45 protein-coding genes (2 of these 45 only partly in view) are annotated in these 57671 nt (G+C 67.7%); 20 read left to right on the top strand and 25 right to left on the bottom strand.

Going from position 1 to position 57671, the window contains the following annotated elements:
* Positions 1 to 68, top strand: the 3' portion of a protein-coding gene (locus OIK44_RS01290; RefSeq protein ID WP_273668844.1) for a thioredoxin family protein. Its footprint begins 361 nt before the window's first position; the window shows 68 of its 429 coding nt (coding positions 362-429); the start codon falls outside the window, past its left edge; its stop codon occupies positions 66 to 68.
* Between the two features lie 22 nt (positions 69 to 90).
* On the opposite strand, the gene OIK44_RS01285 is transcribed toward OIK44_RS01290, so the two are convergent.
* Positions 91 to 3207: an EAL domain-containing protein gene (locus OIK44_RS01285; protein ID WP_273668843.1), complete on the bottom strand. Its 3117-nt coding sequence runs from the start codon at positions 3205 to 3207 to the stop codon at positions 91 to 93.
* A 244-nt stretch (positions 3208 to 3451) separates the two neighbouring features.
* On the opposite strand from OIK44_RS01285, the gene OIK44_RS01280 reads away from it, so the two are divergent.
* The gene (locus OIK44_RS01280) at positions 3452 to 3958 is read left to right on the top strand and encodes a DUF1993 domain-containing protein (RefSeq protein WP_273668842.1); all 507 of its coding nucleotides are present in this window, start codon (positions 3452 to 3454) and stop codon (positions 3956 to 3958) included.
* A gap of 4 nt (positions 3959 to 3962) precedes the next feature.
* On the opposite strand, the gene OIK44_RS01275 is transcribed toward OIK44_RS01280, so the two are convergent.
* Together OIK44_RS01275 and OIK44_RS01270 are read right to left on the bottom strand one after the other, a co-directional pair.
* Positions 3963 to 4151, bottom strand: a complete 189-nt coding sequence (locus OIK44_RS01275; protein WP_273668841.1) for a DUF1289 domain-containing protein — start codon at positions 4149 to 4151, stop codon at positions 3963 to 3965.
* Between the two features lies 1 nt (position 4152).
* Positions 4153 to 4731 carry a DUF1415 domain-containing protein gene (locus OIK44_RS01270; RefSeq protein WP_420213803.1) on the bottom strand — a complete coding sequence of 193 codons (579 nt, stop codon included), beginning with the start codon at positions 4729 to 4731 and terminating at the stop codon, positions 4153 to 4155.
* A 408-nt stretch (positions 4732 to 5139) separates the two neighbouring features.
* Here OIK44_RS01270 and OIK44_RS01265 point away from each other — a divergent pair, with 408 nt between their 5' ends.
* The 3 genes from OIK44_RS01265 to OIK44_RS01255 all read left to right on the top strand — a co-directional run bounded on the left by OIK44_RS01265 (position 5140) and on the right by OIK44_RS01255 (position 9350).
* Positions 5140 to 6552 (top strand): transglycosylase SLT domain-containing protein, encoded by a 1413-nt coding sequence (locus OIK44_RS01265; RefSeq protein ID WP_420213802.1) that lies wholly within the window; start codon positions 5140 to 5142, stop codon positions 6550 to 6552.
* A 220-nt stretch (positions 6553 to 6772) separates the two neighbouring features.
* Positions 6773 to 7561, top strand: coding sequence for an enoyl-ACP reductase FabI (gene fabI, locus OIK44_RS01260; RefSeq protein ID WP_273668838.1), 789 nt, complete (start codon positions 6773 to 6775; stop codon positions 7559 to 7561).
* Positions 7562 to 7967: 406 nt separating this feature from the next.
* A complete protein-coding gene (locus OIK44_RS01255; RefSeq protein WP_273668837.1) occupies positions 7968 to 9350 on the top strand; it encodes a DEAD/DEAH box helicase in 1383 nt (460 codons plus the stop codon).
* A gap of 196 nt (positions 9351 to 9546) precedes the next feature.
* On the opposite strand, the gene OIK44_RS01250 is transcribed toward OIK44_RS01255, so the two are convergent.
* Together OIK44_RS01250 and senA are read right to left on the bottom strand one after the other, a co-directional pair.
* Positions 9547 to 11553 carry a UvrD-helicase domain-containing protein gene (locus OIK44_RS01250; protein ID WP_273668836.1) on the bottom strand — a complete coding sequence of 669 codons (2007 nt, stop codon included), beginning with the start codon at positions 11551 to 11553 and terminating at the stop codon, positions 9547 to 9549.
* A gap of 39 nt (positions 11554 to 11592) precedes the next feature.
* A complete protein-coding gene (gene senA / locus OIK44_RS01245) occupies positions 11593 to 12789 on the bottom strand; it encodes a selenoneine synthase SenA (RefSeq protein ID WP_273668835.1) in 1197 nt (398 codons plus the stop codon).
* Between the two features lie 36 nt (positions 12790 to 12825).
* Between senA and senB the strand changes: the two genes are divergently transcribed.
* From senB to leuA, 3 genes are all read left to right on the top strand, one after another.
* The gene (gene senB, locus OIK44_RS01240) at positions 12826 to 13833 is read left to right on the top strand and encodes a selenoneine biosynthesis selenosugar synthase SenB (protein WP_273668834.1); all 1008 of its coding nucleotides are present in this window, start codon (positions 12826 to 12828) and stop codon (positions 13831 to 13833) included.
* Positions 13830 to 14888, top strand: coding sequence for a selenide, water dikinase SelD (gene selD / locus OIK44_RS01235; RefSeq protein ID WP_273668833.1), 1059 nt, complete (start codon positions 13830 to 13832; stop codon positions 14886 to 14888). Before senB ends, selD begins: the two co-directional genes overlap by 4 nt.
* 476 nt (positions 14889 to 15364) lie before the next feature.
* Complete coding sequence (leuA, locus tag OIK44_RS01230) at positions 15365 to 17062, top strand: 2-isopropylmalate synthase (RefSeq protein ID WP_273668832.1); 1698 nt, start codon at positions 15365 to 15367, stop codon at positions 17060 to 17062.
* 12 nt (positions 17063 to 17074) lie between these two features.
* Here leuA and OIK44_RS01225 read toward each other — a convergent pair whose 3' ends face one another.
* The 3 genes from OIK44_RS01225 to egtD all read right to left on the bottom strand — a co-directional run bounded on the left by OIK44_RS01225 (position 17075) and on the right by egtD (position 20711).
* Positions 17075 to 18415: a sensor domain-containing diguanylate cyclase gene (locus tag OIK44_RS01225; protein ID WP_273668831.1), complete on the bottom strand. Its 1341-nt coding sequence runs from the start codon at positions 18413 to 18415 to the stop codon at positions 17075 to 17077.
* Positions 18416 to 18495: 80 nt separating this feature from the next.
* The gene (gene egtB / locus OIK44_RS01220; protein WP_273668830.1) at positions 18496 to 19725 is read right to left on the bottom strand and encodes an ergothioneine biosynthesis protein EgtB; all 1230 of its coding nucleotides are present in this window, start codon (positions 19723 to 19725) and stop codon (positions 18496 to 18498) included.
* Between the two features lie 2 nt (positions 19726 to 19727).
* Positions 19728 to 20711: an L-histidine N(alpha)-methyltransferase gene (gene egtD / locus OIK44_RS01215; RefSeq protein ID WP_420213801.1), complete on the bottom strand. Its 984-nt coding sequence runs from the start codon at positions 20709 to 20711 to the stop codon at positions 19728 to 19730.
* A 200-nt stretch (positions 20712 to 20911) separates the two neighbouring features.
* Here egtD and OIK44_RS01210 point away from each other — a divergent pair, with 200 nt between their 5' ends.
* The 7 genes from OIK44_RS01210 to OIK44_RS01180 all read left to right on the top strand — a co-directional run bounded on the left by OIK44_RS01210 (position 20912) and on the right by OIK44_RS01180 (position 31304).
* The gene (locus OIK44_RS01210) at positions 20912 to 21778 is read left to right on the top strand and encodes a putative selenate ABC transporter substrate-binding protein (RefSeq protein WP_273668829.1); all 867 of its coding nucleotides are present in this window, start codon (positions 20912 to 20914) and stop codon (positions 21776 to 21778) included.
* A gap of 15 nt (positions 21779 to 21793) precedes the next feature.
* Positions 21794 to 22609, top strand: a complete 816-nt coding sequence (locus OIK44_RS01205) for a phosphonate ABC transporter ATP-binding protein (protein ID WP_273668828.1) — start codon at positions 21794 to 21796, stop codon at positions 22607 to 22609.
* Positions 22610 to 22643: 34 nt separating this feature from the next.
* Complete coding sequence (locus OIK44_RS01200; RefSeq protein WP_273668827.1) at positions 22644 to 23489, top strand: PhnE/PtxC family ABC transporter permease; 846 nt, start codon at positions 22644 to 22646, stop codon at positions 23487 to 23489.
* The gene (phnE, locus tag OIK44_RS01195) at positions 23486 to 24280 is read left to right on the top strand and encodes a phosphonate ABC transporter, permease protein PhnE (protein WP_273668826.1); all 795 of its coding nucleotides are present in this window, start codon (positions 23486 to 23488) and stop codon (positions 24278 to 24280) included. Before OIK44_RS01200 ends, phnE begins: the two co-directional genes overlap by 4 nt.
* 19 nt (positions 24281 to 24299) lie before the next feature.
* A complete protein-coding gene (locus OIK44_RS01190; protein WP_273668825.1) occupies positions 24300 to 24992 on the top strand; it encodes an ABC transporter ATP-binding protein in 693 nt (230 codons plus the stop codon).
* Between the two features lie 168 nt (positions 24993 to 25160).
* Positions 25161 to 25448 (top strand): hypothetical protein, encoded by a 288-nt coding sequence (locus OIK44_RS01185; RefSeq protein ID WP_273668824.1) that lies wholly within the window; start codon positions 25161 to 25163, stop codon positions 25446 to 25448.
* A 318-nt stretch (positions 25449 to 25766) separates the two neighbouring features.
* Entirely contained in the window at positions 25767 to 31304 is a 5538-nt protein-coding gene (locus OIK44_RS01180) for a CHAT domain-containing protein (RefSeq protein ID WP_273668823.1), read from the top strand.
* 52 nt (positions 31305 to 31356) lie between these two features.
* Here OIK44_RS01180 and OIK44_RS01175 read toward each other — a convergent pair whose 3' ends face one another.
* The 5 genes from OIK44_RS01175 to OIK44_RS01155 form a co-directional block, all read right to left on the bottom strand.
* Complete coding sequence (locus OIK44_RS01175) at positions 31357 to 32118, bottom strand: GNAT family N-acetyltransferase (protein WP_273668822.1); 762 nt, start codon at positions 32116 to 32118, stop codon at positions 31357 to 31359.
* An 87-nt stretch (positions 32119 to 32205) separates the two neighbouring features.
* Positions 32206 to 32877, bottom strand: a complete 672-nt coding sequence (locus OIK44_RS01170; RefSeq protein ID WP_273668821.1) for a hypothetical protein — start codon at positions 32875 to 32877, stop codon at positions 32206 to 32208.
* Positions 32878 to 32992: 115 nt separating this feature from the next.
* The gene (locus OIK44_RS01165; RefSeq protein ID WP_273668820.1) at positions 32993 to 34450 is read right to left on the bottom strand and encodes a Ppx/GppA phosphatase family protein; all 1458 of its coding nucleotides are present in this window, start codon (positions 34448 to 34450) and stop codon (positions 32993 to 32995) included.
* A 188-nt stretch (positions 34451 to 34638) separates the two neighbouring features.
* Complete coding sequence (locus OIK44_RS01160; protein WP_273668819.1) at positions 34639 to 35802, bottom strand: GGDEF domain-containing protein; 1164 nt, start codon at positions 35800 to 35802, stop codon at positions 34639 to 34641.
* A 74-nt stretch (positions 35803 to 35876) separates the two neighbouring features.
* On the bottom strand, positions 35877 to 36152 hold the full coding sequence (locus OIK44_RS01155) for a hypothetical protein (RefSeq protein WP_273668818.1): 276 nt from the start codon (positions 36150 to 36152) through the stop codon (positions 35877 to 35879).
* A 188-nt stretch (positions 36153 to 36340) separates the two neighbouring features.
* Between OIK44_RS01155 and OIK44_RS01150 the strand changes: the two genes are divergently transcribed.
* Entirely contained in the window at positions 36341 to 37168 is an 828-nt protein-coding gene (locus OIK44_RS01150) for a fused MFS/spermidine synthase (RefSeq protein WP_337587188.1), read from the top strand.
* Between the two features lie 179 nt (positions 37169 to 37347).
* Entirely contained in the window at positions 37348 to 40230 is a 2883-nt protein-coding gene (locus OIK44_RS01145) for a bifunctional diguanylate cyclase/phosphodiesterase (protein WP_273668817.1), read from the top strand.
* 25 nt (positions 40231 to 40255) lie between these two features.
* Here OIK44_RS01145 and OIK44_RS01140 read toward each other — a convergent pair whose 3' ends face one another.
* From OIK44_RS01140 to OIK44_RS01125, 4 genes are all read right to left on the bottom strand, one after another.
* The gene (locus OIK44_RS01140) at positions 40256 to 41245 is read right to left on the bottom strand and encodes a L,D-transpeptidase family protein (protein WP_420213800.1); all 990 of its coding nucleotides are present in this window, start codon (positions 41243 to 41245) and stop codon (positions 40256 to 40258) included.
* A 195-nt stretch (positions 41246 to 41440) separates the two neighbouring features.
* Positions 41441 to 41917, bottom strand: a complete 477-nt coding sequence (locus tag OIK44_RS01135; protein ID WP_273668816.1) for an acyl-CoA thioesterase — start codon at positions 41915 to 41917, stop codon at positions 41441 to 41443.
* A gap of 51 nt (positions 41918 to 41968) precedes the next feature.
* Positions 41969 to 42337: a hypothetical protein gene (locus tag OIK44_RS01130; RefSeq protein WP_273668815.1), complete on the bottom strand. Its 369-nt coding sequence runs from the start codon at positions 42335 to 42337 to the stop codon at positions 41969 to 41971.
* Positions 42338 to 42420: 83 nt separating this feature from the next.
* A complete protein-coding gene (locus tag OIK44_RS01125; RefSeq protein WP_273668814.1) occupies positions 42421 to 42561 on the bottom strand; it encodes a hypothetical protein in 141 nt (46 codons plus the stop codon).
* Positions 42562 to 42791: 230 nt separating this feature from the next.
* On the opposite strand from OIK44_RS01125, the gene OIK44_RS01120 reads away from it, so the two are divergent.
* Complete coding sequence (locus OIK44_RS01120) at positions 42792 to 42971, top strand: hypothetical protein (RefSeq protein ID WP_273668813.1); 180 nt, start codon at positions 42792 to 42794, stop codon at positions 42969 to 42971.
* On the opposite strand, the gene OIK44_RS01115 is transcribed toward OIK44_RS01120, so the two are convergent.
* The gene (locus OIK44_RS01115; protein WP_273668812.1) at positions 42972 to 43151 is read right to left on the bottom strand and encodes a hypothetical protein; all 180 of its coding nucleotides are present in this window, start codon (positions 43149 to 43151) and stop codon (positions 42972 to 42974) included. It lies immediately after the preceding gene.
* Positions 43152 to 43364: 213 nt separating this feature from the next.
* Here OIK44_RS01115 and OIK44_RS01110 point away from each other — a divergent pair, with 213 nt between their 5' ends.
* Positions 43365 to 44579: a glycosyltransferase gene (locus OIK44_RS01110; protein WP_273668811.1), complete on the top strand. Its 1215-nt coding sequence runs from the start codon at positions 43365 to 43367 to the stop codon at positions 44577 to 44579.
* A gap of 31 nt (positions 44580 to 44610) precedes the next feature.
* Here the strand turns inward: OIK44_RS01110 and OIK44_RS01105 are convergent, their stop codons facing one another.
* From OIK44_RS01105 to OIK44_RS01080, 6 genes are all read right to left on the bottom strand, one after another.
* Positions 44611 to 45561: an EDSAP-1 family PEP-CTERM protein gene (locus OIK44_RS01105; RefSeq protein ID WP_273668809.1), complete on the bottom strand. Its 951-nt coding sequence runs from the start codon at positions 45559 to 45561 to the stop codon at positions 44611 to 44613.
* Positions 45562 to 45753: 192 nt separating this feature from the next.
* Entirely contained in the window at positions 45754 to 46710 is a 957-nt protein-coding gene (locus tag OIK44_RS01100; protein WP_273668808.1) for an EDSAP-1 family PEP-CTERM protein, read from the bottom strand.
* A 225-nt stretch (positions 46711 to 46935) separates the two neighbouring features.
* A complete protein-coding gene (locus OIK44_RS01095) occupies positions 46936 to 47889 on the bottom strand; it encodes an EDSAP-1 family PEP-CTERM protein (RefSeq protein WP_273668807.1) in 954 nt (317 codons plus the stop codon).
* A gap of 188 nt (positions 47890 to 48077) precedes the next feature.
* The gene (locus tag OIK44_RS01090) at positions 48078 to 49166 is read right to left on the bottom strand and encodes a nitroreductase family protein (RefSeq protein WP_273668806.1); all 1089 of its coding nucleotides are present in this window, start codon (positions 49164 to 49166) and stop codon (positions 48078 to 48080) included.
* Positions 49163 to 50032 carry a ThiF family adenylyltransferase gene (locus OIK44_RS01085; protein ID WP_273668805.1) on the bottom strand — a complete coding sequence of 290 codons (870 nt, stop codon included), beginning with the start codon at positions 50030 to 50032 and terminating at the stop codon, positions 49163 to 49165. The genes OIK44_RS01090 and OIK44_RS01085 overlap by 4 nt, the downstream gene beginning before the upstream one ends.
* A gap of 89 nt (positions 50033 to 50121) precedes the next feature.
* Positions 50122 to 51024, bottom strand: a complete 903-nt coding sequence (locus OIK44_RS01080; RefSeq protein WP_273668804.1) for a LysR substrate-binding domain-containing protein — start codon at positions 51022 to 51024, stop codon at positions 50122 to 50124.
* Between the two features lie 106 nt (positions 51025 to 51130).
* Between OIK44_RS01080 and OIK44_RS01075 the strand changes: the two genes are divergently transcribed.
* Positions 51131 to 51745, top strand: a complete 615-nt coding sequence (locus tag OIK44_RS01075) for a LysE family translocator (RefSeq protein WP_273668803.1) — start codon at positions 51131 to 51133, stop codon at positions 51743 to 51745.
* Between the two features lie 6 nt (positions 51746 to 51751).
* Here OIK44_RS01075 and OIK44_RS01070 read toward each other — a convergent pair whose 3' ends face one another.
* A protein-coding gene (locus tag OIK44_RS01070) for a YDG domain-containing protein (protein WP_273668802.1) crosses the window boundary here: on the bottom strand, positions 51752 to 57671 show its 3' portion. The gene runs 815 nt beyond the window's last position; 5920 of the gene's 6735 nt are visible here — the last part of the coding sequence; its start codon lies off the right edge, out of view — the gene reads right to left on this strand; the stop codon is at positions 51752 to 51754.

The raw sequence follows: 57671 nt of genomic DNA, 5'->3' as shown, positions 1-57671 counted from the left end.
GCGCCGAGCGCCAGCAGTGGCAGCGCGACTGCAATCTGCGCGCATTGCTGCGCGCCGCCCAGGCTTAGTTGCCGGGGGCGCCGGCGCGCCTCAGTCGCGCCAGCGCTCGATCAATTCCTGCGGCAGCGCCGGGCGGCCGTAGCGGTAGCCCTGCGCCTGGTTGCAGCCGTGCCGCAGCAGGAAGGCGGCCTGCTCTTCCGTTTCGACGCCCTCGGCGATGACGGACAAGTTCATGCTCTTGCCCAGCTGGATGATGGCGATGGCGATGGCCTCGTCGTTGGCGTCGCTGGAGATGTCGGTGATGAAGGAGCGGTCGATCTTCAAGGTTTGCACGGGCAATTGCTTCAGGTAGGCCAGCGAAGAGTAGCCGGTGCCGAAGTCGTCGATCGCCAGCCCCACGCCGATCGAGTGCAGGTCGTTGATGAAGACCATCGCGTCGCCCGTGTTCATGATGACCGATTCCGTCACCTCCAACTGCAAACGCTCCGGCTCCAGCCCCGTCTCCTTCAGGATTTCGGCGACCATGTTGACGATGCTGCCGCGCTCGAACTGCTTGACCGACAGGTTGACGGCGATCTTCGGCACGCGCAAGCCGGCGTCCTGCCAGCGCACCATTTGCCGGCATGCCTCGAACAGCACCCATTTGCCCAGCTGGTTGATGAAGCCGCTGTCCTCGGCCAGCGGGATGAAGCGCACCGGCGGCACCAGGCCCAGTTCCGGATGGTTCCAGCGCACCAGCGCCTCGACGCCGATCAGCCGCCCCGTGTCGATTTCCACTTGCGGCTGGTAGTTCAGGAAGATCTCGTTCTTTTCGATGGAGCGGCGCAGGAAGGTTTCCAGGCGCAGCCGTTCGACGCCCTCGCCCGTCATCGACGGCGCGTAGAAGCGGTAGCCGTTGCGCCCGCGCGCCTTGGCCTGGTACATGGCGACGTCGGCGTTGCGGATCAACATGTTCAAGTCGGCGGCGTCGTCCGGGAACAGGCTGATGCCGACGCTGCAGGTGACGAACAGCTCGTGGTCGGCCACCATGAACGGCTGCTCGAACATGGCCACCAGCTTGTCGGCCACCAGGCTGGCGCCGTACTGGCCGTCGACGTTCTCGAGCAGGACGATGAATTCGTCGCCGCCCAGGCGCGCCAGCGTGTCGCCCTCGCGCAGCTTGGCGGAAAGCTGGCTGGCCACCTGCTTCAGGAGTTCGTCGCCGATGTGGTGGCCCAGCGTGTCGTTGACGTTCTTGAAGCGGTCCAGGTCGATGAACAGGATCGCCAGTTGCTCTTCCTCGCGGCCGGCGCGCTGCAGCGCGTGGTGCAGGCGGTCGTGGAACAGCAGGCGGTTCGGCAGCGCCGTCAGCGGGTCGTGGTGGGCCATGTGGTCGAGCTTTTCCTGCGACTCCTTGACCAGGGTGATGTCGCTGAACACGCCGACGTAGTGGGTGGTCAGGCCGTTGGTGTCGCGCACGGCGCTGAAGGTCAGCCACTCCAGGTACAGCTCGCCGTTCTTGCGCAGGTTCCAGATTTCGCCGCGCCAGAAGCCGGTCGCCACCAGCTCGCCCCACAGGCCCTCGAAGAAGGCGGCGTCGTGGCGCCCCGAGCGCGTCAGCGTGACGTCCTTGCCCAGCGCCTCAGCCTCGCTGTAGCCGGTGATCTGCGTGAAGGCCGGGTTGACGGTGACGATGCTGCCCTTGGCGTCGATCACCATGACGCCGTCGGCGATGTGTTCGAGCACGGTGGCCGACAGGCGCAGCTTTTCCTCGGCCTCCTTGCGCGCGGTGATGTCGGCGTAGACCCAGATGCTGCCCTCGTAGGCGCGGCTCGGGTCGAGCGCGCAGCCGCTGACGAGGGCCCAGAACAGGCTGCCGTCCTGGCGCACGTACTGGCGCTCCTCGCTGAAGTAGTCGCCGGCGCTCAGGCTCGGGTACTGGCGCTCGTCGCCGGCGTCGAATTCGAAGGCGGTGGGGAAGACGATGGAGGTGGAGCTGCCGCTCATCTCGCCCGGCTGGTAGCCGAACAGCTCCTCGCAGCGGCGGTTGACGGAGACGATGCTGCGGCGGCGCACGAACATGACGCCGAACATGACGTTGTCGAGGATGGCGCTCTGCTCGGCCAGCAAGCCCTCGATGCGCATTTCATTGTGCTTGCGCTGGCTGATGTCGGAGATGATGCCGTCGACCCAGGACGGGGCGCCGGCCTCGTCGACCTGGGGCTGGCCGTTTTCGGCGACCCAGCGCTCGGTGCCGGTTGCGTCGATGATGCGGTACTCCAGCTCGTAGGGCTGGCCGTCGCGCACGGCCTGCGACACGGCGCGCCGGTGCTCCTTGCGGTCTTCCGGGCAGATCAGGTCGGCCCAGACGTGGGTGGTGCTGCGCATGAACAGCCGGGCCGAGTAGCCGGAAATGTCTTCGATGGCATCGCTGACGAAGTCGATCGGGCCGTCCGGGCGGTAGCGGAACACGGCGCCCGGCACCTGCGTGACGATGGTGCGGAAGCGCTCCTCGCGCTGGCCGATGTCCTCGAACAGCTGGCGGATCGCCACGCGCATCTGCTCCAGCTGGCCGCCCAGGCGACCCAGCTCGTCGTCGCTGCCCAGCTCCAGCCGGGTTTCGAAGTCGCCCCGCGACAGGCGGTCGGAAAAGCGCATCAGGCTGCGCAGCGGCTTGAGCAGGCGGCGGTTCATGAACAGGGCGATCAGCGCCATCGACACGCCCAGCTGGGCCGCCAGCACGAAGACGTAGGAAATCTGCTTCTCGCGCAGCTCCTGCTGGCTGCGGGCGTCGTCCATCTCGACGAGGATGCGGCCGATGCGCTCGCCGCGCACGAGGATTTCGCGCTCGGCCCGGTAGATCGTGCCGACCGGGCGCTGCGGCGCCTGCACCGTCATGAACTGGGTGTCGGACTGGCCGATCACCTGCACCTGCAGCACGGAGCGGTCGCGCATGACCGATTCGACCAGCGAGCGGGCCGACTCCGCGTTCATATTCCACAGCGATTCCTGCATGCCCAGCGCGAGGATGTCGGCGTTGCGCTGCAGCGCCTCGTTCAGGCTGGTCCTGGCCGACTGGCGCTCGTGCACGCCGACCAGCAGGTAGCTGCCGACCATGGCCGGCACGACCAGGCCGCCGAATACCACCAGCAGCAGCGCGCCATAGATGGACATGCCGTACAGCGCGCCAAGGCGCGCGCGGATGCGGTGATAGAGGGCGCTAGCCATGCAGCTGCAGCGCAGGGGCGGCCGGGTCGGTGGTCAAAGTCATCAAGCTTATCTATTAGAAATTCGGAACGGCGGGCGGGACGCGGATAAAATATTTCCCAAGCGGAATTATGCACGCAAAAAGCGGTAAAAGTCACCAATAAGCGCACGCGCCCCGCCTTGGCGTGCCATGGCGGAGCGCGGCCAGGCCAGCAGAAAACGCCCAGCCTTGCTATCATCGCGGCACTTCATCAAAGGAAACGCCATGACCCTCTCCATTTACTCCGCATCGATCCCCGTCTTCAAACAAATCCTCGGCAGCCTGTCGGCCATCCTCGACAAGGCCGAGAGCCACGCCGCCGACAAGAAAATCGACCCGAACGCCCTGCTCGGCTTCCGCCTGTTCCCGGACATGCTGCCCTTCGTGCGGCAGATCCAGATCGCCACCGACTTCGCCAAGGGCTGCGGCGCGCGCCTGGCCGGCCAGGAAGTGCCCGCCTACGAAGACAGCGAGCAAAGCTTCGCCGAACTGAAAGCGCGCATCGCCAAAACCATCGCCTTCATCGAGGCGCTGCCGCAGGCCGCCATCGACGGCAGCGAAACGCGCGCCATCACCACCGGCAGCGGCGAAAAGACCAAGCACTTCACGGGCCAGAGCTATCTGTTCCACTACGCGCTGCCGCATTTCTTCTTCCACGCCACGACGGCCTACGACATCCTGCGCCACAACGGCCTCGACATCGGCAAGAAAGACTTCATCGGCAGCTATTAATCAGTCAGCCATTGCGGCGCGGATAGCCCTGTTCGAGGATGCGCACCCACACCAACTCCTTTTGCTCGGCCGTCATCGACACCCAGTGCGCCACTTCGACGACGCTGCGGCCGCAGCCGCGGCAGATTTCGTCGAAGGTCGTGGAGCAGACGGCAACGCAGGGCGTGTCCGGCCGCGGCGGTAGTTCCGCCATCTTATTTCGCCGCCGGCAGGCCGAGCTTGTTCCAGCCCTCGTGGCCCAGGGCTTCCAGCGTCTCGATGTTCTTCTCGAAAATGTCGGCCGCGTCCGGGAAGGCCTCGACGGCGCGCTCGATGCTGTCTTCGCGCAGCAGGTGCAGGGTCGGGTAGGGTGAGCGGTTCGTGTAGTTGCCGATGTCGTCGACCGCCGTGTCGGCAAACTGGTACTGCGGATGGAAACTGGCCACCTGCAGTTCGCCGGCCAGGTCCATGTCTTCCAGCGCCGCGTCGGCCACGTCGAGGAATTCGTTGTAGTCGAGGAAATCGTTGAGCACATACGGATGGATCAGCAAGGTCGTGTCGACCGCCTGCGGATCGCTGTCGGACAAAGTTTGCAATTCGTCCATCAACTCTTGCAGCAGTTGCTCGGGCGTCGACGCGGCGCTGACGACGTAGCGGATCTGCTTCTTGACGTGGACGGCCTTGGCGAAGGGGCACAGGTTCAGGCCGATGACGGCCTTTTCCAGCCAGTCGACGGTGTCGGCGATGATCGTGTCGTGCTCGGCGTCGGCCCGGTTTGCGGTGTTCATGTTCATTGTTTCCTGTGATGTAAGACGGCGCGCCGGCGGCATAACACCGCAAGACAGGCGCAAAAGCCAAATTGTACGCACTCTTTGCGCAGTCTCATACTTTCCAGCCGTCCGGCTTGCCGTTTGGCCGCGCCCACCTATGCTGGAAACCATGCCAAGCGCCGCCCCGCCCTGCCGCGCCGCCGCCACGACGACATGCAAATGCCCACATCCTTGCCGCATTTAACGCTTACGTCAGGCAATTTTTGCTAACTAAGCTGCAATTATTATCCAAAAGAAATAAAGCCGAATCCTGTCATCGCGCCGACATATTCCTTGACTCGGGCATTCGGACCTACGTACACTCCCAGCTTACTCATGGTCTGTCCGATGTTATATAGACGACAACAATGGAAAACTATGCAAGAAAACACGATGAAAACCACCGCCCTGGCCGCGCTTATCCTCGCCCTCGCGCCCACGCTGAGCCAGGCGTTTGAGACGGCGGCGGCCGAGCCCCTGGCCGGCGCCGCCCACGGCAGCGCCGCCCCCGCCCTGCTTCCCCTGTCCCCGGCCGCCACGGCAAAGCTGGCGGCGCCGGAAGCGAACACTGCACTGAAAACCGACAAGCTGAAGCTTAACCCGGACACCTCCGACTGGAAGGAAGCCGACGTCTGGGGCCGCATCCGCAGCGGCTACGCCATCCCCGACATCGACAACCAGCTGGTCGCCAAGCACATCACCTGGTACAGCACCCGCCCCGACTACATCGCCCGCACCACGACGCGCGCCTCGCGCTACATCTTCCACGTCGTGCAAGAGCTGGAAAAGCGCGGCATGCCGACGGAACTGGCCCTGCTGCCCTTCATCGAGTCCGCCTTCAACCCGCAAGCCTTCTCCAGCGCCAACGCGGCCGGCATGTGGCAATTCGTCCCGGCCACCGGGCGCGACTTTAACCTGAAGCAAAACATGTTCAAGGACGAGCGCCGCGGCGTGCTGGCCTCGACCGACGCCGCGCTGACCTATCTGCAGCGGCTCTACGACATGTTCGGCGACTGGCAACTGGCGCTGGCCGCCTATAACTGGGGCGAAGGCTCGGTGCAGCGCGCCATCAAGAAAAACCAGGCGCTGGGCAAACCGACCGACTTCGAGAGCCTGGCCGAGCTGATGCCGGCCGAGACGCGCAACTATGTGCCGAAGCTGCAGGCGGTGAAGAACATCATCGCCAACCCCGGCCAATACGGCATTTCGCTGGCCCTGGTCGACAACGAGCCCTATTTCACGGCCGTCGACAAGACCAGCGACATCGACATGACCATCGCCGCCCAGCTGGCCGAGCTGTCGATGGACGAGTTCAAGGCGCTCAATCCGCAGTTCAACCGCCCCGTCATCACCGGCGGCGAGAAGACGAAGATTTTGCTGCCGCAGGAAAACGCCGCGAAATTCACGTCGAACCTGGCGAAATGGGGCCAGGCCCTGTCGACCTGGACCACGCACAAGATCACCAGCGCGCGCGAGCGCATCGACACGCTGGCCTCGCGCTTCGGCACGACGCCCGACGTGCTGCGCCAAGCCAACAACATTCCGCAGAAGACCAGCCTGAAGGCCGGCTCGACCATCCTCGTGCCGAAAACCTCGGCCTCGCTGAACATCGACATCGCCAGCGAGATCACCGACAACGCGACGATGGCCTTCGAAGCCGACCGCCCCGAGCGCAAGGGGCGCGCCGGCAAGGGCGCGAAGCAGGAAAAAGGCTATAAATCGTCGGCCCAGGCGCCGATCTCGCTGGTCAAGCCGCGCGTGCCGCGGGGCGGCGGCAGCCGCCATCCGGTCAGGGCCAGGCATTGAGAGGCGGCGCGCGGCGCGGCAGCGGCGGCCCCGCTTGTGACGAACAGTTGCAGTCGCGCCGGACACGCCCTACAATCTCGGTCTTGCGTTAGCGCTAAGGCTGCACCCATGGAAATGCGGCGGACGCCGGCGGCGCCGCACCATCACAAAACAACCCTTACTGCCGTCAACGCCGCCTCAAGGTGAGCGTGCCAATGCGGCAGTAGTAATCGGAGTCAATATGGCGTTCTTGCAAGGCAAAAAAATCCTCATCACCGGCTTGCTGTCGAACCGGTCCATCGCCTACGGCATCGCAAAAGCCTGCCACCGCGAAGGCGCCGAACTGGCCTTCACCTATGTTGGCGAGCGCTTCAAAGACCGCATCACCGAGTTCGCCAAGGAATTCAACAGCGAGCTGATCTTCGACTGCGACGTCAGCAGCGACGAACAGATCACGGCCGTCTTCACCGACCTGGCCGCGCACTGGGACCGCCTCGACGGCCTGGTGCACGCGATCGGCTTCGCGCCGCGCGAAGCCATCGCCGGCGACTTCCTCGACGGCCTGTCGCGCGAAGGCTTCAAGATCGCCCACGACATCTCCGCCTACAGCTTCCCGGCGATGACCAAGGCCGCCCTGCCGCTGCTGCGCGAAGGCTCGTCGGTGCTGACGCTGACCTACCTGGGCGCCGTCCGCGCCATTCCTTACTACAACACCATGGGCCTGGCCAAGGCTTCGCTGGAAGCGTCGGTGCGCTACCTGGCCGAATCGCTGGGCCAGAAGGGCATACGCGCCAACGGCATCTCGGCCGGCCCGATCAAGACCCTGGCCGCGTCCGGCATCAAGGACTTCGGCAAACTGCTCGGCTTCGCCGCCTCGCACGCGCCGCTGCGCCGCAACGTCACCATCGACGAAGTGGGCAACACGGCCGCCTTCATGCTCTCCGACCTCGCCTCCGGCATCACCGGCGAGATCACCTATGTCGACGGCGGTTTCTCGCACGTGATGGGCTTGAACGCGGAAGACTACTAAGCCGGCGCCCCGGCACCGAAGAAAAAGCGCCCTTCGCGGCGCTTTTTGTCCATGTATACGGCATATCGTCCCGCTTCACGCCGAATACCGCAATTAAGCCGTGCAAAAATACCGAAAATACGGTATAGTCCTGTTTGTGCGCTGCAATATGTTTTCGCAAGAAACAAAGCGATGGCAACACCGCAGTTACATAAAAAATATAAACCCTAGCAGCTTCGCAAGCCTTCGCGCATCCCACGGATGCCGCTGAATAAAGCCCTCCCGCCTTGTGTGTCGCACCTGACACCGTCCCGGCGCAAAGCTTTTGTGCCGAAATTTCTTTCTATTTGAGTCATTTCGTTTTGGTTGGCGTTGCTATTTTGCGTTCTGCTTTTTGCAAGAACGCTGATTTTTACGAAAGAAAAGAATGACATTTGAATCCCTTGGCCTCCATCCGTCCCTCCTCGCAGCGCTGACCGAGTCCGGCTACACCGCCCCGACCGCCGTCCAGGCGCAAGCGATCCCGGCCGCGATCGAAGGCCGCGACTTGCTGGTTTCCTCGCAAACCGGTTCCGGCAAGACGGCCGCTTTCATGCTGCCATCGCTGCACAAACTGGCCAGCAGCGAACAGAGCGCCGCCGGCAAGACCGCCAACCAGGAAATGCAGGCCGCCCGCGCCCGCGGCGACCGTCCGCGCTTCAAGGCCGCCCAGCCAAAAATGCTGGTGCTCACGCCGACCCGCGAACTGGCCCTGCAAGTGACGACCAACACCGACAAGTACAGCACCGGCATACGCCGCATCAAGGCCGTGTCCATCCTGGGCGGCATGCCTTACCCTAAACAAATGCAATTGCTGGCCAAGAATCCCGAGATCCTCGTCGCCACCCCAGGCCGCTTGATCGACCACATGGATTCGGGCAAGATCGACTTCTCGCAACTGGAAATCCTGGTGCTGGACGAAGCGGACCGCATGCTCGACATGGGTTTCATCGACGACATCGAAAAAATCGTCGAAGCGACGCCGGAAGGCCGTCAAACCATGCTGTTCTCGGCCACGCTGGACGGCGTTGTCGGCAACATGGCGCGCCGCATCACGAAGAACCCGCTGATCATCCAGATCGCCGGTTCGTCGAGCAAGCATGAAAACATCGTGCAGCGCGTCCACTTCGTCGACGACCTGTCGCACAAGAACCGCCTGCTGGACCACCTGCTGCGCGACGAAACGCTGGACCAGGCCGTGGTCTTCACCGCCACCAAGCGCGACGCCGACACCATCGCCGACCGCCTGAACATCGCCGGCTTCTCGGCTGCCGCCTTGCACGGCGATATGCACCAGGGCGCGCGCAACCGCACCCTGGACGGCATGCGCCGCGGCCAGGTGAAGGTGCTGGTTGCCACCGACGTTGCCGCCCGCGGCATCGACGTGCCAACGATCACCCACGTGTTCAACTACGACCTGCCGAAGTTCCCGGAAGACTACGTCCACCGCATCGGCCGCACCGGCCGCGCCGGCCGTAACGGTCTGGCCATTTCCCTGGTCAACCACGCCGAAGGCATGAACGTCAAACGCATCGAGCGCTTCACCAAGCAATTGATCCCGGTCAACGTCATCGAAGGCTTCGAGCCGAAGAAGACCGCGTCGGCGCCACGCTCGACCGCGCGTCCAGGCAGCTGGAAACCGGGCGACAACCGCGGCGGCGCCAAGCCTAGCGGCCAGCGCACGTTCAGCAAGCCAGGCACCGGCGGCGGCTACAAGGGTTCCAACCCGCGCAGCGCCGACGGCGCGCGCCGCACCTACGGCGACCGTTAATCGCCCCGGCGGCAAGCAATCCGTAAAAACGGCCAGCAGAGCGATCTGCTGGCCGTTTTTTTATGTGCGCATGGCCGCGCGGCTGAATAACTGGCTGTTAGGCGACGAACAAACGCGAACCCGGCACGACGCTAGCCGTCCAAGCCGCGCCCCAGCCTGCGCCGGCCGGACCGCCACCGCCCGGCCGGCGCCTTGATTATGCTTGCCCGGCGATGTCGGCCCGCACCTGGCTCTTGCGCAGCAGACGCGTGCCGCTCGACATCGCCTTGTCGATCTGCATCGCCTCGACGTAGCGGCTGCGGTAGGCGGGGTCCTGCGGCGTCAGCAGGGTCAGCCGCTCCTTCGCCCGCGTGACCGCCACGTAAAAGCGGTTCTCCTCTTCCCTGCTCGCGGCCTTGCTGCGAGGGAATTCGTCTATCGCCAGATAAGGCACAATCACGTGCGCGTATTCCAGTCCCTTGATGTGGTCGATGCAGGCGATGGTGACCTTGTGCGGCGTCCTGGCGTCGGCCAGGCCGTCCTCCATATCGCCCAGCCATTGCGAGAACGCGGCCAGGTCGGTGCCGGCCTCGCCGCAGACGGCGATGAAACCGTTGATCGACTTCGCCACCACGCGCGCCTGGTCGGGATCGACATAGATGCGGCGCGCCGTCTGCTCCAGTTTCATCACGTCAAATACATGCCGCAAGGCGTCGCCGGCCGGCGTGGCCGGGTCCAGCCCGCGCAGGTAGTCGACGGCCGCCAGCGTCAGCGCCGCCTTGTCCTTGTTGGCGGACTTGCCCAGCTGGTTGTCGAGGAAACCTTCCAGCAGCTCGGGATAGGTCGACACGTCGTCCTTGGCCTGCTGCAACTCGGCACGCGTGAATGGAATCTCGGCAAAGACGATCAGCGCTTCGAGGATGTCGGCGCGGCGTTGCGCGCTCTTGACGCCGTGTAAATCCTTGCGGGCAATCGCCACCATGCCGCGCATCATCAGCACTTCCTGGCTGCACAGATAGCTTTGCATCTCCACGAAGCAGTAGGGAATCCGCTGCTGGAACAGCGCCGTTTCGACGCGCACCGACTGGTCGCGGTCGCGCAGCAGGATCGCCACGCCGCCGTAACCGTTGCCGGCCGCCTGCCACTGCGCCAGCGCGCCGAGCAGTTGCGCCGCGCAGGCGCGCGGATCGGCGGCGTCGTAAGTCAGCAGCTCGATCTGCGTGCCGCGCGCCAGCGCCGACTCGCTCGCCTTGCCCTTGAACGTCGCGACGGCCTGGGCCAGTTCCGGCCCGTAGCGGTAGCTGCGGGTCAGCGGATAGCGCGCCAGCGCGGGGAATTCCTGGTTGAAGCGCTCGCGCAGGAAGCGGTGATCGGCCCCCGACCAGGTGTAGATAACCTGGTCCTTGTCGCCGGCGCCGCAGAAAAACGCGTTGCTGCGGCGTATCAGCATCGCCAGCAGGCGGAACGAGGCTTCGTTCAAGTCGTGCAGTTCGTCGGCGACGATGACCTGGAACTGCGGCAACTGCTCGCGCAGCGGCGCGTCGTCGGCCATCAGGCGCACCAAATCGTAGGTGGCGTCGAAGGGGGCGCGGAAATCGATCTCGCCGCTGTCGGCGCCGCGCATGCTCTCGTACTCGCGTATCCACAGGTAGTTGGTGCGCGACATGCCGAGCATCTCGATATTGTCGTCGATCGAGTTGTACTCGAAGTCGGGGCTGTGGAAGTCCAGCCTGGCCTTGGTGCGCAACTGCAGCTTGAGGAACTCGGCGATGGCCGTATTGGTCGTGCTGATTTCCAGCGGGTAGCGGTGGGCGTACTTGTGCGACACGTTTTCCAGCGCCTGCAGCGCGTAGGGCCGCAGCTCCTCCCATGCGGCGACGCTGGTGGGCACCTCCGGCTCGACCTTGCGCAGGATGGCGCGGGCCAGGTCGTCGAAGGTTTCAATCGTCAGGCGCTTGATGATGGGCGCGGCCAGGCCGATTTCGGCCAGGCGCTGCTTCAACGCCTGCTTGGCGGCCTGGGTGAAGACCAGCGCCAGCGTGCGCTCGGGCAGGCGGCCGCGGTACAGGGACTCGGCCAGGCGCAGCGCCAGCGTGGTGGTCTTGGCGGCGCCGGCGTTGGCGTCGATCAGCACGACGCGTTTTTGCGCCGTCTGGATCGCCAGTTGCTCGGCGGTCGGCTTGATGCGCTTCGGGATGAATTGCGCGGTGTTTTCTGTACTCAAAACGATTCCTGGTGACGGTGTTGGGCAAATGCCGGGGCGCTACCAGGCGCAGGTGCGCAAGCCGGCGAAGACGTCGTCGCGCTCGGGCAGGTAGAAGTTGCGGAACTTGGCCGAGTGCAGCCGCGCCGGCGTGGCGAACGAGGCGCCGCGCAGCACCTGGTGGCTCATGAACCACGGCTCCGAATACTCGCGGTAGGCGTCCGCCGCGAAACCGGGATAAGGCGCGAACGGCGATGCCGTCCACTCCCACAGGTGGCCCCACTGGAACGCCGCATGCCCCGACAGCGCCGCATACTCCCACTCGGCCTCGGTGGGCAGCCGCCGCCCGGCCCAGGCGCAGTACGCTTGCGCCTCGTACAGGTTGACGTGGCGCACGGGATCGGCCGCCGCCAGCGTGCTCAGGCGGCCGTGGCTGACGCTGCGCCATTGCAAGTCCTGGCGCTGCCAGTAGCGCGGCGCCGAGCGCTCCTGCTGCATCAGCCAGGCGCTGCCGGCCGCGCTCCAGTGCTGGCGGTTCTGGTAGCCGCCGTCGGCGACGAAATCGGCGTACTGGGCGTTCGACACCAGCGAGGCGGCCATCGTGAACGGCGCCACGTGGCACGGGTGGGCGCGCTTCTCATTGTCGAAGACGAAGCCGCCGCGCTCCGCACTGCCCAGTTGCAGCGTGCCGCCGGGGAAGGCGATGTCCTGCGACGAAGCCAGCGCCGGCAGGCCCAGCGCCAGATCGGGCGGCGCGTCCAGCCCCAGCGTCTGCAAGGTGTACAGCAGGGCTTCGCCGTGCATGTCCTCGTGCGCCAGCGCCAGCCGGTACGGATACAGGGCGGCGTCCTCGTTCGGCTCGCGCGAGAGTTTGTCGAGCACGCGGTCCTGCACCTCGCGGCAATAGGTTTTCAGCGCGCCCGTGGCCGGCAAGTCGAGCGACCAGCGGCTGCGGTGCGGCACCGTGTTGGAGTCGAACAGCTCGTCGCCGCGCGTGAGCAGCGAGTTGTACACGGCGTCGGCCGGATGGCTGGACGCCGCCTCGCGCAGGATGAACCATTCGGCGAACCAGGCGATGTGGCCGAGCTCCCACAGCGGCGGGTTGACGATGCGCATTTGCGGCACGCGCGCGGCCGCGTCCAGTCCCGCGGCGGCAAAACAGTCGAACAGGCCCAGCGTATAATGGCGGGCTTCGCGCAGGGCGGCCGCCAATTCTTGTGGTGATGCGGTGGTAAACGATGCAATATGTGATGTCATAGACTGATTGTAACGACTTTTGATAGGTAAGCAACCTTGACGGCAGCCCATATCTGGATTGTCAGCCCGGCCTCGGCCGCCGCCAACAACGGCAACTGGCAGACAGCCAGCCGCTGGGCGCGCTTTTTGCGCGGACGCTACCGCGTCACGCTGGCGCAGCAGTGGCCGCCCGAGGGGCCGCCCGGCCCGGCGCCGGCGCTGCTGATCGCGCTGCACGCGCGCCGCTCGGCGGCCTCGCTGGCCGCCTTCGCCGCCGCCCACCCGCAACGCCCCACCCTGCTGCTCCTGACCGGCACCGACCTGTATCGCGACATGCACACGGATGGCGCGGCGCAAGCCTCGCTGCGCCGCGCCGGCGCGCTGGCGCTGCTGCAGCCGGCCGGCCTGGCCGAGCTGGCGCCGGCGCTGCGCGCCAAGGCCCACGTGATCTACCAGTCGGCGCCGGCGCTGCGCCCCGCCGCGGGCGCGCGGCGTTACTTCGACGTCTGCATGGTCGGCCACCTGCGCGCCGAAAAAGACCCGGCCACCTTCATGCGCGCGGCCGCGCTGCTCGACGGCGCCGGCGTGCGCCTGCTGCACATCGGCGCCGCCCTCGATCCGGCGCTGGGCGCGCTGGCGGCCGCCACGCAGGCGGCCACGCCGCGCTACCGCTGGCTGGGGCCGCTCGGCCACGCGGCCACGCGCCAGCGCCTCAAACGCTGCCGCCTGATGGCGCTCAGCTCGCACATGGAAGGCGGCGCCAACGTCATCATCGAAGCCGTCACCAGCGGCGTGCCCGTGCTGGCCAGCGACATCGGCGGCAACCGCGGCATGCTGGGCGAGGACTACGCCGGCTACTTCCCGGCCGGCGACGCCGCCGCGCTGGCCGCGCTGATCGCCCGCGCCGCCGCCGACGCCGCCTTTTACGCGCGGCTGCGCGCCCAGTGCGCGGCGCGCGCGCCGCTGTTCACGCCGGCGGCCGAGCAGACAGCCTTGCTGCAGTTGGTGGATAATCTGCTGCGGCGGGAATTTCCCCCTTACACAACCACATGGACCCCACAATGAGCACACCAGCAGAGCAGCCGATCAAACTCACCTCGTTTTCCCACGGCGGCGGCTGCGGCTGCAAAATCGCGCCGGGCGTGCTGGCCGAAATCCTGAAAAACACCAACGGCTTCCCGGTGCCGAAGGAGCTGATGGTCGGCATCGAAACGGCCGACGACGCCGCCGTCTACAAGCTCAACGACGAACAGGCGCTGATCGCCACCACCGACTTCTTCATGCCCATCGTCGACGACCCCTTCGACTTCGGCCGCATCGCCGCCACCAACGCCATCTCCGACGTCTACGCGATGGGCGGCACGCCCATCATGGCGCTGGCCCTGGTCGGCATGCCGATCAACAAACTGCCGCTCGACACCATCGGCCAGATCATCAAGGGCGGCGAAGCCATCTGCGCCGAGGCCGGCATCCCGATCGCCGGCGGCCACACCATCGACTCGGTCGAACCCATCTACGGCCTGGTCGTGCTCGGCCTGGTGCACCCGTCCAAGGTCAAGCGCAACGCCGACGCCAGGGCCGGCGACGTGCTCATCCTGGGCAAACCGCTGGGCGTGGGCGTGCTGTCGGCGGCGCTGAAAAAGAATGTCCTGGGCGAAGACGGCTACGCGGCGATGATCGCCAACACCACCAAACTGAACAAGCCGGGCAAGGCCCTCTCGGACATGCCCGGCGTGCACGCGCTGACCGACGTCACCGGCTTCGGCCTGCTGGGCCACCTGCTGGAACTGGCCCGCGGCGCCGGCCTGACGGCGCAGCTGAACATGGCGCAGATCCCGCTGCTGCCGGGCGTCGAACAACTGGCGCACGACGGCTACTTCACCGGCGCCTCGGGGCGCAACTGGGACGCCTACGGCAAGGACGTGACGCTGTCGCCGAGCATCAGCCAGGCGCAGCACATGCTGCTGACGGACCCGCAAACCTCGGGCGGCCTGCTGGTGTCGTGCGATGCCGGCAGCGTCGACGCCGTGCTGGCGCTGTTCGCGCGCGAAGGCTTCGACGGCGCCGCGGTGATTGGCGAAATGGTGGCCGGCGCGGCGCGCGTCCAGGTCGCCGCCTAAGCGCCACCCCTGGGGTCAGGTCTAGACATGGCGGTTTACCCTTGCCCAAGGGGAAAAACCGCCATGTCTAGACCTGACCCCAGCAGTGATTGCAACACTTGCGGGGGATTTTTCTTGACAGCCGCCGCCGCCTTCCTTTACATTGGGTCCATGTCTTCCTTTGCCCATCTCTCTCCTTCCCTGCTGTCGCTAAGCACGCGACTACTAGCAAGCGCTTAAGCCGTTTGCCGTATTGCTTCGCCTGGCTGCGCCGGCGCGTTTCAAAACCCCCAGGAAGGTTGTTTAGATGTTGCTCCCCGCCCCATACGTCTTGTTCTGCCGCCGCGCGCCTTGCTCCGCCTGCCTGCACGCGCCCGCTTCGCCAGCCCTAGTTCTACCGATCGGTTGCCTGGCCTAGTGTGACGTGGCCGCCCGGCAGCCCTGCGCCACATCGTCGTTCCATCCGGTTTTCCCCTTTCGTTTTCCAGGAGTCCCCCATGATGTTGCAGAACCCAGCTTCCAAGTACCGCGCCTTCCCGCAAGTGAAATTGACCGACCGCCAGTGGCCCGATAACGCGATCACCAAGCCGCCTATCTGGATGAGCACCGATTTGCGCGACGGTAACCAGGCGCTGATCGAGCCGATGAGCGCCGAGAAGAAGCTGCGTTTCTTCGAGATGCTGGTGCAGATCGGCTTGAAGGAGATCGAGGTGGGCTTCCCGTCCGCGTCGCAGACGGATTTCGATTTCGTCCGCAAGCTCGTCGAGGAAAACCGCATCCCCGACGATGTCACGATCATCGTGCTGACGCAGTCGCGCGACGAGTTGATACGCCGCACCGTCGCCTCGGCCGCCGGCGCCAGGCGCGCCATCGTCCACCTGTATAACTCGGTGGCGCCGGTGTTCCGCAAGGTGGTGTTCGGCATGTCGCGCGAGGAGATCACGCAGATCGCCACCAGCGGCACCACCCTCGTCAAGCAGTTGGTCGCCCAGCACCCGGAGACGGAGTGGGGCTTCGAGTACACGCCGGAGTCGTTCTCGACGACGGAGCTGGATTTCTCCAAGCATATCTGCGACGCCGTCAGCGCCATCTGGAAGCCGACGCCGCACAATAAGATGATCGTCAACCTGCCCTCGACGGTCGAGTGCAGCACGCCCAACGTCTACGCCGACCAGATCGAGTGGATGTCGCGCAAGTTGGCGCGGCGCGATTCGCTGATCATCAGCGTGCATCCGCACAATGACCGCGGCACGGCCGTCGCCTCGGCCGAGCTGGCCGTGATGGCCGGCGCCGACCGCGTCGAGGGCTGCCTGTTCGGCAACGGCGAGCGCACCGGCAATGTCGACCTGGTCACGCTGGCGATGAATTTGTACACCCAGGGCGTCCACCCCGGCCTGGATTTCTCCGACATCGACTCGGTGCGCAAGTGCGTCGAGGAATGCAACCAGTTGCCGGTCCACCCGCGCCACCCCTATGCGGGCGACCTCGTCTTCACGGCCTTTTCCGGTTCGCACCAGGACGCCATCAAGAAGGGCTTCGCCCAGCAACAGCCGGGCGCGCTGTGGGAAGTGCCGTACTTGCCGATCGACCCGGCCGACATGGGCCGCAGCTACGACGCGGTGATCCGCGTCAACAGCCAGTCCGGCAAGGGCGGCATGGCGTATCTGCTGGAGCAGGAATATGGCCTGGTGTTGCCGCGCCGCCTGCAGATCGAGTTCAGCCGCGCCGTCCAGGCCGTCGCCGACGCCAGCGGCCGCGAGATCGCCGCCACGGAAATCCATGACATCTTCAGCCGCGAGTATTTCGAGCAGACCTCGCCCTACTCCTACGGCGCGCACCGGATGGTCGAGGACAGCAGCAGCGACGAGCCGGTGCAGATCGACATCACGCTGGCGCACCGCCAGTCGACGCTGGCCCTGCAGGGCGGCGGCAACGGCCCGATCGACGCCTTCGTCAACGCCCTCGGCCTCGACGTCAAGCTGATGGACTACCACGAGCACGCGATCGGCCACGGCGCCAACGCCCAGGCCGCCTGCTACGTCGAGCTGCGCCTGGACAACGGCCCTACCCTGTTCGGCGCGGCCATCGACAGCAACATCGTCACCGCCTCGTTCAAGGCCGTGCTCAGCGCCGTCAACCGCCAGTTGAACAGCAAGGCGGCGGCCGGCGCGCCGGCGGCCAGCGTCGCCGCCTAAGCGGCGCGGCGATTAGTCGGGCGCGACGTCGATGCGGTTGCGCCCGTCCGCCTTGGCCCGGTACAAGGCCGCGTCGGCGCGCAGCAGCGCGGCGTCGACGCCGTCGCCGGCGCGCAGCCCGGCCACGCCGATGCTGACCTGGACGGCGATGCGCCGCGCGCCGTCCGGCAAAGGCTTGCGCGCCAGGCGCGCCTGCAGGCGCAGCCCGAAGGCGCGCGCCTGCTGCGCATCGGCGCCCGGCAGGATGACGGCGAATTCCTCGCCGCCGATGCGGCCGGCCGCGTCGACCTTGCGCAGTTCCAGCCGCAGCATGGCGGCAAAATGCTTGAGCGCCAGGTCGCCGGCGGCGTGGCCGTAGCGGTCGTTGATGTCCTTGAAGTGGTCCAGATCCATCATCAGCACGGCGGCGCGCTCCCCCTTGTCGCGGCCGAGGCGGGCCAGGTGTTCGTCCATGCGCTGCATGAAATGGCGGCGGTTCGGCAGCCCGGTCAGGAAATCCACCGTCGCCAGTTGCTGCAACTGCCGCTCGATGCCCTTGCGCTCGGTGATGTCGCTGATGAAGCCGTGCCACAGCGTGGCGCCGCCGGCGAGGCGGCGCGGCTGGGCGTCGCCCTGGCGCCAGCGCACCCCCTGCCCCGGCAGCACGACGCGGTATTCGCATTGCCAGCGGCTCAGCGCGGCGGCCGAGGCGGCCAGCGAGGCCCGGTAGGCGTCCAGGTCGTCCGGATGAATCAAGGCGTCGACGGCGGCGGCGCTGTCGCGCACCTGCTGCGGCGCCAGCCCGTAGATGGCGCGGATGCCGGCGCTGGCGTGCGGAAAGCTGGCGCGCCCGTCCACTTCCTGCAGGTATTGGTAGACCATGCCGGGCATGTCGTCGGTCAGGTTGGTCAGCAGCTCGGCGCTGCGGCGCAGTTGCTCGGCCAGCGCCATCTGCGTCGAGATGTCGTGGGAAATGCCGGTCATGCGCAGCGGCCGGCCGGCGCCGTCGCGGCTGACCACCTTGCCGCGGCTGACGATCCACTTGTAACTGCCGTCCTTGCAGCGGATGCGGTACTGCGCCTCGTACATCTCGGTGCGGCCGTCGAAGTGCGCGGCGATGCGCGCCTGCACCATGGCCAGGTCGTCCGGGTGCACGCGCGCGTAGCTGTCCTCGATGCGGCTCATGGTGTCATCCTCGGCGTAACCGAGCATGCGCTTCCAGGCGCGCGAATAGCGGATCTCGCCGCTGTCGACGTGGCGGTCCCAGACGCCGGTGCCGCTGCCCTCGATGGCCAGCGCCAGCTCCGCCTCGCTGCTGGCGCCGCCCAGGGCGGCCGACGCCAGGGCGTCGCGCGGAGTCGGAAAGCTGGTCACGGTTGCCCTCGTGCTGTGGGTGAATGAAAAATGCCGCCTTCGCAAATGATAGCAGGGATAGCCGCGCGCCAGCGGCTATCTCAGCGCGCCAGGCGGATGCCGCTGAACTGCCAGCGCGCGCCCGCCGGGAAGAAGTTGCGGTAACTGGCGCGCGCGTGCCCGGCCGGGGTGGCGCACGAAGAGCCGCGCAGCACGTATTGATTGAGCATGAATTTACCGTTGTATTCGCCCAAGGCGCCGGACGCCGCCCGGTAGCCCGGGTAGGCGGCGTAGCTGCTGCTGGTCCATTGCCAGCAGTGGCCGAACAGTTGCGTCAGGCCCTTGCCCGCGGCGGCGGCCGGGTGCAGCCCGCCGGCCGCGACGGCGACGCCGCGCGCCGCGCATTCCCACTCGGCCTCGGTGGGCAGGCGCGCGCCGGCCCAGTGGGCGTAGGCGTCGGCCTCGAACAGCGACAGGTGGACGGCCGGCAGTTGCGCCGCCAGCGGCTGCGGGCCGTACAGCGTGAATTCCTGCCAGCCGCCCCGGCCGTCGCGGCGCCAGTAGAGCGGGCAGTCCAGCCCCTGCGCGCGCACCCAGTCCCAGCCCTCGGCCAGCCACAGCGCGGGGTTGCGGTAGCCGCCGGCCTCGATGAAGGCCAGGTATTCGCCGTTCGTCACCAGCCGCGTGGACAGCTGGAACGGCGCGATGAACTGGGTGTGGCGCGGCAGTTCGTTGTCGAAGCAAAAACCGGCGCCGTCGTGGCCGACTTCGCCCAGGCCGCCGGCGAAGCGCAGCCAGGACTGCGGCGCGGCCGGCGCGGCGGCGCTGGACGGCGCGTCGAAATAGGCCGGCAGCAGGGCGTTCTGCGCCAGCAGGTGCTTGACGTCGGTGAGCATCAGCTCCTGGTGCTGCTGCTCGTGCTGCAAACCCAGTTCCAGCAACGCCGCCAGCTCGGCGTCGGCGCCCGCCGCCAGCAGGCCGGCGATGCGGGCGTCGACGGCGGCGCGGTAGGCGCGCACCTGCGCCATGCCCGGCCGCGTCAGCAGGCCGCGCTGGGCGCGCGGGTGCTTGTCGCCGATGCCGTTGTAATAGGAGTTGAACAGCACGCGGAAGGCCGGGTGGAAAGGCGCGAAGTGGCGTTCCAGCCGCTCCAGGATGAAGGTTTCGAAGAACCAGGTGGTGTGCGCCAGATGCCATTTGACGGGGCTGGCGTCGCTCATCGACTGGGCGCCGCAATCCTCGTCCGTCAGCGGTTCGGCCAGTTTCAGCGAGCGCTGCCGCACGCTGTCGTAGCGCGCCTGCGGGCTGGCGCCGGGGTCGTCTCTGGACATGGTCAGTGGCGGATCGCGCGGGCGTGGATGACGGCGAACCATTGCGCCGGGTCGGTCCAGGTGCGCGCGGCCGAGAAGCCGGCCTGTCCCAGCAGGCCGACGAAGCCCTCGCGCGTGTATTTGTAGCTGTCCTCGGTGTGGATGCGCTCGCCGCAGGCGAAGCGCCGCGCCCCGGCCGGCCAGCGCACCTCCACGTCGGTGCGCGCCTCCAGGTGCATTTCGACGCGCTGCGCGGCGGCGTCGTAGAAGCCGCGGTGGCGCCACTGGCGCACGTCGAAGTCGGCGCCGATCAGCTGGTTCAGGTGGCGCAGCAGGTTCAGGTTGAAGGCCGCCGTCACGCCCAGCGCGTCGTCGTAGGCGGCGTCCAGGGTGGCGCTGTCCTTGACCAGGTCGATGCCGATCAGCAGCGCGCCGTCGTCGCAGACGTTGGCGCGCAGGCGGCGCAGGAAGGCGATGGCCTGCTCCGGCGCGAAGTTGCCGATCGACGAGCCGGGGTAAAAGAACAACCGCTGGTCGGCGCGCACGGTGCCGGGCAGTTCCAGCCGGCTGGAAAAGTCCAGCCCGAGGCCGCTCATTTCGATGTGCGGGAAGCGCTGCTGCAGGCGGCCCAGCGATTCGCGCAGGAAATCGTAGCAGATGTCGACGGCCACGTACTGGGCCGGGTGCAGCAGCGGGAACAGGCTGGCCGCCTTCGCGCAGTTGCCCGCGCCCAGGTCGATCAGGGTGGCGCCGGCGCCGACGGCGCGGGCGATCTCGGCGCCGTACTGGGCGAGGATGGCCGCCTCGGTGCGGGTCGGATAGTACTCGGGCAATTCGCAAATCGCCTCGAACAGCCTGGAGCCGAGGGCGTCGTACAGGTACTTGGGCGAGGTGGCCGCGCGCGGCGCCAGCAGGCCGGCGCTGATTTCGGCGATAATGGCGGCGCCGGCCCGCGCGGCGCGGCTGGGCGGAATGGGCGCATCGGACACTTGTTTGGCTTCGGACATAGGCTTGGCTGACAGTGTGGTGTGGATGGCCGCATCCCTGCATCAATGGCGCGGAGTCGCTGCTGCTGATGACATGTTTGTTATCATAGCCGAATATCGCACGGTTGCGGCGCGCGGGCGGAACGGCCCGCCGGGCCGCGTCCCTTTCATAGCCCGGCCGCAACGCGCCGCATTGCCAACATCAAGCCAAGGTGACTCTCATGAGCATATTTTCCCCGGTTAAGTCCTTGCTGTCGGCCGCCCTGGCCGCCAGCGTCCTGCTCGGCGCCGCGCAGGCGCAGACCGTGTTGCGCGTCTCGGCCATTCCGGACGAGGCGCCGACCGAGCTGCAGCGCAAGTTCAAGCCGCTGGGCGAGTACCTGGAGAGGAAGGTCGGCATGCGGGTCGAGTTCACCCCCGTCACCGACTACGCCGCCTCGGTCGAGGCGCTGATCAACCGCAAGGTCGACATGGTCTGGTTCGGCGGCTTCACCTTCGTGCAGGCCAAGGAGCGCAGCAAGAACCAGATCACGCCGCTGGTGCAGCGCGCCGAGGACGAGAAGTTCAAGTCCGTCTTCATCACCACCAGCAAGGACATCAACAAGCTCGACGACCTGCGCGGCAAGACCCTGTCGTTCGGCTCGGAGTCGTCGACGTCCGGCCACCTGATGCCGCGCGCCTACCTGCTGGCGGCGAAGATCGACCCGGACGCCGACTTGAAGCGCATCGCCTTCTCCGGCGCGCACGACGCGACGGTGGCGGCGGTGGCCGGCGGCAAGGTCGACGCCGGCGCGCTGAACATCTCCGTGTGGGAAAAACTGGTCGCCGAGAAGAAGGTCAACCCCGCCGTCGTGCGGGTGTTCTACACGACGCCCGGCTATTACGATTACAACTGGAGCGTGCGCTCGGACATGCCCGCCGAGCTGCGCAAGAAAATCAGCGACGCCTTCCTGGCGCTGGACCCGTCCCGGCCGGAAGACAAGGTGATCCTCGACTTGCAGCGGGCCAGCAAGTTCATCCCGACCAAGGCCGAGAATTACGCCACCATCGAAGCGGCCGCGCACAACGCCGGCTTGCTGAAGAAGTAAGGGACGCCGACCGGCATGACGACGTATAGCCTGGAGCAGTTGACGGTGCGCCACCCCGGCGCCGGCCGCCGCGCGGCACTGCACGACATCAGCCTGGTCGTGGCGCAGGGCGAGCACGTGGCGCTGATCGGCCCCTCGGGCGCCGGCAAGACGACGCTGCTGGCGACGCTGGCCTGCGCGCAGCGGCCCGACAGCGGCCGCTTCACGGCCTTCGGCGTCGACCCCTGGGCCCTGCCGGAGGCGCAGCGCCACCGGCTGCGCGCGCGCGCCTTCCTGGCGCCGCAGACGCCGCCGCTGCCGCCGCGCCAGCGCGTCGTCACGGCCGTGCTGGCGGCGCGGCTGCCGCACTGGAGCTTGTGGCGGGCGCTGCGCTCGCTGTTCAAGCCGCTGGAGCCGGAGGCGGCCTGGCAGGCGCTGGCGCGCTTCCAGCTCGGCGACAAGCTGTACGCGCGCGTCGACCGCCTGTCCGGCGGCGAGCGCCAGCGTTGCGGGCTGGCGCGCCTGCTGCTGTCGGATGCGCAGGCGCTGCTGGTCGACGAGCCGCTGTCGGCGCTCGACCCGACCCTGGCGCAACTGACGCTGGCGACCCTGCGCCAGGAGGCGACGGCGCGCGGCGCGACCCTGATTTGCAGCCTGCACCAGGTGGACATGGCGCGCGCCCACTTTGCCCGCCTGGTCGGGCTGAAGGATGGCCGCATCGTCTTCGATCTGCCGCGCGAGGCCGTCAGCGAGGCCATGCTCGCCGCGCTGTACCAGAACGAGGTGGACGGGGCGGCCGGCGCCGCGCCGCATGCGGCGCCGGCGCGCCTGGCCGCCGGCGCCTGCTTTTAGCGGGCAGCCCCTGGCCATCGCCCCATCTGCCCGCATGAAGCAAGCATCCCCACCGTCCGGCGCCACGCGCCACCCCGACCCCGCCTGGCGCGGCCGCGTCGGCCTGGCCGCGCTCGCCGCGCTGCTGCTGTGGCCCATGCTGGTCGTCAGCGAATTCCAGCCGTCCATCCTGTTCGACCGCCGTAGCCTGGCCGCGACGGGGCAATTCCTCGCCGGCTTCATGCCGCCGGCCCACTCCGCCGACTTCCTGCGCATGCTGCTGCGCGAAACCTGGCACACCGTGGCCATCGCCAGCGCCGGCCTGACGCTGGCCCTGCTGGGCGCGATCCCGGCCACGCTGCTGGTGACGGAGCGGCTGTCGATATCGCGCCTGGGCAGCGGACGCATGCGCCCGCTGTCGGCCGCCGTGCGCCTATGCGTGCGCTGGTTGCTGGTGCTGCTGCGCAGCGTGCCCGAACTGGTGTGGGCGCTGCTGTTCGTGCGCATCGTCGGCCTGGGCCCGACGGCCGGCGTGCTGGCCATCGCGCTGACCTATTGCGGCATGCTGGGCAAGGTGTACGCGGAAATCCTCGAATCGTCCGAGGCGCAGGCCAGCGAGACGCTGCTGAGGAACGGCAGCGGGCGCCTGGCCGCGCTCTTATATGGCGCCCTGCCCGAGTCCGCCTCGGAACTGGTGTCGTACACGGTCTACCGCTGGGAGTGCGCGATCCGCGGCTCCGTCGTCATGGGTTTCGTCGGCGCCGGCGGCCTGGGCCAGCGCATGGACGAGTCGATGAAGATGCTGGCCGGCGGCGAGGTGGCCTCGATGCTGCTGGTGTTCGTGCTGCTGGTGGCCGGCGCCGACGCCGTCTCGAAGATGCTCAGAAAGCGCCTCGGATGAAGCGCGGCATCTTGCCGGCCGCGCCGCCGCGTCCCTGGTCGAGCGCCGTCCTGCTGCTGGCGCTGGCGGCGCTGGCGGCGGCCAGCTTCGCCTCGCTGCCGCTGCAATGGACGGCCCTGTTCAGCGCCGCGGCGCTGGCCAGCGGCGGCGAATTTTTCGCCGGCTTCGCGCCGCCGGAGCTGGCCCTGCCCTTCGTCCGCAAAACCGCCTGGGCCGCCGCCGAAACGCTGTCGATGTCGGCGCTGGGCACGCTGCTGGCCGTGGCCGCCGCGCTGCCGCTGGCGCTGCCGGCGGCGGGCCGCTTCGGCGCCGCCGCGCGCGGCGCCATGCGCACCCTGCTCAACGTGCTGCGCGCGGTCCCGGAACTGGTGTGGGCCTCGATCCTGCTGATCGCCGCCGGCCTCGGGCCGTTCGGCGGCACGCTGGCGCTGGCCCTGCACACGGCCGGCGTGCTGGGGCGGCTGTTCGCCGACGCGCTGGAAAACGCCGCGCCGCTGCCCGAGCACAGCCTGCGCGCCAACGGCGCCGCGCCGACGGCCGCCTTCCTGTACGCCACGCTGCCGCAGACGCTGCCGCAGATGCTGTCCTATACGCTGTACCGCTGGGAAAACAATATCCGCGCCGCCGCCATTCTCGGCGTCGTCGGCGCCGGCGGCCTCGGCCAGATGTTGAAGTACCACTTGTCGCTTTTTCAAATGCAGAAGGCCGCCACGGTCATCCTCGCGATGCTACTGCTGGTTGCCCTGGTCGACGCCCTCAGCTTCGCCCTGCGCCGCGCGCTGACGCGCTAACTCACCATCGATCCCGCCCATGCTTGAATTACGTCACCTGTCCAAATCCTACGCCAGCGGCCATCCGGTGCTGGCCAAGCTGTCGCACCGCTTCCGCGCCGGCGAGTTCGTCGCCATCATGGGCGAGTCCGGCGTCGGCAAGTCGACGCTGCTGAACCTGATCGCCGGCCTCGACGCCCCCGACCCCGGCGCGGAGGCCAGCCCCATCCTGATCGAAGGCGTCGCCATGTCCGGCCTCGACGACGACGCCGCCACGCGGCTGCGGCGCGCCCGCATGGGTTTCATCTTCCAGGCCTTCCACGTGCTGCCGCACCTGACGCTGCGGCAAAACGTCGCCCTGCCGCTGCTGCTTAACGGCCTGCCGCAGGAGCGCGCCGGCGCCATGCTGGCAGCCGTCGGCCTGGGCGGCCGCGGCGAGGATTTTCCGCGCCAGTTGTCGGGCGGCGAGATGCAGCGCGTCGCCATCGCCCGCGCCCTCGTGCACCGGCCGGCGCTGGTGCTGGCCGACGAACCCACCGGCAACCTCGATCCGGACACGGCGCACGAGATCCTCTGCCTGCTGCGCGCCGAAATCAAGGCCAACGGCAGTTGCGCCATCATGGTCACCCACTCCCACGCGGCGGCCGCGATGGCCGACCACACCTTGGTATTAACAAAGGAGGGACTACAAAAAACAACATTAGTCAATCGTGTTGCGCAAACTATCAGTTAATTTTTATTACAATGCGCCACAACAATTCGTTACGTAGTATTATTGAAACATCCTTGCTTCGTTATCAATAGTGCATCGAACGCGCGCCATGCAACAAGCAATATTGCCTGGCAAACAAGCACCGGGGGCAGCCACCCCTTCTTTTTCCCTTAACCTTAGGAGGAGTAAATGAACGTACGGCAAAAGAAGCTGGAAATGATAGAAGCCATGAACCGCGCACGCGCACTCGAACCATCGAGTTTCGTGCCGAACAAGTTGCTCGACACCCTCATCGAGAAAATGAACTTGAAAAACGACGCCGAACTGTGTCGTGTTCTGGAAGTTCAGCCGCCTATCATCAGCAAAATCCGGCACCGGAAACTTTCCGTCGGCGCCACGATTTTATTGCGCATGCATGAGAAATCCGATCTCAGCATACGCGAATTAAAGGAATTGTCGACCGCATCCATGCACTGACAGCCCAGCTGATCACTGCCATGCCAGGCGTCGGCATCACGGTCCACGGCGCCAAAACAACGCGCTTGACCCTGCCAGACTAGTTATCGCAACACCTTAGACGGACAGCCCAAACAACGCTGCACGTTCTCCCCTCCCGGCCACCGCGCCGCCCGCCGTAACCAGCCCTCGCTGTACCCAGACCAGGTAATGCTTCTTATTTGCATTTAGCCGCAATCCCCTTGCATTTGCACGCCGTCTTGATGCCGCTCAAGATGGCCCGGCGTCGCCGGGCCAAGGTAGTGAAGTCGCCACTTCCGCCGCCCGGCCTGCGCCGCCATGGATGCCTCGAACCCGGCCGGGCCGTCCGCCCCGCCCCCCTCAGCGGCCGCCGCGCCGCTGCTGCTGACGCTCACGCGCGACCCCCACGCCAGCGTCGACGACAGCCACATCGCCCCCGAATGGCGCAGCGACACCTATGTGCTGTCGGGCGCGCGCGGCCTGGGCAGCGAGGAGGTCACGGTGGCCGTCGGCGCGGCCGACGTCGTCGAGCTGATCCTCAACGACGGCACGCGCCTGCTGGCCGCCGGCGACGACCTGCCGCGCTACCTCGGCCCGCCCGCCGACGCCGGCGGCGCCGGCCCGGCCCGCCTGACGGTCGGCCTGGCGCTGCGCCCCAGCGGCCCGCACCTGCCGGCCGGCGGCCGCCGCGGCGGCCTCGGCGCGTGGACGCTGAAGGCGCTGCGCATCTACCGCAGCGGCGCCGGCGGCATGACGGCGCTGGCCGCCGCCGGCGCCTTCCAGGACCGCCAGCTGGAGCACCGCCTCGGCCTGTACCGCTGCGCCACCGAGCGCTGGGAGCTGACGCCGGTGAGCGCGCTGACGCCGGCCCGCGAACCGCTGCTGCTGCTCTTGCACGGCACGGCCTCGTCGACCGAGGCGACCTTCGGCGGCCTGTGGGCGGCCGGCCTGGCGGCGCAACTGGGCGCGCTGTACGGCAACCGCATCTATGCTTTCGAGCACCGCACGCTGACCGACAGCCCGATCGCCAACGCGCTGGAACTGGTGCACCAGTTGCCGCAGGGCGCGGTGCTGCACCTGCTCAGCCATTCGCGCGGCGGCCTGGTCGGCGAGCTGCTGGCGCGCGCCCAGCGCAGCGACAGCCGCGGCGCCGTCGACCTGACCGGCGACGGCGTCGAGCGCCTCAGCGAGAACACGGTCGGCGGCGAACCGTTCAACCAGCACGATATCGACCATTTCACGGCCCAGGCGACGCTGACGGGGCGCCCCGGCCACGAGGCGGACGCGGCGCGCCTGGCCGAGCTGAACCTGGAGTTGAAGCGGCGCGCCATCCGCGTCGAGCGCTTCGTCCGCGTCGCCTGCCCGGCGCGCGGCACGACGCTGGTGTCGGGCCGGCTGGACCGCTGGGCCAGCGTGATGTTCAACCTGCTCGGCGGCAGCCTGCGCGCCGCCAGCCTGGCGCAGCCGGCGCTGGCGCCGCTGGCCGAGGCGCTCGACGTCGGCAGCTCCTTTCTGCTGGCCCTGGTGCAGCAGCGCTGCGACGCGCGCGTGCTGCCCGGCATCGAGGCGATGATGCCGGACGCGCCCCTGGTGGCGCTGCTGAACGCGCCCGACGTGCGCGTCAACAGCCCCCTGCACGTCGTCGCCGGCGACTTCAGCGGCGACGGCCTGTTGAAGTGGCTGGCCGACAGCGCCGCCGAGATTTTCTATGGCGGCCAGAGCGACCTGATCGTCAACACGGCCTCGATGACGGGCGGCGCCGCGCGCCAGCAGGCGGTGCGGCAAGCCTTCCTCAGCGGCCCGCGCGTGCACCACCTGAACTATTTCGAGCGGCCCGCCTCGGCCGCCGCCGTGCTGCAGGCGCTGGGCGGCGACGACAGCGCCTTCCAGAGCTTGCCGGCGCCCGAGCACGGCCTGATCGCCCGCGGCGGCGAGGCGCCGAAGCGGCGCGACGGCGCGCCCATCGTGCTGCTGCTGCCCGGCATCATGGGCAGCCACCTGCAGGTGGGCGCCAGCCGCGTCTGGTTCGACCCCGTCAACCTGGTCGAGGGCCAGATCGAGCGCCTGGCCGTCGGCCAGCCCAACATCGGCAGCGCCGGCTGGGTCGAGCCCTACTACGAGCAGTTCGCCCAGTTCCTCGCGCTGAGCCAGGAGGTGCGCCCCTTCACCTACGACTGGCGGCTGTCGCTGCGCGCCGCCAGCGCCGCCTTCCTGCCCGTGCTGGACGCGGCGCTGGCCGACGCCGAGAAACGCGGCCAGCCGCTGCGCATCGTCGGCCATTCGATGGGCGGGCTGGTGGCGCGGCTGGCGCTCAAGGAGCGCTGGCCGCGCTTCGCCGCCATCCCCGGCAGCCGCCTGCTGCAGGTGGGCACGCCGAACCGCGGCTCGCACGCGATGGCGGCCGTGCTGCTGGGGCGCGACGAGCTGGTGCAGATGCTGGGCAGCTGGATAGGCTGGCGCCACCCGCTGCGCCAATTCCTCGGCTTCGTGCGGGCCTTTCCCGGCGTGCTGGAGATGCTGCCGTGGCCGCCCGAGGCGGGCGCCTGCGGCGACGGCAACGACTACTTCGACGCCGCCACCTGGCAAGCCTGGGCCGAGGCCGACGCCGGCGCCGCCCTGCCGGACGGCTGGCAGGCGCCGCAGGCGCAGGCGCTGGAGCAGGCCCGCGCCACCGTCGCGCTGCTGGCCGAGGCGCCGCTGGACCCGCAGCACTGCAGCTACCTGGCCGGCTGCGCCGAGACGGCGCTGGCGCTGCGCCTGCGCGACGCCAGCATCGAAATCGCCTACGGCTTCGAGGGCGACGGCCGGGTCGCCTGGGACGGCGCCGTGCCGCCCGGCGTGCGGGCCTGGCATGTGGCGGCCGCGCACGGCGATTTGCTGCTGAAGAAGGACGCCTACCCGGCCTACCAGCAATTGCTGGAAACGGGCCACACGCTGCTGTTGCCGGACACGCCGCCGACGCTGCTGGGCGGCGGCGGCGCGGCGCAGTTCCGCGCCCGCCTAGGCGGCGCCGCGCCGCTCTACCCGACGGCGCAGGAGGTGCTGGCGGCGGCCATCGGCGGCGCCCGGCCGGCGCTGGCCCAGCCGGCGCCGCCCGAGCGCGTCAAGCTCGACATCATCCACGGCAGCATGGCCACGGCCGACGTCCCCGTGCTCACCGGCAGCTACGCCTACGAGTCGCTGCGCGGCAGCATGTCCTTCCTCGACCGCCTGCTGGACGGCCGCCTGCGGCAAATCTACGCGCTGGGGCGCTTCCCGCAAACCCCCGACGAAGCCGTCGTCGTGCTGCAACAGGAGCGCGCGCGCCGGCCCGGCGGCGCCATCGTCATCGGCCTGGGCGCGCTGGGCGAGCTGACGCCGGGCGAGCTGACGCGCGCCTTCGCCGGCGGCCTGGTCGAGTACGCGTGCGCGAAGGAGCAGTTGCAGCAGGCCCAGCACAACGCCGGCCCCTGCCCGCCGCAGACGGATGCGGGCGGCGACGCCGACGCCGCCGAGCCGGGCCTGCGCGTGGCCAGCCTGCTGTCGGGCTCCGGCTACGGCGGCCTCAGCATCGCCCTGTGCATCCGCTCGCTGGTCGACGGCCTGCGCGCCGCCAACCGCCGCCTCGAAGACGCCGGCCTGCGCAGCCGCATCCGCCACATCAGCGTCTACGAGCAGTCGGAGGCGCGCGCCATCGCCGCCGCCGGCGCCCTCGAACACATCATGTGCGAGGCGCGCTACCAGAGCGCGCTGGCCTTCGACGGCCGCATCAAGCACAGCCCCGGCGGCTACCGGCGCGTGCTGCCGGCGCTGTCGGGCGACAACGGCTGGCGCCGCGTCCACATCGTCGCCGCCGACACCTCGGGCGCGCTGCGCTTCACGCTGGTGACGGACCGCGCCCACAACAGCGTCGACGAGGAGCCCAACCAGCGCCAGGCCGTCGACGGCCTGATCCTCGACGCCACCGACAACACCACCGACCAGCCGGGCCTGTCGCGCGCCCTGTACGAGCTGATGCTGCCCAACAGCCTGAAGGCGGCGATTCCCGAAATGCGCGGCCTGATCCTGGCCGTCGACCAGAGCGCGGCCATCTACCCGTGGGAGCTGATGCGCGACGAGGCCGACAGCGAGGAAAGCCCGCTGGCCACGCGCATCGGCATGGTGCGCCAGCTGGCCACGCCGCGCGAGCGCCCGCGCGGCCTGAGCCCGCAGTCGAACAGCGTGCTGGTGGTCGGCGACACGGATTCCGGCATGAACGAACTGGCCGCCGCCCAGGCCGAGGCGCAGGAGGTCGCGCGCCTGTTCAGCAGCAACGGCTACAGCGTCGTCGACCTGTACCGGCCCAAGGCGCAGCAAGTGCTGGTGCACCTGTTCGACGAAAAATACTTCGCCATCCACCTGGCCGGCCACGGCGAGGTGGAAGGCCCCGGCACGCCGCTCACCGGCCTGGTGCTGGGGCCGAAGACGCGCCTGACGGCGGCCCAGATCAGCAAGCTCAAACGCGTGCCGCAATTCGTCTTCATCAACTGCTGCCACCTCGGCGACATGCGCCCGGACGCGGCCGCGCCGTGGTCCAAGCTGGCCGCCAACCTGGCCACGGCCTTCATCGAAATGGGCTCGAAGGCCGTCATCGCGGCCGGCTGGCGCATCGACGACCAGGCCGCCAGCGTCTTCGCGCGCAGCTTCTACCAGGGCATGATGAGCGGCGAATACTTCGGCGACGCCGTGCGGCTGGCGCGCGAGGCGACCTTCCTGCGCTACCCGGCCTCGAACACCTGGGGCGCCTACCAGGCCTACGGCGACGACCACTACCGCTTCCCCAACACGGAAACGAAGCAGTGGCGCGCCCCCGACTACCGCTACCACGGCCAGTTGCTGGCCGACCTGGAGACGCTGCACGCGCGCATCGCCGGCGGCGACGCGGCGCGGCGCCAGTCCATCCAGGACCGCCTGCAAAGCATCGAGGAGGCGGCGCGCATGCGCTTTTTCGGCGACGCCGACATCCGCGAAAAGATGGCGGCGATCCGCGCCGACCTGGCGGGGCTGGACAACACGCTGCGCGCCATCGAGCACTACCGCGCCGCGCAGAGCGCCGGCGACGGCATGCTGACCATGCACGCGCTCGAACACCTGGCCCAGCTCGAAGTGGCGCAGGGCGCGGCGCTGCTGGGCGTGGCCGTCGGCGACGGCGTGGAACGGCCGGCGGCGCCGGCGCCGGCCGCCGGCGAGGCGCTGATGCAAAGCGGCCGCCAGCGCCTGGAACTGCTGATCGAGCTGGCGCCGACGGCGCAGCGGCTGGCGCTGCTGGGGCGCTACTGGAAGCTGCGGGCGCGCCTGGCGCGGCTGCGCGGCCAGGCGCCGGAGGCGGCGCTGCTGGCGATGACGGCGGCCTACCGGCGCGCGCTGCGCGAGTCGGAGCTGCGCAGCGGCGCGGGCGACTACGAGGTCGTCTTCAACGCGCTGGTCGGCGCGCTGCTGCTGAAGGCGGCCGGCAACGAGGACGCCTGGCGCGAATTGCGGCCCGGCCTGGCCCGGCTGCTGCAGGGGGCGCTGGCCAACGCGCACCAGCGCTACGCCGAGGAGCGCAAGGCGGCCGACATCTGCGTCGAAGTCGAGAGCGCGCTGATCGCCGCGCTGTGGGCCAGCTACGAGGGGCCGCCGGACGGCCCCGTGTTCGACGCCGCCGAGCGGCAAAAAGTGGTGGCGCTGTACCTCGACGCGCTACGCCGCTACGGCTCGATCGGCGAACCGGAGGCGCTGGCGGTGCAGGTGCAGTTCATGCTGGAGATGCTGCCGCCGCAGGCCGCCGAGGGCAGCATCGAGGCGCGCCTGCGGACGGCCTTGCTGGCCTTCGTGGCGCAGCTGCCGCTGCCGTAACGGCGCCAAGGCGGCGGGGCCGGCGGCGTCGCCGCGGCCCCCATTCCCGGCATCAGGCCGTGACGACACCATAATGCTTGGCGTAGCGCTCATCCAGATTCGCCAGCGGCATCATCAAAAAGATGTCGGCGCTTTCGAAGTCGGGATCCCACGCCGGTTCGCCGCAAATCCACGCGCCGGAGCGCAGGTAGCCCTTGATCAGCGGCGGCACCTGCGGCTTCAGCGCCGCTTCCACCTGATGGATAGGGAATGGCAGATGCGGCGTCACGCGATACTCGGACGGCGCCATGTGCTTGCCCGCCAGCGCCTGGTACACCGCCACCGCATTGTGCCCGCCGTCGGCCAGGCTGATACTGGCGCAGCCGACCAGATAGTCGCAGCGTTCGCGGCGCATGTATTCGGCCAGACCGGACCAGAGCAGCATGATGACGCTTCCGCCGCGGTACTTCGGATGGATACAGGCGCGCCCCGCTTCGACCATGCGGCTGCGCACGTTGTTCAGGCGCCCCAGGTCGAATTCGTTCTCGGAGTACAGGCGGCCGATTTTGCCGGCCCGCGCCGCGCTCAGCACGCGGTAGGTGCCGACCACTTTCAGCGTGTCGGCGTCGCGCACGATCAGATGGTCGCAGTGCTCGTCGAACTCGTCGCAATCGAGGCCGTCCTCCCGGATCAGCGCCGTCAAGCCCATCGTCTCGATAAACACCTTATAACGCAGGCGCTGCACTTCGCGCAGCTCTTCAGCCGTGCTGGCCACACTGAGGACCAGTTTGACCGAGTTGGCCTTGACTTCGGCCGAGGCGATTAAGTTTTGCATGCTTCATCCTTGTTATAGAGACGAAGCAAGCGTACTAGTTAAATATGTCAAGAAAATGACATGCGCCCATCATTTTCCTGACGCACATCAATCCTTCTTTGGACGCCCCGTTTTCAACTGCGGCAAGCCGGCCAACACGTTCTGCAGCGTCGCCAGGTCGATCTGGCTGATCAGGGCCACGCCGATGCGCAACAATTCGCTTTTCTTGATCTCGAAACCGGCTTTCAGGCAGTTTTTCTTCACCTGGCCCAACACCGCGTACTCCGCCTCCGGCATCGTGAAGCTGTCGCGCACCAGTTTCGGCTTGCGCAGTTTTTCCTTGCTTGGCGCCGCTACCTCGACCTTCGCCGCCGCCTTCACCACAGGCTTCGTGGCGGCCTTGGCAGCCGGTTTGGCGGCTGGCTTGAGCTTCGCCGGGGCCGCCTTGGCGGGGGCCGGCTTGGCTTTGACGACGGCTTTCGGCGCGGCCTTGAGCGGCGCCGCTTTGGCGACCACCTTGGCCGGCGCGACTTTCGCCACCGGCTTGGCCACCGGCTTGGCGGCCGGTTTGGCCTTGGCGACGGCCGGCAACGGCTTCACGGCCGCTTTCGCCGCGGCGGGCGCCTTGGCCGGGGCACGCTTGGGCGCCGCCTTGGCGACTGTGGCGTTGATCGACGCGCTGGTCGGGAACGGCGAGCCTTGGCCGTTGGCTACGACGGCCGGCTCGTTGGCGGCGGCGACAGGCGACTGCGCCGGTTTCAATGCGGTGACTTTGTTCATCTGGCTTCCATTTTAGTAAATAATATAAACAATATATACCATACGTGGAAAACTTGCTTGATCCACATCAAAAAATTCCTGATCCGGCCTTGCTTTTGCGTTTTTTCGCTTGCGCTTATGCGCTTGCGCGTATGCTGAAGTCGACTCCGACCTCATCCCACAGCTCCTGTTCCTTCTCCATCCAGAACGACACCGTCGGATGGTGGGCCACCCAGTCGCGCTTGATTTCCAGCTCGATGCGGCTCTTCATGCGCAGGCGCAACTCGCTGTAGTCGGCCTCGATGCGCGCGTGCATGAACAAAATCGCCAGGCGCAGCGCCAGCACGGCCTTGGCGAAGTCGGGATCGGTCAGCGCGTCGCTGATTTTGCGCAGATTGCCCTTTTGCGCCAGGATCAGCCTGCTCATGGTTTTTTGTTCGCGCGTCGTGAAGCCCGGCAGATCGGCGTTTTCGACGATATAGGCGGCGTGCTTGTGGTAGCCCGTCTGCGACACGACCATGCCGACTTCGTGCAGCAGGCCGCTCCAGCGCAGGCATTTGCTCAGCGTGTCCGAAGCGGGCTTGAGCTGGCCGTACATGGCGACGGCGTTCTCGGCGACGCGGTGGGCGCGCGTGGCGTCGACGTGAAATTTCTGCAGATAAGCCTGGACCGACTGTTCGCGCCGGTCGCGCTTGGTCGAGCGCAGGTACAAATCCCACATCACGCCCATGCGCAGGCCCGCCTCGATCGGCGCCATCACGTCGATGTCGAGCTCGCGCACCAGCGCGATCAGGATCGCCAGGCCGCCGACGATGGTGCCGGCGCGGTCCGGCCTCAGGCCCGGCATGTCGATCTTGCCGACGTGGCCGAACTCGATGAAGCGGCGCTTCAGCGCGTCCAGGCCGGGGCCGGACAGCGTGCCGCCGCCCAGATTGTTCTTCGCGATGATGTCGGCGATGGTGCGGATCGTGCCCGAGGAGCCGTAGGCGTTCTTCCAGTGCTGCGGGTGGTAGGGCGGCGCGGCGTCCTCGAAATGGCTGCGCGCCGACAGGATGGCCGCCTCGAACGAGGGCGCGTCGATGTGGCCGCCGACGAAGAACGACAGGCTCTGCTTGACGGTGCCGAGCGAGAACGACTCGACCCGCTCGATGTCCTGGCCGCGCCCGAGAATGAGCTCGGTGGAGCCGCCGCCGATGTCCATGACGAGGCGGCGCTCGCCCGGCTGGGCCAGCGAGTTGGCCACGCCCATGTAGATCAGGCGGCCCTCCTCCTCGCCCGAGATGATTTCGATCGGGTAGCCGATGGCCTGCTCGGCCAGCGGCAGGAAAATGCCGCCGTTGCGCGCCACGCGCATGGCCGACGTCGCCACGACGCGCACGGCCTCCAGCTGGTAGCCGGCCAGGATGGCGCGGAAACTCTTCAGACAGGCCAGCGCGCCCTGCATCGCCGCCTCCGTCAGGTTGCCGTTCGCGTCCAGGCCGGCGGCCAGGCGGATCGGGTCGCGCACGCTCTTGAGCACGCGGATAGTCTCGCCGTCGTGCTTGCCGATGTGCAGGCGAAAACTGTTGGAACCTAAATCAACCGCAGCATACATACCAGCCTCTTATATTTGTAGTGACCTGGGAAGGCTTCCATTGACAAACCTGTGACATTACACCGGCCATATGACGTCCCGGTGACATGATTGATTTATACTGTTTTTTGGGGATGGAGGGAAGGAAAAAGCGACAGAATCGGAGCGGCCGGATGCCCGGGCCGCGCCGTCCCGCAACCGGCGGGCGCTTACACGTCCAGCGGGCCGACGGCGGCGGCCTCGGCGACGCGGTTGCGGCCGCCCTGCTTGGCCGCCTGCAGCGCCTCGTCGGCGCGCTGGAACAGGCTCACGGCGCTGTCCTCGGCGCGTATCGTCGTCACGCCCAGGCTGGCCGTCAGGTTGATGACGGCCTTCTCGGTCTTGACCGGCAGTTGTTCGACGGCCGCGCGCACGCGCTCGGCCACGTGCAGCGCGTCGGCCAGCGTGGTGCGCGGCAGCTGGATGGCGAATTCGGCGCCGCCCAGGCGGCCCATCAGATCGCTGTCGCGCAACTGCTTCTTGCACACGTCGACCATCGCCTTCAGCACGGCGTCGCCGACCGGGTGGCCATAGCCGTCGTTGACGCGCTTGAAATGGTCCAGGTTGAAGACGATCAGCGCCGTCGGCATGCCGGGGCGGCGCGCCAGCGCCATCCACGGCGCCAGCGCGTTGTAGAAGCCGCGCCGGTTCGGCACGTCGGTCAGCGCGTCGACGACTTCGAGCCGGGCCAGCGCCCGCTCGTCGCGCTCGCGCGCCAGCAGCAGGAAGCCGGCGCCGTTGCTCAGCATCAGCAGATACAGGGCCGCCAGGGCGCCGGTCTGCATGGCCGCCGAGCCGAGCCAGGACCAGCCGTCCGGCAGCATGGCCGCCAGCACGGCGCAGCCGGCCAGCGCCAGCGCCAGCGCCGCCGTGGTGACGGCGAGGAAGCGCTGCAGCATGCTGGCGCCCGCCCAGCCCAGCGCCAGCGCCACGGCGCCGGCCAGCGCGAAGCCGGCGATGCACAGCGCGCCGACGGCGGAGCGCCAGGCCGGTTCGACGTCGGCGCCGTAGCACCAGACGAAGGCGCTCACGGCCAGCGCCAGCGCCGGCAGCATGAAGCGGCGCCAAGCGCCGCGCCCGCCGGCCTCCCACAGGGCGCCGGCGTCCAGCGCGACGCCGGCGAACAGCAGCGCGCCGGCCAGCGGAATCGACAGGAAATCGGGGACGATGCCGCGGAAGTACAGCAGCAGCCAGGCCACCGCCTGGCATTGCTTGGCGGCCGACCAGGTGCGCAGGCTGAGCGGCTGGGTGCGGCCGTAGCCGAAAAAGAACAGCGCCGCGCTCAGGCTCAGATTGCCCAGCGCCAGCGCCAGTACCAGTGTTTTTATGTCCATGTCATCGCAGGGGAAAATGCCGCGCGGCCGCATCCGGCCGCCGGCAAAGGGCGTGGCCGCGCCGGCGGCGCGTCTTAGATCTCGTGCTCGACGTTGGTGCTGCCGTCGCCGATCTTGCTGGCCCACGCCTGCACGAAGTACTGCTTCTCGTCCTCGCTCGGGGCGTCGTGCCAGAACACGATCAGCGTGCCCTTGTGGTCGTGGATCTGCGCCACTTTTTCGATGAACAGCAGGTTGCCGGCCTGGTCGGCCAGCGCCGCCGTGTAGCCATACACGCGGGTCAGGCGCTCGATCCGGTCAGGCTCGGTGAAACTGTTTGTCGCGGTAATCGTCGGGTGGTCCAAAAACATCTGCTTCTCTCCTTGATGGCTGCCGCGGCCGGCGGCGCCTGCGCCGCAGTATAAGCGTTCTGCGCGCGACGGCGGCGGCCTTTTTTGCGGCTCGGCTCCCGCCCGCGCCGCATCCTGTATGCTGCCGGAAGGGGCCAGCGCCGCGCTGCCGCTACGGGGGTGCCTAGAAGCTTATCAGAATTCTACGCATGAAACAAAATATCGGCCTGCGCCGCCAGCGCATTTCTTGCATGCCAGATTCCTTCAAGTCGCCGCAACAACCCAGCGCCACGCCCCAGGTCCGCACGCAGGGCGACCGCCGCTCGCTGGAATTCCGGCCCGGCATGATCCAGAGCGAGATGCGCCTGTCGCGCCCGGACGAGCTGGTGCTGCGCTATGCCCGCGCGATGATGTGCTTCGCGCTGTTCCAGCCGCGCCCGCGCCACATCGTCATGGTCGGCCTGGGCGGCGGCTCGCTGGCGAAGTTCTGCTACCGCCACCTGCCGGAGGCGCGCATCACCGTGCTGGAGCTGCGCGCCGACGTCATCGCCCTGCGCGAGCAATTCCACATTCCGCCCGACGACGCGCGCTTTCGCGTGATCCACGCGGACGCCGCCGACTATCTGGCGCGCACGCCGGCCAGCGCCGACGTGCTGCTGGTGGACGGCTTCGACGAGGCCGGCATGCCGGCCGCGCTGGGCAGCGCCCGCTTCTACGCCGACTGCCGGCGCGCGCTGCTGCCGGGCGGCGTGCTGGTGGCCAATCTGTTCAGCTACGACCGCCACTACGCCGCCATGCTGGGACGCCTGCGCCTGACCTTCCGCGACCGCATCTGCTGGTTCGACGGCATCGCCGGCAACAACCGCATCATCTTCGCCGTGCGCGCCGACCCCGGCGCCGCCGCGCCCGCCCGGCCGCTGCGCGTGCAGCGCCTGGTCGCGCTGCGGCGCCGCCTCGGCCTGGGCTTTCTCAACGCCCTGCTGGCCCGCCTGCTGGTGCGCCGCCTGAGCCGGCGCGGCCGCGGCGCGGCCCCCTAGCAGCCCGCCGGAGCGGGGCGCGCCGGCTGCAGACCTGCCGTGGCCGTTATTTTGTTGCTTTTATGCAACTTATATCCATCAGGAACTACTTTGCCGGCGGTTTTATGACACACTAGCGTCAGTTCCCCGCGCCGCCGCAGCGCGGCGCCCCTCCAGCCCTCCCCCCATTAGGAAATTGCATGTCGCGTCGCCGCTTGACCCCGTCCATCTCCGCCGCGGCGGCGCTCACGCTGGCCGCGGGGCTGGGCGTCACGGCGCTGCTGTTTAGCGCCGTCAGCCGCCTGGAGTACGACAAGATGGCGCTGAGCTTCCAGCAGCGCGCCGGCCTGCGCGCGACGGCCCTGCACAAGGGCCTGGACGACGCCGTCGAAGTGCTGACCGTGACCAGGCAGTTGTTCGCCACCATCGAGCCGGTGACGCGCGAACAGTTCCGCGTCTTCACGGCGCCGCTGCTGGCGCGCTACCCCTTCATCCAGGCGTTCAACTTCCACCGCATCCTGACGCACGCGCAGCGCCCCGCCTTCGAGGCGGAGCTGCGGCGCCAGTTCCCCGGCTACGCGATGATGGAGATGCGCGCCGGCAAACTGGTGCCGGTGCAGCAGCGCCCCACCTACCTGGTGGTCGACTACCTCGAACCGCTGCGCGGCAACGAGGCGGCGCTGGGCATGGACGTGACGCCGAACCGCTTCTCGCTGGCGGCGCTGGAGCAGGCTTTGCTGAGCGGCAAATCGACGGCCACGGCGCTGCTGACGCTGGCGCAGGAAACCACGCGCCAGCGCGGCTTCGTCATCGTCGCGCCCGTCTACCGGCTGGGCGCGCCGACGGCCAGCGTGGCGCAGCGCCGCGCCGCCCTGGTCGGCGACACGGCGGCCGTGGTGCGCGCCACCGAACTGGTGCACAAGATCATGGACGGCGCCGGCCTGCTCGGCGACGGCCAGATCGAGCTCAGCGTGTACGCCAGCGCCACGGCGGACCCGCAGCAACTGATCTACCGCAGCGGCCAGGCCCGCGCGGCGGCCGCGCCCGGCTTGGCGCTGCCGCGCTGGCTGATGTTCGACTACCGCGACACGCGCGAGCAGCGCTTCACGGCGGCCGGCCGGCCCTGGCTGGTGCGCGCCGTCGCGCTGCCGCGGCCCTTCCTCGACGACCACGCCGGCTCGCTCTCGACGCTGCTGGGCGGCATCCTGTTCACGCTGCTGACGACGGCCTTCGTGCAAACGCTGGCGCAGCGCTCGCGGCGCGTCCAGCGCCTCGTCGACGAACGCACCGCCGACCTGAAACTGAGCAACGAGCGCCTCAGCGCCGACGTGCGCGCGCGCCAGCGCACCGAGCGCGCGCTGCAGGAAAGCGAAAAGCGCTTCCGCCGCCTGCTGGCCCTGTCCTCGGACTGGTACTGGGAACAGGACGCGCAATACCGCTTCACCAACATCACCAGCGGCTTCTCCGACAATTCGCAGATGCCGATGGAGCGCTTCATCGGCCTGACGCGCTGGGACAACAACCGCGAGATGCGCGAGTCCGACTGGGGCCGCGCCCACATCGCCACCGTGCAAGCCCACCTGCCCTTCGCCGACCTCGAATACGCGATGCAGGACCGGCACGGCGAGCTGCGCTGGTTCAACATCAACGGCGAACCGCTGTTCGACGAAAAAGGCGACTTCAAGGGCTACCGGGGCACCGGCTCGGAAATCACCGAGCGCAAGCTGTCCGAGCAGCGCATCCACCACATCGCCCACCATGACGTGCTGACGGGCCTGCCCAACCGCGCCCTGCTGCGCGAGCGCCTGAGCCAGGCGACCGACTACGCCGACCAGGGCGGCGCGCCGCTGTGGGTGCTGCTGATCGACCTGGACCGCTTCAAATTCGTCAACGACAGCCTGGGCCACAAGGCCGGCGACGCGCTGCTGAAAACGGTCGCCGAGCGCCTCCAGAGCGGGCTGCGCGAAAGCGACACGGTGGCGCGGCTGTCGGGCGACGAATTCGTCGCCATCCTCAGCCAGCGCCCGGACGAGGCGCTGTCGACCGACATCGTGCAGCGCCTGATGGACAAGGTGGCGCAACCTGTGACGCTGGAGGGCAAGGAACTCTTCGTCACCTGCAGCATCGGCGTGGCCGTCTACCCGGCGCCCGACGGCGCCCAGCAAAACCTGATCGAGCAAGCCGACATCGCCATGTACAGCGCCAAGAAACTGGGGCGCAACGCCTTCCAGTTCTACGCCCCGGCCATGAACGAGGCGGCGCAGGAGCGCATGCGCATCGAAAGCGCGCTGCGCAACGCCCTCGAACGCGAGGAATTCGTGCTGCACTACCAGCCGCAACTGGACCTGAAGAGCGGCCAGATCGTCGGCATGGAAGCGCTGCTGCGCTGGCAGCACCCGGAACTGGGCACGGTGGCGCCGAGCCGCTTCATCGCGCTGGCCGAGGAGACGGGGCTGATCGTGCCGATAGGTGCGTGGGCGATGCGCACGGCCTGCGCGCAGAACCGGGCCTGGCAGGACGCCGGCCTGGGGCCGCTGCGCATCGCCGTCAACCTGTCGGCGCGCCAGTTCGGCGAGGCCGACCTGGTGAGCGCCATCGCCGCCGTGCTGGCCGACACCGGCCTGGCGCCGTCCTGCCTGGAACTGGAGTTGACGGAAAGCCTGTTCATGAACGACATCAACCTGGCCGTCAGCCAGTTGCACGCGATGAAAGCCCTCGGCGTGCAATTGTCCATCGACGACTTCGGCACCGGCTACTCCAGCTTCTCCTACCTGCGCCGCTTCCCCATCGACGTGCTGAAGATAGACCGCACCTTCGTCAACGACATCGCCAACGACGCCGACGACGCCGCCATCGTCGCCTCCATCATCACGCTGGCGCACAACCTGAAACTGCGCGTCATCGCCGAGGGCGTCGAAACCGAGGCCCAGCTGGACTACCTGCGCCGGCACGGCTGCGACGAAATGCAGGGCTATTACTTCAGCCGGCCGCTGCCGCCCGATCAATTCGAGCAAATGCTGCGCCAGGGTTTGCGGCTGGCGCCGGCGCCGGCGCTGCCGCAGCCGCGCCTGGTGACGCGCTAGCGGCCACGCCCCGCGGCCACCCGCATCACTCTTGCAGCAGGATGACGGCGCCGCGCAGCACCGCCTTCGCCACGGTCAGCACGTCCCAGTTGGTCAGGCGGATGCAGCCGTGCGACTGGGTCTTGGCGATGTTCGCCGGCGACGGCGTGCCATGGATGCCGTAGTGCTCCTTGCTCATCTCGATCCAGGCGACGCCGACCGGGTTGTTCGGACCGGCGGCGATCTTCGCCTTCGCCTCGCCGGACTTGGCATCCCAAAACAGTTTCGGGTTGTATTGGTAGACGGGGTTGCGCGCCACGCCTTTGACTTGCCATTGGCCATATGGCAGCGGGTCGTGGGCGCTGCCCGTGCTGGCGGGGAATTGCGCGAACGGCATGCCGCCGCTGTCGAGCAGGGTCAAGGTGCCGTCCGACTGGTCGACGAGGATTTTCGCCGCCCTCGGCAAGGCGCTGGCCGACGCGACGTTCGGCACCGTCAGTTGTTCGCCGGCGCGGTCCAGGCGCTTGCCGGGGTTCAGGCGCCGCAGCAGCGACGGACTGCAATGAAATTTTTCGCCGAGCGCTTCGGCGGCGTTGGCGTAGCCGAGCGCGCCGAGCTTGGCTTTCGCGGCCATGCTCGCCGGCACCACGACATACGGGCCGGCCGCATCCTGGGCGCTGACCGTGTAGGTGCTCAGCACCGGCGCCTTGTCCGTCGCCAACACAGCCCAGGTGGCGGCGTCGACGACGCCCGTCACCGGCAATTGCCGCAGTTTCTGGAAGCCGCGTATCGCCTGGCGCAGATTGCCGTCATACGAGGCGTCGATTTCGCCGGACGAGAAGTGCGCGCGGTCCAGCAGGACCTGGGCGCGCAACACCTTGGCGCCCTTCATCGCCGGGCCGACCGGCGCCGTCCTTTGCGCCGCCGTCAGCATGTCGGCCGCCGTCAGCGGCGTGGCCGCCGCGCGGGGCGCTGTGCTGGCGGCGCCGGCGGCGCCGCACCAGGCGACGCTCGCGCCAAATAGGGGAAGCAACAAACAGTTTTTCAACACGACTCTTCTTTGCCCGGTGGCGCCGGCGGCTTTCATTCTCAGGGGGGAGGTATTACTGCGAGCCGCATTCTAGCCGCAGTCCGGCGCATTCAACAACGCGCTTGCGCGGCGTTCTGGATGTGCCTCACAATTGTTTGCGGGAGCAAACAATTGTCGGGAGCGGGAGCATGGCGGCGCCGCTCAGGCTTTGGCGACATGCATGGTTTTGCGCGTCTGCTTGCGCAGCTTGGCTTGCTCGAAGCGCACGGTTTGCTCGGGCGTGAGCAGCTCCAGCGGCGGCACGGCCACCGGCTTGCGGTTGGCGTCGACGGCCACCATGGTGAAGTAGCAGCTATTGGCGTGCCGCACCAGACGCTGCTGGATGTTTTCGGTGACGACGCGTATGCCCACTTCCATCGAGGTGGTGCCGGTGTAGTTGATCGAGGCCAGGAAGGTGACCAGTTCGCCCACGTGGATGGGTTGCAGGAACATGACCTGGTCGACGGACAGCGTGACGACATAGCTGCCGGAGTAGCGGCTGGCGCAGGCGTAGGCGACGCTGTCGAGATATTTCAGGATGGTGCCGCCATGCACGTTGCCGGAGAAGTTGGCCATATCGGGCGTCATCAGCACCGTCATGGTCAGCTCGTGGGCCGACCAGCTCATTGCATTGTCCAAACGAAGTCTCCATTGGATGGCGCGCGCCCCGCTGGCGCCGCGCCGGGGGGCTTACATGCCGAGGTTGGCGATGTCGACCAGCGATTCGCGGCCTTTGTCGCTGATGTCGTAGCCTTCGCCGGACGGGCGCGCGACGATGTGGGCTTTTTTGCCGAGGAAATAGGCGACGTCGGTGTCCAGCTTGGACAGCGGGTCGTTGGCGATCGCGCGCAAGCCATTGATGCAGCGCCGCACGAACAGCAGTTGCTGCGCCTTGTCGGTGATGCTCAGGCGGCCGTCCTTGCTGAAGCTCAACAGCTTCAGCCCGGACAGGCGCTTGGTGTTGCGCGCCACGCAGGCACTGACGCGTTCGGTCTTGATGCCGCGCGCAACCTGCTCCAGCGCGTCATATTCGTCGGTCGTTAATTTCTCGTTCTTCATTACATTTCCATAAGGGACAGCTGATTCGGCCCCCATGGTACGCGCCCGGCACCGCATCGGCAACAGGCAGATGCATTTGGCCCTTAGCCCAGGACGCGCAAACCGATCCACAACAGACCCGAACACGCCAGCACGCCGAGGAAAAACAGCGCCGCAACACCCTTGGAATTAAAGGCGCGCGCGCGCCTGCCAAGATAAATTTTGTTATGCAAGGAATTGCCCACGATGCTCTCCTCTACGAAAATTATGCTGATGCCTCATTATAAGAACAGTTTGATGACGGCCGCGTGACGCGCAGCAGATACAGTGCCAGCGTGTAGCTTTAAAGCAACGTCATGATGGAAACTGTGTTTTTGCGAAATGATTGCCAGGGACTTCGGCCCCTATCGCGCGCCGCCCGCGGGCACCCGCTGCTAGCATGGAAGCGCAGCGCACAAGGCATAGGAGTGGCATGATGAAACGACCGAACAGGCATCCGGCGCCGCAGCCGGCCAGGCACCTTTGGGACGAGCCGGACATCGGCAGCGGCGAAAAGACGCCGGCGCAAACGGAGACGGAAGAACTGATACGGCAGATCCCGCCGCTGCCCGAGCGCGACAGGCGCGGCAAGAACGGCAGCGCGCCGCCCGCCTGATCAGCGCGCCTTGATCGGCGCCGGCGGCGGCGCCGGCTCCTGGATCGGCACCGGCTCGGGGAGCGGATCCTCGTCGGGAGCCGGCGTCGAGTCCGGATCTTGGTCCGGCGGCGGCGTGTCGGGTTCGGGTGTCGAATGGGTCCGTCGAGGGACGCCGCCTGTGCCTGTCATGATGCGCATACATCCTCCTGTTTCATCCAGCGCAAGAAACCATGGTAAGGCGCGCTTACCCGGGCCGTTTGGGCGCGCTCAAGGCGCCGCCGGCGGCCCATCCGCGCCGCCGCCACAGCCAGCATAACGGGGGCTTGCGGCCGGGGTCGATTCGATACCTTTTGGCAAGTTTGCCGGGGGCGGGAACGGGACGTACAATCAGCCCATCCCCAGGTGCCGACTATGGAACGGAAGACCATCCTTTTTGTTGCCGAAGCTGTCACGCTAGCCCATGTGGGCAGGCCGCTGGCACTGGCGCAACTGCTCGACCGGGAACGCTTTGACATCCAATTCGCCTGCGCGGACGGCTATGACTTCTGCTTCAAGGATAGCGGCTTCACGCGCAGGCGCATCGACAGCATTCCCAGCGCCCGATTCCTGCAGGCGCTGGCCGACGGCAAGCCCGTCTACGACGAGGCGACGCTGCTGCGCTATGTCGACGACGACGTGCGCCTGCTCAAGGAGGTGCGGCCCGACGCCGTCGTCGGCGATTTCCGCCTGTCGCTGTCGGTCAGCGCCCGCCTGGCCAGGCTGCCGTATGTGGCGCTGATCAACGCCTACTGGAGTCCGTATGTGCGCCAGCATTACGCGGTGCCGAATATTCCGCTGACCCGGGCCTTACCGATCCCGCTGGCCAATGCCCTGTTCGGTCTCATCCGCCCCCTCGCCTTCGCCGCCCACACGGTGCCGCTGAACCGGGTGCGCCGGCGCCATGGACTGGCGTCGCTGGGCACCGACCTGCGCCGCGTCTACACGGACGCCGACCACACCGCCTACGCCGACCATGCGGAGCTGTTCCCCGCCCACGCACTGCCCGCCAGCCATTCCTATCTGGGGCCGGTGATCTGGTCGCCGCCGCTGGCCACGCCGGAATGGTGGAACAGCGTGCCGCAGGACAAACCCGTGCTCTACATCACCCTGGGCAGTTCCGGCCAGGGCACGCTACTGCCCTTGCTGTTGCGCGCCCTGGCAACGCTGCCGGTGACCGTGATGGCCGCGACGGCCGGCAACATCGAACTCGACAAAGTGCCGCCGAACGCCTTTGTCGCGCCCTTCCTGCCGGGAAGCGAGGCGGCCCAGCGCGCCAGTATCGTCGTGTGCAACGGCGGCAGCCCGACCAGCCAGCAGGCGCTGGCGACAGGCACGCCGGTGCTGGGCATCGCCAGCAATCTCGATCAATTTCTCAATATGCACGGTATCGCCGCCGCCGGCGCCGGCATGCTGTTGCGGGCCGACAGGCTCAACGAGGCGCAAGTGCGCGTGGCCGTGGAAGCCATGCTGAACGATGCCGGCATGGCCGCCGCGGCCAAACGTATCGCGCAATTGTTTGCCGCCTGCGAGCCGGGCGCGCGCCTGGCGGCAGTGCTGGAGCGGACCCAGTCCAGCGCCGCCGCGTGACGCGGGGGAGCCGGACTGCGCTGCCGGCCCCTCACGCTTTGGCAGACTGGCGCTGCCGGGTCGTGAAGCCCAAGGCGGCCAAGCCTATGCCCAGCAGCAGGATACTGCCCGGTTCCGGTATCTGCACCAATTGCAGATTGACGGTTTCGCGCATCGCCAGATTCAGCGTATAGGTGCCTTCCGCCAGCGGGCTGGTCGTGGCATTGAAGCATCCGCCCGGCACGCAACCGGTGGGATCGTAGACCAGCGGCCCCGGATTGCCCGGCAACGCAGTCAGGGTGGTATTGAGCGTGAACGGATCGCCGCCTTCGGTGCCGCCCAAAATGCCGCCGGCAACGCCGTCCGGCGCCCAGTTGAACACCAGCCCGGTGCTGCCGGGCGCCGTGTTGCTCGGGCTGCCGACGATGTTGAAGTTCAGCGCCAGGATGCCCTCGGCCTGCGAACCGAGCGCGGCGGCGACCAGGTAGGTGCGGATGAAGGGGACGGCGTCGAAGCTGAAATTGATCGTGCCGTTGCCGGTGACAATGAAGGTTGACGTCAGCAGCGTGGCCGAGGAATTGCCGGCCGTGGCATTTGCCGTATTGGTTTGCAGCAGCAAGCCTTCGGCCATGTTGCGGGCGCGCGTGAACGGGTCGCCGATAAACTGCCGCGAGTCGATCGACGCGTCGGCCAGCGCAAACGAGTTGGCGTTCGCCTCGCGGTTGACGGCGCGGTAAGTGTTGTCGGCATACGGCGCGGCGCCGACTTGCGCAAACGGCGCGTTGATGAAGCCGGCGCCGCCATTGTTCACACAGGTGCCGTTCGGCAGGCAGGCGACGGCGCCGCTGTTGTTCGTCGAGTTCCCCGGGGGGAAGACAATGCCGGCCGTCGGCGTGATGACCAGATTGGTCACGTCATTGAACGACATGGCATATGCGGATGCCTGGGCGTTGCTTGCCGCAAAGAAGCCTGTCATCGCCAGGGCCAAGAGCGTCTTTTTCATCACTATTCTCCTAAACAAGATCCAACAGGTGGGGTGAGTCACGGTGGAATGACTGTTGTCCATTCCGTCGCTTCCCCCAGATATATGCAAAGAGCATGCCAATTTTAAAAACCGTTTTATTTCAATGGCTTGGAAGTTTTTCGCGGCTGACCTCATTGGCACTCCAGCCAGCCTGTAAGAAAAGCCGACTGCTCACGCCCACACTTGGCCGGCATGGCGCCGGCGGGTCGTCAAGCCCAAGGCGGCCAGGCCTATGCCCAGCAGCAGGATGCTGCCCGGTTCCGGTAGTTGCACCAATTGCAGATTGACGGTTTCGCGCATCGACAGATTCAGCGTATAGGTGCCGGCCGCCAGCGGATTGGTCGTGGCGCGGAAGCATCCTCCCGGCGCGCAGCCGCTGGGATCGTAGACCAGCGGCCCCGGATTGCCCGGCATCGCCGTCACGCTGATGTTCATCGTGTAAGGATCGCCGCTTTCGCTGCCGCCCAAAATGCCGCCGGCAATGCCGTCCGGGGCCCAGTTGAACACCAGCCCGGTGCTGCCGGGCGCCGTGTTGCCCGGGCTGCCGACGATGTTGAAGTTCAGCGCCAGGATGCCCTCGGCCTGCGAACCGGCCGCGGCGGCGACCAAATAGGCGCGGATGAAGGGGAAGGCGTCGAAGCTGAAATTGATCGTGCCATTGCCGTTGGAAACGAAGGTCGAGATCAGCAGCGTGGCCGAGGAATTGCCGGCCGTGATGTTGGCTGTATTGGTTTCGAGCAGCAAGCCTTCGGCCATGTTGCGGGCGCGCGTGAACGGGTCGCCGATAAACTGCCGCGAGTCGATCGACGCGTCGGCTAGCGCAAACGAGTTGCCGTTGGCCTCGCGGTTGGCGGCGCGGTAGCTGTTGTCGGCATACGGCGCGGCGCCGACTTGCGCAAACGGCGCGTTGATGAAGCCGGCGCCACCATTGTTCACGCAGTTGCCGTTCGGCAGGCAGGCGACGGCGTTGCTGTTGTTCGTCGAGTTCCCGGGGGGGAAAGTAATGCCGGCCGTCGGCGTGATGACCAGATTGGTCACGTCATTGAACGACATGGCGTATGCGGATGCCTGGGCGTTGCCAGCCGCAAAGAAGCCTGTCATCGCCAGGGCCAAGAGCGTCTTTTTCATCACTATTCTCCTAAACAATATCCAACGGGGGGTGGAAGTCACGGCGCAATGGCGAGTGTTCCTTACGCCGCTCCCCCGGGTATATGCAAAGGGCATACCAATTAAAAAAAACGTTTTATTTCAATGGCTTGACAATCTGGCGCGAGGGGGTTGACGAACACTCCAGCCAGCTTGTAAGAAACGCCGACTGCCCGCCCCGCGAGGCCGCGCGGCGGCGCCGGCCGCTCACGCTGTGACGAAAGAACGCCGGCGGGTCGTGAGGCCCAGGGCGGCCAAGCCTATGCCCAGCAGTAAAATACTGCCCGGCTCAGGGAGCGACACCAATTGCAGGTTGACGGTTTCGCGCATCGACAGGTTCAGCGTATAGATGCCGGCCGCCAGCCGATTGGTGGTGGCGCGGAAGCACCCGCTGCCCAGCGTGCAGCCGGTGGGGGCGTACACCAGCGGCCCCGGATTGCCCGGCATCGCCGTCACGCTGATGTTCATCGTGTACGGATCGCCGCCTTCGGTGCCGCCCAAAATGCCGCCGGCAACGCCGTCCGGCGCCCAGTTGAACACCAGCCCGGTACTGCCGGGCGCCGTGTTGTTCGGGCTGCCGACGATGTTGAAGTTCAGCGCCAGGATGCCCTCGGCCTGCGAACCGGCCGCGGCAGCGACCAGGTAGGCGCGGATGAAGGAAATGCTGTCGAAGCTGAAACTGATCCTGCCATTGCCGGTGGAAATGAAGGTCGACCTCAGCAGCGTGGCCGAGGAATTGCCGCCCGTGGCATTCGCCGTATTGGTTTGCAGCAGCAAGCCTTCGGCCATGTTGCGGGCGCGCGTGAACGGGTCGCCGATAAACTGCCGCGAGTCGATCGACGCGTCGGCCAGCGCAAACGAGTTGGCGTTGGCCTCGCGGTTGACGGCGCGGTAGCTGTTGTCGACATACGGAACGGCGCCCATGCGCGCAAACGGCGTGTTGACGAAGCCGGCGCCGCCATTGTTCAAACAGGTGCCGTTCGGCAGGCAGGCGACGGCGCTGCTGTTGTTCGTCGAGTTCCCGGGGGGGAAGGTAATGCCGGCCGTCGGCGTGATGACCAGATTGGTCACCTCATTGAACGACATGGCGTATGCGGATGCCTGGGCGTTGCTTGCCGCAAAAAAGCCTGTCATCGCCAGGGCCAAGAGCGTCTTTTTCATCGCTATTCTCCTAAACAGTATCCAAGGGAGGGAAGTCGCGGCGGAAGAATATTGTCCTTGCCGCCCTTGCCCCGGATATATGCAAAGAGTGTGCCAGTGGAAAAAACTGCTTTATTTCAATGACTTGGCGATCGGGCATGGCCGGCGTTGTTGCCATCCCGGAAAAAGTGTAAAAAATGCCGGCGCCGCTAAGCCCCGCGCGTCACGATCAGCTCATGCAGGGGCCGCCGTGTCGAGCGCGCCGCCGCGGCGGCGCCGGCGCCGATGCGGCCCATGAAGACGGCGCGCCGGCTATCCTCGTCGCCGAGCAGCGCGGCGCAGCGCCCGGCCAGCAGCCGCGCCCGCTCGTGCATGCCGGCCGTGGCGGAGAACGCCCTGCCCTCGCGCACATAGCGGGCGAAGATCAGCGGCGTCAGCTCCGGTTGCAATTGCAGGGCCAGCCGCGTCGCCGTCAGCCAGAAGCGCTGCATCGCCCGCCCGGCCGCCACGTAGTCGTCGGTCGACTGCGCCGGGCGCTCGGCGACGAGGACGAAGTGGGCGGCGCAGGCCAGGCCGGGGATCAGGTCCATCTGGATGCGCGGCGCCACCGTGCCGGCCAGATAGGTGTTGAAAAACTCGACCCGGCGCCAGCTCTGCATGATCCAGCGCATCAGTTTCGCCGTCAGCGGATCGACGCCCAGCGCCTGGTCGGGAATGCGGTCCTCGCTGAAACGGGCGTTCCACTCGATCACGGCGCGGTGCACCTGGTGCGCCTCGGGCATCGTCAGGCGCAGCTTGGCGTTGGCGAACATCAAGCGGGCCGCCGCCAGCCGCTTGCCGAAGCCCTCCAGCCAGACCACCCGGTAACCGGGCGGCAAGGCGGCGGCCAGCGCGTCTTTCTCCGCCGCGCTCAGCGCGCGCGTGCGCAAGGGGCGGCGCTGCACGCTGCGCCGCGGCAGGCAAGCGGCCAGCGCATCGGCGCCCAGGCCCGGCGCCGCCTCGAAGGCCACGTCGAAGGTCGGCGCGTTGTCGGCCGTGTCGGCGCGCCGCAGCGCCCGCATCTGCAAACCGTGGCCGCTGGCGGCGATCGCCAGGCTCTCGATCAGCGCTCCCAGCGAGATCTGGCTGGGGTGGCCGTCGAGGTCGTAGACGCAATGCTCGCGCGTGTCGAAGCCATGCACGACGATGCGGCGCGCGTCGACGATTTCAAAGCGCCACGGCTGGGTGTTGTCGCCGCTGGGCGCCCAGCGCGCCAAGTCGAGGATACTTTCCAGTGTGCTGTCGAGTGGCATGCTCATGACCTTTCCGCCGCCCTGCGGCGCTTGACGATCATCATGGCCAGGCGCTGCAAGGGATGGCGGTTGCCGCCCGGCCGCCAGGTACGCACCAGCTTGTTGCGGAAGGCGTCGAAATGCACGCCGTGCGGCGCCGCCAGCACCTTGCCGCGCCCGAGCAATATCTTCAGCGCCTCGGTGGCGGCGGCGCCGGCGCACAACTGGCAACCCATGACGGTCGACGGCCCGCGCTGCTCCTGCAGGTTGATCGCCGACGGATCGACCAGATAGGCGCCGTGCAGGCCGGCCGGCGCCAGCCCGACCAGGAAGCGCAGCGCCTTGTCGGCGTCGGGCAGATCGCCCCAGCCGAAATACTCCTCGAACGTCATCCGGCCCGGCATGAAATTGAGCACGGCCGTGCCCATGCCCAGCGGCGCGGCCGTGATGGCGGGAATGCCGAGCCGGGCGCACATGGCGAAGGTGGCCTGGCGCGCCTGGAAGGCAAAGAAATCCAGGCCGTCGACGTACAGGTCGACGCCGGCGAAGAAGGCGGCCAGGTTGGCGTCGTTGACGCCGTCGGCAAAGCAGGTCAGCGATAGTTGCGGATTGATGTCCTTGGCCATCCCGGCCAGCACATCGACCTTCGGCAAGCCCAGCGTGGACACCGTGGCGCCCACCTGGCGGTTGAAATTGGCGATGTCGAAGCGGTCGAAATCGGCGATGTGGAAGGCGCCGATGCCGAGCCGGGCCAGCGTCAGCAAGTGCACGCCGCCGACCCCGCCCATGCCGGCGATCGCCACGCGCTTGCCGCGCAACTGCTGCTGCTCGGCCGGCGTGACCCAGCCGATGTTGCGGGCGAACGCGGCATCATAAGAAAAACGGTCTGTCATAGTCACCTCGTCGATGCTGCCGAGTCTGGCAGCAGGGTTTTAACGAAGTTGGACTGACGGCCCGATAGAAAGTTCCCCAAGAAAACGATTTATTTGGTGGCGTCGCCGTCGACGCCCCTCGCCCGGGTCGCCGCCAGCTCCTCGCGCAGCCAGCCGAGCACGTCGAGGCGGCGCGCGTCGCCGGCGAAGGGCGTGGGCGACAGCAAATAATAATCGGAGCCGTCCTCGACGAAGCCGGCCGGCGCCACCAGGCGCCCGTTCGCCAGCTCCTCGCCGACCATGTAGACGGAGCCGATGGCCACGCCCAGGCCGGCGCCGGCCGCCTGCAGGCTCAGATAGAAATGCTCGTAGCGGGCCGTCCGGGACGCCGGTGTCGCCCGCCCGCTGGCCGCGCCCCAGCACGGCCACGCGTCCGGCCGCGACGCCGTGTGCAACTGGCAATGCCGTTCCAGATGCAACTGCCCGGCCTCCAGCAAGGCCGGCGCGCACACCGGCGCCGTCCACTCGCGCGCGACGGGCTCGGCGTGGCAGTCGGTGCCCCACTGAAAATCGTTGCGGCGCAGCGCCAGATCGACGTGGCCGCGGCGGAAATCGACCGGGCCGCCGGCGGCGACCAGATGCAGTTCGATCCGCGGGAAGCGCTCGCGGAAGGCGCCCAGGCGCGGTATCAGCCAGCGCATCGCCAGCGTCGGCTCGCACGACAGCACCAGGGCCGACTCGCCAGCCTGCTGGATGGCGCGTATGCCGCTGGCCAGCCGCGCCATCACGTCGGCGCAGGTGAGCTGGAAGGCGGCCCCTTCACGCGTGAGAAAAACTGCCCGGTTGCGCCGCTCGAACAAGGCCACGCCGAGAGTGTCCTCCAACAGCCGGATCTGCCGGCTGACGGCGCCGTGCGTCAAGTGCAGCTCCTCGGCCGCGCGCACGAAGCTCAGGTGGCGCGCCGCGACCTCGAACATGCGGATCGCGTTCAATGAAGGGGCATGCGATGTCATCTGTGATTTTTCCTCAAGTATTTACCTGAGTATAAATCGTTTTTCATTGCCTTGCGTATCGGGAAAAATGCCGTATTCCCCACACGGGGCAAACAAGGAAAATGCCATGAATGAATTGCTCGCCGTCGCCGCCATCACCATCCTGGCCGTCATCAGTCCGGGCGCGGACTTCGCGATGGTGACGCGCAACAGCTATCTGCACGGCCGCCACGCCGGGCTGCTGGCCGCCGCCGGCATCGCCCTCGGCGTGCAAGTGCATGTCATCTACACCATGCTCGGCGTGGGCCTGCTGATCGCCCACTCGCCCACGCTGTTCGTCGCCATCAAGCTGGCCGGCGCGGCCTATCTGGTCTACACCGGCTGCCGCACCTTCATGGCGCCGGCCGTTCCCGACGCCGAACGCGCCCGCACGGCCAGCGGCGCGCTGGCCTCCCTGCGCGCCGGCTTCATGACCAATGCGCTCAACCCGAAGACGACACTGTTTGTCCTCAGCACCTACACGCAGGTGGTGAGCGCCGACACCGCCCTCGGCGCCCGGATCGGCTACGGCTTGTTCATGTCGCTGGCCCACGGCTTCTGGTTTGGCCTCGTCGCGCTGTTCTTTTCCAACGCGCGCCTGCGCGGCGCCATGCTGCGCGGCCAGCGCGTGCTCAACAAAGGCATCGGCGCCGTCCTGATGGGCCTTGGCCTGACACTGGCGCTGGCGCCGCTGAGCCGCTGAGCGGCGCTACTGCGCCGCGCCCTTGTCGTTGCCCCGCCCCGTTGCCGGCAACTTGAGGCCCAGGTCGATCACCGTCAGATTCAGCCCGGGCAGCATATTCGTCACCACGCTGCCTAGCGTCTGCACCGCCGGCGCCGTCTCGTCGCTCGACGTTTTCCTCGATGTCGCCGGCGCCGCGGCGGGAGCATCCAGCGTCAGCAGTTGGTTCTGCCCGACCATATTGCCCTGGGACGGGGCCACCGCCGTCATCGCGATCGCGCTGGCCAGCACATTCGGCAGCGCGGCGGGGGCACTGGCGCCAGTGACGCTCAACACGCCGTCTACATAAGTCAACACATAATTGCCCGCTTGCTGGCCGGATGGCGTGATGCGGTAATCGCCGGCGGCCGAGGTGGTGGTGGCCGGCGTGGCGAAGCCTAGCGTGCCCGTCAACGCCGACGCCAGCGTATCGCCCGGCTGCAGCGCCGAATACGTGGCGCCGAACAGCGGATTGGGCTGCCCCGACGCTTTCGTGGCATTGTTCGCCGTCACGGTCAGCGCCGCCGGCGTGATGTCCGCCGTCGCCGTCGCCGTGGCGTTGACGATATAGTTGCCGGCGTCGGCGCCGCTGACGCCGATCCCCGTCACCGTCACCGCCTTGCCCGTGCCGGCATTCTTGTCGGCAAAGCTGGCGCCGCCGCTGCTCAAAGTCAGCACGTCGCCCGCAATGCGGTTGTCGCCAAGGCTCACGACGGCGTTGCTATTGCCGTCGTAGACCTTGTTCGCCGCCGTCGCCGCGACCAGCAAGGTCGCGGCGCTGATGTCCGCCGTCGCGGTGGCGACCGTGCTGGCCAGCGTGTAGTTGCCGGCGTCCGCGCCAGCCAGCGTGATGCCGCCGATGCCGACCGTCTTGCCGACGCCGGCGTTCTTGTCGGAGAACGCGCCACTGGCGCTGCCGACGGCCAGGCTGTCACCCGCCAGCATGCCGCCGAAGATGGCGCCGGCCGTACTCAGCACCGCGCCGGTGCCGCCGTCATACACCTTGCTGGCGGCGCCCAGGCCGCCGACGGCGCTGATCGTCGCCGGCGTGATCGTCGCCGTCAGCGCGGCCGGATTGCCGACCGTGTAATTGCTGGCCAGCCCCGCCGTGGCGTCCGAACCGGCATCGGCCAGCGCCGCGCCGCTGACCGTGACGGCCTTGCCGACGCCGGCGTGCTTGTCGGCGAAACTGCCGACCATGCCGCTCAAGGCCAGCGTTTCCGTGCCGACCAGGCCGCTCAGCGTACCGCCGGACAAGCTGGCCGTGGCCGTGCCGTCATACACCTTGCCGCTCGCCGTCATGCCCGTCACCGTCAGCGCCTTCGGCGTGATGTCGGCCGTGGCGCTGCCGCTGCCGCTGGTCAAGGTGTAATTGCCGGCGTCCGTACCGGCCAGCACGATGCCGCTGACGTTGACGGTCTTGCCCGTGCCGGCGTTCTTGTCGGCGAACACGCCGCTGGCGCCCGTCAGCGACAGACTGTCGCCGGCCACCATGCCGTTGAAGACGGCGCCGCCCGTCGCCAGCACGGCGCCGGTGCCGCCGTCGTAGACCTTGTTGTCGGCGCCCAGGCCCGTCACGCTGCTGATCGTCGCCTGCGTGATCGTCGCCGTCAGGCCGGCGGGGCTGGCGACCGTATAGTTCGCGGCCAATCCGGCCGTCGGGCCGGTGCCGGCGTCGACCAGCGCGGCGCCGCTGACGGCGACAGTCTTGCCGACGCCGGCGTTTTTGTCGGCAAAAATACCGCTCAAGCCGGCCAGGGTCAGCGTTTCCGTGCCGACCAGGCCGCTCAGCGTACCGCCGGACAAGCTGGCCGTGGCCGTGCCGTCATACACCTTGCCGCCCGCCGTCACGCCCGTCACCGTCAGCGCCTTCGGCGTGATGTCGGCCGTGGCGCTGCCGCTGCCGCTGGTCAAGGTGTAATTGCCGGCGTCCGTACCGGCCAGCACAATGCCGCTGACGTTGACGGTCTTGCCCGCGCCGGCGTTCTTGTCGGCGAACACGCCGCTGGCGCCCGTCAGCGACAGGCTGTCGCCGGCCACCATGCCGTTGAAGACGGCGCCGCCCGTCACCAGCACGGCGCCGGTGCCGCCGTCGTAGACCTTGTTGTTGGCGCCCAGGCCCGTCACGCCACTGATCGCGGCCGGCGTGACCGACGCCGTCAAGCCAGTCGGATTGGCGACCGTGTAATTGCCGGCCAGCCCGGCCGTGGCGCCGAAACCGGCGTCGGCCAGCACCACGCCGGTAACGGTGACGGCCTTGCCGTTGGCAACGTTTTTGTCGGAAAAGTGCCCCGTCTGGCCGGAGAAGCCCAGCGTCTCCGTGCCGACCAGGCCGCTCAAGGCGCCGCCGCTCAGACCGGCCAGGTCCGTGCCGTCATACACCTTGTTGCCGGCCGCCATGCCGGTGAGCGTCAGGGCCTTGGGCGTGATGGTCGCCGTCGCGCTGGCCGCGCCGCTCGATAAAATGTAATTGCCGGCGTCGATGCCGGCCAGCGTGATGCCGGAAATGCCAACGCTCTTGCCGGCGCCGGCATTCTTGTCGGCGAACACGCCGCTGGCGCCCGTCACGGACAGGCTGTCGCCGGCCACCATGCCGTTGAACACGGCGGCGCCGCTGCTCAACACCGCCGCCGTCAAGCCGTCATACACCTTGTTGCCCGCCGTGATGCCGCTGACGCTGCTGATGGTCGCCGGCGTGATATTCGCCGTCAAGCCGGTCGGTTGCACCAGCGTGTAATTGCCCGCCGCCGCGCCGCTCAGCGTGTCGGTGGCCGTCACGGCGATATTGTTGCCCACGTTCTTGCTGGCGAAAAATCCCGATTCGATCAGCGACACGAGGCCGACGTCGCCGCCCAGCACGCCCTGCAGCACGCCCATGCTCAGGGCCGCCGCCGTGGTGCCGTCATACACCTTGTTGGCGACCACGGTGCCGGTGACGTTGAGCACGGTCAGCGCGGCCGGGTCCACCGTCAGCGTGCCGTTCTCGTAAGCGATCAAATAGCCGTGCTGCCCCGTCGAATAGAAGCCGCCCGGCGTGATCGCGTAGGTGCCGGCGTTGACGGCGCCCTGGGAGGAGCCGCCGTAGGTGGCCGCGCCCAGCAAATTACCGTCGGTCACGCGCGAATAGCGCACGCCGTTGCCGCCACTGTAGGCCGCGCCGTCGTAGGTCTTGCTGGCATTGTTCGCCGTCACCGTCAGCGGCGTCATAAAGGCCCGCAACAGCGGATAACTGTGGCCGTCGTAGAGCGCCCAGACCGACGTCAAATTCCAGTTCGGATTGGCGCTGCCGTTGGCCGACGTGGCGCTGTTGAAATTGGCCAGCGTCTGCATATTCGCCGTCGCCATGCCCAAGCCGCCGGAACTGCTGGCCCTGCCCGACGTCGTCAAGTCCCAGAAGCTGGTGGAGACGCTGCCCGCATAGTTCAAGCCCACCAGGCCGCCGACGCCGCTGGCCCCCGTGGCCGCCCCCGTCGCGTAACTGGTGCTGACGGAACCGGCGTAATTCTGCCCCACCAGGCCGCCCACCTGCGCCGTGCCGGCGACGGTGCCGCTGGCGTAGGTGTCGGCGACGGTGCCGGTGTTATAGCCCACCAGGCCGCCGACATTGCCGTTGCCGGACAGGGGGCTGGCGACGAAGCTGCTGCGGATGGTGCCGGCGTTGCGCCCGGCGATCCCGCCGACGTTATTGCGCCCGGTAATACTGCCGCCCTCCAGGCCGACGTTGCTGACGCTGCCGCCGGCGCCGACGACGCCGAACAGGCCGACGTTGTCCGTCGCCGCCAGGTTGATGTTCAAGCCGCTGACGACATAGCCCTTGCCGTCCAGGCTGCCGCTGAACTGGCCGGCGAAGCGGCCCACCGGAATGAAGCTGCTGCCATGCCAGACGTCGCTGGTGCCGGCCGTCTTCGCCGCCGAGAAACTCCGCCCCAGCGTGAACGTGCCCGCCAGATTCATCGCCATCAGTTGCAACTGGTGCGCGCCGGTGATGTTCGTCGAGTACTCGGAGGACAGCATCGGATAGGCCGCGCCCAGCGTGGCGCCGGCATTGTTGAGCGTGCCGTCGACGTCGACCAGCACCCAGTTGTTGCCGGCGGCGCCGGGCGTCGTCGTGAACGTGAAGCCGACGAAATTCGCCGCCGTCTTCATCTGCGTCGTCGTCAGGCCGGTGGTGCCGGTGAAATGGCCGGCCTGGGCGAAGCCGATGCCCGCCGTGGCGCCGTTGACGGTGGAATTGAAGTAACTGGTGGTGATCGTGCCGTTGTAGTTATCCCCCAGCACGGCGCCGAAGCGTGTCGTCCCCGTCACCAGGCCGGCGGCGTAACTGTTGCTGACCGTGCCGATGTTGTAGCCGACCAGGCCGCCGACCGTGTTCACCCCCGTCACATTGCCGGTGGCGTAACTGTTGCTGATAGTGGCCTGGTTGCTGATGCCGACCAGGCCGCCGATGAAGGTGCCGGTGGCCGTCACGGCGCCGGTGGCGTAGCTGTTCAGGATGCTCGTGCCGGCGTCCGCGTTCGAGCCGACCAGGCCGCCGGTGCCGTTGTTGCCCGTCACCGTGCCCGTCGCATGACTGTAGCGTATCGTGCCGCCGCTGTTGTTGCCGCTGGCCAGGCCGCCGCCGTAGGAACTGGCCGCCACATTGCCCGTGGCAAAACTGTGGTCGATGATGCCGCCGGCATTACTCAGCACCAGGCCGCCGGCATAGCCGTCGCTGCTGCTCACATTGCCCGTCGCGTAGCTGTACGTGATGGTGCCGGTGTTTTTCCCCGCCAAGCCGCCGATCGACGCGTAAGCGCTGCCGCTGATCGCCCCCGTCGCGTAACTATTGCTGATGCTGCCGTCGTTATTGCCGACCAGGCCGGCGCCATTGCCGTAACCGCCGGCGGCGCTGACCGTGCCGGTGTTATAGACCTTGTCGACGCTGCCCAGGTTGCGTCCGGCCAGGCCGCCGATGCCGAAGGCGCTGCCATAGGTGGCGCTGCCGCCGGCCATGCTGCCGCCCTCCAGCCCCAGGTTGCGCACCACGCCGGCGCTGCCGATGCTGCCGAACAGGCCGACGTCGGCATCCATGCGGTTGCTGGCCAGTCCCGTGATGACATGGCCCAGGCCGTCGAACTTGCCGGTGAAGGGGCTGCCGGCGCTGCCGACCGGGGCAAAGCCGGCGTTGCTGTTCCAGGCGCTGGTGGCGCGCGCGTCGATATTGCTGCCGAGCGCGTAATTGCCGGCCAGACCGCCCGCCATGCCCTGCAAGTCCGTGCCGCTGGCGCTGCCGGCCGCGCCCAGGCTGTTGATGACCGTGTAGTTGACCGTGGCGCCGTTCGAGCCCAGCTGGGTGCTGAAATGCGCGCCCGACGGCAGGTTCACCGGCGCCGCCACATTAACGGTGCTGCCGTTGCCGGCCGCGACGGCCGCCTGGCCGTACTTCAAGGCCAGGCTGGCGCTGCCGGAACCGTTCATCGCCGTGTTAATGTTGATATTGTTTTGCGCGTTCAGCGTCAGCGTGTTGGCCGACCATGCCACCGTGTCGTTGACGTTGACGTTGCCGGCCGTGCCGCTGCCGCCCGAGGTGCTCAAAATGGTCACGTTGCCGCCGGCCAGATTGCTCGACAGCGTAGCGCCCGTCATGTCGCCGCCGCTGGCGGCGATGGTGAAGTCGCTGGGATCGACCAGCCAGGTGCCCGCCAGGCCGTGGCCGGCCGCCGTCGTGACGCGGGCGTCGGCGGCGATCTGCACATGGGCCGCCGACGTCTCGACGAAACCGCCGTTGCCGCCGTCGGGCGCGCCGGCGTCAAGGCGGCCGGCCAGCTTCACCGTGCCCGACTGCATGTCGCCGAGCAGCTTGATGCTGCCATTGCGGTTCTGTATCGTGTGCGCCTCGATGACGCCGGTGTTGTTGACGGCCGTCTGC

Origin of the sequence: Janthinobacterium fluminis (assembly GCF_028595325.1) — a bacterium.
GTDB classification, from domain to species: Bacteria; Pseudomonadota; Gammaproteobacteria; order Burkholderiales; family Burkholderiaceae_D; genus Janthinobacterium; species Janthinobacterium fluminis.
This window is presented reverse-complemented; position numbering and strand designations above follow the sequence as displayed.

What these genes read in the sequence shown, in the direction of transcription:
- leuA (WP_273668832.1), top strand. Translation starts at nt 15,365, where the DNA reads ATGATGTTGCAGAACCCAGCTTCCAAGTACCGCGCCTTCCCGCAAGTG.
- OIK44_RS01075 (WP_273668803.1), top strand. Translation starts at nt 51,131, where the DNA reads ATGAATGAATTGCTCGCCGTCGCCGCCATCACCATCCTGGCCGTCATC.
- OIK44_RS01175 (WP_273668822.1), bottom strand. Translation starts at nt 32,118, where the DNA reads ATGCAAAACTTAATCGCCTCGGCCGAAGTCAAGGCCAACTCGGTCAAA.
- OIK44_RS01080 (WP_273668804.1), bottom strand. Translation starts at nt 51,024, where the DNA reads ATGACATCGCATGCCCCTTCATTGAACGCGATCCGCATGTTCGAGGTC.
- phnE (WP_273668826.1), top strand. Translation starts at nt 23,486, where the DNA reads ATGAAGCGCGGCATCTTGCCGGCCGCGCCGCCGCGTCCCTGGTCGAGC.
- OIK44_RS01280 (WP_273668842.1), top strand. Translation starts at nt 3,452, where the DNA reads ATGACCCTCTCCATTTACTCCGCATCGATCCCCGTCTTCAAACAAATC.
- egtB (WP_273668830.1), bottom strand. Translation starts at nt 19,725, where the DNA reads ATGTCCAGAGACGACCCCGGCGCCAGCCCGCAGGCGCGCTACGACAGC.
- OIK44_RS01210 (WP_273668829.1), top strand. Translation starts at nt 20,912, where the DNA reads ATGAGCATATTTTCCCCGGTTAAGTCCTTGCTGTCGGCCGCCCTGGCC.
- OIK44_RS01110 (WP_273668811.1), top strand. Translation starts at nt 43,365, where the DNA reads ATGGAACGGAAGACCATCCTTTTTGTTGCCGAAGCTGTCACGCTAGCC.
- OIK44_RS01285 (WP_273668843.1), bottom strand. Translation starts at nt 3,207, where the DNA reads ATGGCTAGCGCCCTCTATCACCGCATCCGCGCGCGCCTTGGCGCGCTG.
- OIK44_RS01155 (WP_273668818.1), bottom strand. Translation starts at nt 36,152, where the DNA reads ATGTTTTTGGACCACCCGACGATTACCGCGACAAACAGTTTCACCGAG.
- OIK44_RS01145 (WP_273668817.1), top strand. Translation starts at nt 37,348, where the DNA reads ATGTCGCGTCGCCGCTTGACCCCGTCCATCTCCGCCGCGGCGGCGCTC.
- OIK44_RS01150 (WP_337587188.1), top strand. Translation starts at nt 36,341, where the DNA reads ATGAAACAAAATATCGGCCTGCGCCGCCAGCGCATTTCTTGCATGCCA.
- OIK44_RS01200 (WP_273668827.1), top strand. Translation starts at nt 22,644, where the DNA reads ATGAAGCAAGCATCCCCACCGTCCGGCGCCACGCGCCACCCCGACCCC.
- OIK44_RS01185 (WP_273668824.1), top strand. Translation starts at nt 25,161, where the DNA reads ATGAACGTACGGCAAAAGAAGCTGGAAATGATAGAAGCCATGAACCGC.
- OIK44_RS01105 (WP_273668809.1), bottom strand. Translation starts at nt 45,561, where the DNA reads ATGAAAAAGACGCTCTTGGCCCTGGCGATGACAGGCTTCTTTGCGGCA.
- OIK44_RS01265 (WP_420213802.1), top strand. Translation starts at nt 5,140, where the DNA reads ATGAAAACCACCGCCCTGGCCGCGCTTATCCTCGCCCTCGCGCCCACG.
- OIK44_RS01115 (WP_273668812.1), bottom strand. Translation starts at nt 43,151, where the DNA reads ATGCGCATCATGACAGGCACAGGCGGCGTCCCTCGACGGACCCATTCG.
- OIK44_RS01170 (WP_273668821.1), bottom strand. Translation starts at nt 32,877, where the DNA reads ATGAACAAAGTCACCGCATTGAAACCGGCGCAGTCGCCTGTCGCCGCC.
- OIK44_RS01085 (WP_273668805.1), bottom strand. Translation starts at nt 50,032, where the DNA reads ATGACAGACCGTTTTTCTTATGATGCCGCGTTCGCCCGCAACATCGGC.
- OIK44_RS01120 (WP_273668813.1), top strand. Translation starts at nt 42,792, where the DNA reads ATGAAACGACCGAACAGGCATCCGGCGCCGCAGCCGGCCAGGCACCTT.
- egtD (WP_420213801.1), bottom strand. Translation starts at nt 20,711, where the DNA reads ATGTCCGAAGCCAAACAAGTGTCCGATGCGCCCATTCCGCCCAGCCGC.
- OIK44_RS01090 (WP_273668806.1), bottom strand. Translation starts at nt 49,166, where the DNA reads ATGAGCATGCCACTCGACAGCACACTGGAAAGTATCCTCGACTTGGCG.
- OIK44_RS01165 (WP_273668820.1), bottom strand. Translation starts at nt 34,450, where the DNA reads ATGTATGCTGCGGTTGATTTAGGTTCCAACAGTTTTCGCCTGCACATC.
- OIK44_RS01275 (WP_273668841.1), bottom strand. Translation starts at nt 4,151, where the DNA reads ATGGCGGAACTACCGCCGCGGCCGGACACGCCCTGCGTTGCCGTCTGC.
- selD (WP_273668833.1), top strand. Translation starts at nt 13,830, where the DNA reads ATGAGCACACCAGCAGAGCAGCCGATCAAACTCACCTCGTTTTCCCAC.
- OIK44_RS01205 (WP_273668828.1), top strand. Translation starts at nt 21,794, where the DNA reads ATGACGACGTATAGCCTGGAGCAGTTGACGGTGCGCCACCCCGGCGCC.
- OIK44_RS01270 (WP_420213803.1), bottom strand. Translation starts at nt 4,731, where the DNA reads ATGAACATGAACACCGCAAACCGGGCCGACGCCGAGCACGACACGATC.
- OIK44_RS01255 (WP_273668837.1), top strand. Translation starts at nt 7,968, where the DNA reads ATGACATTTGAATCCCTTGGCCTCCATCCGTCCCTCCTCGCAGCGCTG.
- OIK44_RS01130 (WP_273668815.1), bottom strand. Translation starts at nt 42,337, where the DNA reads ATGAAGAACGAGAAATTAACGACCGACGAATATGACGCGCTGGAGCAG.
- fabI (WP_273668838.1), top strand. Translation starts at nt 6,773, where the DNA reads ATGGCGTTCTTGCAAGGCAAAAAAATCCTCATCACCGGCTTGCTGTCG.
- OIK44_RS01100 (WP_273668808.1), bottom strand. Translation starts at nt 46,710, where the DNA reads ATGAAAAAGACGCTCTTGGCCCTGGCGATGACAGGCTTCTTTGCGGCT.
- OIK44_RS01095 (WP_273668807.1), bottom strand. Translation starts at nt 47,889, where the DNA reads ATGAAAAAGACGCTCTTGGCCCTGGCGATGACAGGCTTTTTTGCGGCA.
- OIK44_RS01180 (WP_273668823.1), top strand. Translation starts at nt 25,767, where the DNA reads ATGGATGCCTCGAACCCGGCCGGGCCGTCCGCCCCGCCCCCCTCAGCG.
- senA (WP_273668835.1), bottom strand. Translation starts at nt 12,789, where the DNA reads ATGACATCACATATTGCATCGTTTACCACCGCATCACCACAAGAATTG.
- OIK44_RS01160 (WP_273668819.1), bottom strand. Translation starts at nt 35,802, where the DNA reads ATGGACATAAAAACACTGGTACTGGCGCTGGCGCTGGGCAATCTGAGC.
- OIK44_RS01190 (WP_273668825.1), top strand. Translation starts at nt 24,300, where the DNA reads ATGCTTGAATTACGTCACCTGTCCAAATCCTACGCCAGCGGCCATCCG.